This window comes from Aureimonas sp. AU12 (assembly GCF_001463705.1).
Taxonomy (GTDB): Bacteria; Pseudomonadota; Alphaproteobacteria; order Rhizobiales; family Rhizobiaceae; genus Aureimonas.
Window position 1 is genome coordinate 56,438 of the sequence record NZ_BBWH01000021.1, and the last position, 55,424, is coordinate 111,861.

Genomic DNA, 55,424 nt, shown 5'->3' on the forward strand with positions numbered 1-55,424 from the left:
CTCCTCATTCCGGTCCCTCGACGATGCCTGTGCGGCTCAGCCGCAGCGGTTTTTCGAGGGCCTCCTTGGGTGCGAGCGCGAACGACTTGGAAGGAAGACGACATGCGCGAGAAGATCCACCCAGACTACCACACGATCACGGTCGTGATGACGAACGGCACCGAGTACGAGACCCGCTCGACCTGGGGCGCAGCCGGCGACAAGATGAACCTCGACATCGACCCGACCAGCCACCCGGCCTGGACCGGCGGCAACCAGCAGATGCTGGATCGCGGTGGTCGCGTGTCGCGCTTCAAGAAGCGGTACGAAGGTCTCGGCATCTAAGCCGCAGCGTTCGCGCTATGAGACAGAACCCGGCCTTCGTGCCGGGTTTTTTGTTGCGCGATCGACAGGATCGCTCGCTGGCGCTCGTGCCTCCGGCCACGGCCCGCCCATGAAAAAAGGCGCCCGACCGTCTCCGGCGGCGCCTCGATGACTTCAGAATGAGACCGTCGGTCAGACCGCGAAGGCAGTCCTCAGAAGGTCGATCTGCTCGCCCACGGGATTGGGCATCACGTCGTCCTCGTCGGCCGGCTCGCCGTAGATCTCGCGATCGATCATCGCGATGCGCCGCTCCAGCATCATGGCGCGCTCCACGAGATCGCGGAAGATGGCGGGCAGTTCGGCATAGGCGGGGGAATCGACGCCCGAACCGACGCCCTCGAGCCGGACCTTAACCTTCTCGGCCTCGACCTGCGAGCGCGACAGGTCGCCCTGGTTGGCCGCGCGCTGCAGCAGCAGCCAGGAGGCCACCTGCATCAGGCGCGTGGTCAGCCGCATCGATTCGGCGGCGTAGAGCGTGGCGGCCGGCTTCGAAATGATCCGCGCGTCGCGGCGACCGTCGCCGTCGAGATAGGCGGCGGTCTCATCCACCAGCGCCATACCCTCGTCGAAGATCGGCTGGAAGGATCCCGAGAAAGCCAGTCGTTCGGCCAGGCGGACGGTCCGAAATCTGTCGCGCTGGTCGAGAGGCTTTTGCGTCATGGAGTGATAACCGGCTTTCGGGCGAATCGTTGCACCGGGCGCGCGCGGCCATCGCCATCCCGCTCCCTGTCTCCGAACTTCTACCCTTGGCTCCCGTCTGGCAAGACGCGTCGGACGGCTTGGTTAATGCCCCATCGGGCTTACATTCCAGCCATCGCGAGCCGGCGTCACCTGTGCCGCTCGACCAACGGGAGACCGTCCATGACCCCATCCGATCCAGCCACCCTGCCTGATACGATGACCGTGATCGGGTTCGACGGCCATGGCGGGCCGGAGGTGTTGAAACCCCGCACGCAAGCCGTTCCTCGCCCGGGTGCGGGTGAGGTGCTGATCGCCGTGCGCGCCGCCGGCATCAACCGGCCCGACGTGCTGCAGCGTCTCGGTGCCTATTCGCCGCCGAAGGGCGCGCCGGACTGGCCGGGCCTCGAGGTGGCGGGCACGGTGGCGGCGATCGGGGAAGGCGTCGAGGGCCGCGCGTTGGGCGAAGCCGTCGTGGCGTTGCTGCCGGGCGGCGGCTACGCCGACTATGCGATCGCGCCGGCCGGCAGCGTTCTGCCGCTTCCCGCCGGGCTCGACTTCGTGCACGGCGCGGCGCTGCCCGAGACCTTCTTCACGGTATGGAGCAACGTCTTCACGCGGGGGCGGCTCGTGGCCGGCGAGACCTTCCTCGTGCATGGCGGCACCTCGGGCATCGGCACCACGGCGATCCAGCTCGCCAAGGCGTTCGGCGCCCATGTCGCGACCACGGTCGGCAGCGCCGACAAGGCGGAGGCGGCGCGGGGCCTCGGCGCCGATCTCGCCATCGACTACCGCCGCGAGGACTTCGCCGAGCGCCTGACGACATGGTTGGACGGGCGTGGGATCGACCTGACGCTCGACATGGTGGGCGGCGACTATGTCGCCCGCAACATCGCGGTGGCCGCGACCGACGGGCGGATCGTGCAGATCGCGCATCTGCGCGGCAAAGAGGCCGCGGTGGATGTCGGCGCCGTGATGGTGAAGCGCCTGACGCTGACGGGATCGACGCTGCGGGCCCGGGATATCGGCTTCAAGGCCGCGATCGCGGCTGAGCTCCTGGAGAAGGTCTGGCCGCTGATCGAGGCGGGCCGGGTGCGCCCGCTCATCGACACCGTCTATCCGCTCACGGAGGCGGCGGAGGCGCATCGCCACATGGACGTCGATCATATCGGCAAGATCGTGCTCGAGGTCGGCAAGGCGTAGGCGAAGCGTCCGCGCCGGGTGCCAAGCTGCGGTTGCAAGCGAAGCGGGCCGTGCCGCAACCGCGCGGCGGCCCCAAGCGCCATGCATTCCTTGCGAAGGCGATGGTTCGCCCTTATAGTCAACGGCGAATTCCCGGATCTGTGGCGTGACCACAGCCCGCCTCTCCGGAGCGGGCAAGAGGAGACTATTATCCATGGCTCAGCAGCTACTGATGCCGAAGGCCACCGCGGTCTGGCTCGTCGACAACACGGCGCTGTCCTTCGAGCAGATCGCCGAGTTCTGCACGCTGCACCCGCTCGAAGTGAAGGCCATCGCCGACGGCGAGGCCGCGCAGGGCATCAAGGGCATGGATCCGATCATCACGGGCCAGTTGACGCGCGACGAGATCGTGCGCGCCGAGAAGGACGCCAACCACCGGCTGAAACTCGCGCCGCCGAAGGTCCGCGTGCCCGAGGCCAAGCGCAAGGGGCCGCGCTACACGCCGGTCTCGAAGCGTCAGGACCGGCCGAACGCCATTCTCTGGCTGGTGCGCAGCCATCCCGAGTTGAAGGATCCCGCGATCTCGCGGCTCGTCGGCACGACCAAGCACACGATCGAGCAGATCCGCGAGCGCACCCACTGGAACTCGGCCAATCTCCAGCCGATGGATCCGGTGACGCTCGGCCTCTGCTCGCAGATCGATCTCGACCTCGAGGTCGAGAAGGCGTCGCGCGGCATGCCCCGGCCCGAGGAGACGGCCGAGGAGGAGCGCCTGCTCTCGGCCGCGCAGACTCAGAACTACCGCTCGCCGCGCCAGGACGGCGAACTCGACGCCGCCGCCGTCTTCGCCAAGCTCACCGCGATGCGCTCGAAGCAGCCGGACGAAGCCACGGACGAAGACGCGTACTGAGAAGCGACCCGTCCCGTCGGGTCAGAAAAGGGCGGTCCCAAGGGGCCGCCCTTTTTCGTGGAGATCATACCTCCCCGGCGCTCAGCCGTTGCCCTTGAAGCTGGGATGCAGGGTCATTCCGCCGTCGACGAAGATGGTCTGCCCGACGATGTAGTCGGAGGCATCGGAGGCGAGGAAGGCCACGACCCGGCCGACATCGACGGGATCGCCGACGCGCCCGTAGGGGATGAGCGCCAACATCGCGTCGAGCCCGCCGGCCTTCTCGCGCTCCATCCGGTTGATGTCGGTGGCGATGGCACCGGGCCCGACCGCGTTGACGCGGATCCCCTCCGAGGAGACCTCCTGCGCGATCGATTCCATCAGGAGCTTCAGACCCCCCTTCGACGCCGCGTAATTGACGTGGAAGGCCCAGGGGATCGTCTGGTGCACCGAGGAATCGAAGATCAGCTTGCCGAGCGAGCGGCTGACCGCCTCGCGCCGGCCCTTCTTGCGGAAGCGTCGCACGGCCTCGCGCCCCACGAGGAAGGCGCCGGTCAGGTTGGTGTTGATGACGAGGTTCCAGTCCTCGATCGTCATGTCGGTCAGAGAGGCGTCCTTCTGCAGCCCGGAGTTCGACACGACGATGTCGACCGGTCCGAGCTGCGCCTCGGCCTCGTCGAACATTGCGATGACGTCGGCCTCCTTGCCGACATCCGCCTTCACCTTGAAGGAACGCCGGCCCATCGCGGCGATCTCGTCCACGGTCGCCTGCGCCCCGTTCTCGTCACCATGATAGTTGACGACGACATCCGCGCCGGCCCGCGCGAGTTCCAGCGCGACGGCCGCGCCGATGCCCGACGACGAACCGGTGACGATTGCGGCCTGGCCGCTCAGGGAGTGAAGGTCGGTCGATGCCATCGGTTTTCGATCCTCTGAAAAAGGGGGCGGCGTTGGGGCGGGCCGGATAGGGGCCGGTCGCGGTCCGACGCCCATCCGTCCCGCCCGCCGGAGCTGGTCTGGACCCCGGCGGCAAGAGGGGAAGTCGGCGCTTGCGAGCGTCATCAGCCAGCAATTTGGGCGCCCCCTCCCGAAGTAAAGCCGAGACGCACCGTCAATGGCGTGCGTTCCGGCGGTCCATCCCCAAGAACGCATGGCCGCCGCCTTTCAATTGCTCCAACCGCATGCATCCACTATCCACGACGAGAGCCGAGCGGGTGTCGCGAGCGGATCGGTCCGTCGCTTGGGATATGCGTCGGAGGACCGGAGACAAGATGAGCCAGATGGAAGACAGCCTGCGACGGGCTCTCGACGGCGGGGACGCCAGCGATCCCGCCTTCCGGGAAAGCATCTACGCCGCTTCCGAACGGGCGCTCGAACGCATGCTCGCGACCCGGGAGGCGGACGAGGCCGTGCAACTCGACCAGCGTTCGCGCCTCGCCGACACGATCAACCGCGTCGAGGCAGACTATGCCGCCCTCCATCCAGGCGGTGCCCATGAGGGCGCTGGCGCCACGCCGGACGGCACCGACCCCGACGAAGCGCTCGGCCCCGCGGAATTCGACGACGGGACGGGGGACCGCGACGCCCGTGCGCCGCGTGCCTATGCGCCCGACGAAGCGGATGCCCCGGCGCAGGAGGATCCCTGGACCCCCGGCGGCACGGCGTCCGCCGCACCGGTGCCGGCGCCGCGTCGGCATTCCATTGCCGTCGTCGTCGCCGCCGCCGTCGTCTTCGCCCTGCTTTTGGCCGTGCTCGCCTATGCCGTCGCGGGCGCCGTGCGCAGCGACGCCACCGCGCCGGCCGAGACGCCGGTGAGCGAGGGGGCGATCGAGGATGCCGATCCCGATGCCGCCTCCGCGCTTCCGGCGCTGGCCTGGATCGACGTCTTCGACGGCAACGACCTCGACGCACTCGCCACCCCCAATGGCGGCCGGATCGAGACGATCGCCAAGCCCGACGAGCGCGAGGCGGTGCGCGTCTCCGCCCCGGCGGGCGCCGAAGGCGAGGTCCTGCTCGCGGTCGGCGCCGGGATCATGCGGCAGATCTCGGGCCATCAGGTGCGCATCGAGCTGACGGCCGGCTCCCCCGATGGACAGATGCGCGAGTTCGGCATCCGCTGCCTGACGGGCGACGCCAGCTATTGCGACCGGCAGCGCTTTTCCACCGCCATGCCGGAAGAGGCCTTCGTCTTCGACGTCGCGGTGCCCTCCGGTCAGAGCGCCGCCGGCAGCATCGCCATCGGGCCCGGCCTCAACGGCACCTCCAATGACGTCGACATCTACGCGGTGCGCCTGCTCCAGCTCGACTGAACGGTCGGCCGTCATCGCCCTGTCGGATGGCGGTGCTAGACCCCGCGATTCCGGCGCCCCCGCGGCGCGATCCACATGCGGACCGATCGCGTCATGCCAGACCCTTCTCCCTCACGCTCTTCTCCGACAGCCGAGGATGCGCCGTGGTCGGTGCGCCGCACGCTCGTGCCGGCGACACTGGCGCTCGGGTTGCTGATCGTCGCCGTCGCCGTTCCCGATGCGCGCGTTCTCGTCGGCGCGACCGGTGTCCTGGCGCTCGTTGTCGCGCTTCTCACCCGCGGACGGCGGAGCCGTCGCTCGCTCCTGCGCGCACCGCAGCGCGCGCGCTTGGCGCCGCTCTGGCCCGATGCCAGCATCAAGAGCGTCGTCGAGGCGATGCGCGAACCCGCCTTCGTGATCGACCGGATGCTGGCGCTGCGCTTCGGCAACGGCGCGGCGTCGCGCGCCTTCGGTGGCTCCACCCTCGGCGACCCCTTTCCGATGCGCTTTCGCGCCCCCGACCTCCTCGCCGCGCTCGAAGCTGCCGTCTCGGACGGCGAGGTCCAGTCGGTGGACTATGCCGAGCGCGCGCCGGCCGACCGGTCGTGGTCCGTCGACATCCTGCCCATCCGCGGAGCAGGGGAGGGGCGGGCGAGCTTCTTCCTCGTTCTCTTCCGCGACCACACGCAGGCCCGCCGGCTGGAGCGCATGCGCACCGATTTCGTCGCCAATGCCAGCCATGAGCTGCGCACGCCGCTGGCGTCGCTGACCGGCTTCATCGAGACTCTGAAGGGGCCGGCGCGCGACGACGCGGCCGCGCGCCTGCGCTTCCTCGACATCATGGGCGACCAGGCGGCGCGCATGTCACGGCTGATCGACGATCTCCTGTCGCTGTCGCGCATCGAGACCAAGCGTCGCCTGCGCGCCGACGAGCGCGTCGATCTCGCCGAGGTCCTCGCCAGCGTCGTCCAGCAGTTCACGCCCGCCTCGGCCGAAAAGGGCCTGCCGATCGAGCTGACGGGCGCCGACGCCGGGCCCGTCTTCGTCAACGGCGACCGGGACGAACTCACGCAGGTCTTCGCCAACCTTCTGGAGAACGCCTGCAAGTACGGTGACGGCGGCGGGCGGATCCTCGTGGGCCTTCGCCGCGACGGCAGCGTCGCGGAAGCCTTCGTGCAGGATTTCGGGCAGGGCATCGCCCCCGAGCACGTGCCGCGCCTCACCGAACGCTTCTACCGGGTGGAGGAGGGATCGAGCCGGATCCGGGGCACCGGCCTCGGCCTGTCGATCGTTCGCAACGTCCTCATCCGGCACCATACGCGGCTCACCGTCTCGTCGATTCCCGGCCAAGGATCGACCTTCGCGGTGCGCTTCGGCATCCGGGCTTCCGCATCGTCCGAAAAAACCAAGCCGAAACAGCGGGTTGAACTGTCATAAAACGGATAGGCATCTGTCATATAGGAGTTGCGGCGAGCCGCTAGACCAGCCCTCGAACAACGCCGGCCAGCTTCACACAAGCTGGAGGGCGGTTCCGCAACGAATTCCTCGACGGAGAACACCCGTGCTGAAGACAATGATCGCCGGCCTCGCGCTCGGAACTGCCGCCCTCGTCATCGCTGGCCCTGCGGCGGCACAGAACGCCAAGCCGCTCCAGGTCGCCGGCTCCTCGACCGTGCTCCCCTACGCGCAGATCGTGGCCGAGAACTTCGGTGAGATCTATCCCGACTTCCCGACCCCGATCGTCGAGTCCGGCGGTTCGGGTGCCGGCCTCAAGCAGTTCTGCTCGGGCATCGGCGCCGACACGCTGAGCGTCGCCAACTCCTCGCGCCCGATCAGCGAGAGCGAGAAGAAGACCTGCACCGACAACGGTGTGACCGACATCCAGGAGGTCAAGTTCGGCTATGACGGCATCGTCTTCGCCACCGACGCGGCCGGCCCGGACTGGAAGCTGACGCCCGCCTTCGTCTTCAAGGCGATGGCCGCCAAGACGGTCGCCGAGGGCAAGGTCGTCGACAACGCGGCCAAGACCTGGAAGGACGTCGACGCCTCGCTTCCGGCCTGGCCGATCAACGCCTACATCCCCGGCGAGAAGCACGGCACGCGCGAGGTCTTCGAGACCAAGCTGCTCGACACCGGCTGCAAGGCGACCGGCGCGTTCGACGCCTTCAAGGCCTCGGGCATGGACGACAAGGCCGCGACGGCGCAGTGCCACCAGGTCCGCAAGGACGGCACGATCGTCGACATCGACGGCGACTACACCGAGACGCTCGCCCGCATCGACGCCAACAAGCAGGGCGTCGGCGTCTTCGGCCTCGCCTTCTACGAGCAGAACCAGGACAAGCTGAAGGTCGCGACCGTCAACGACATCGTGCCCTCGGTCGAGACGATCTCGACTGGCACCTACCCGGTGTCGCGCCCGCTCTTCTTCTACGTGAAGAAGGCTCATATCGGCGTCGCGCCGGGCCTCAAGGAGTATGGCGACTTCTTCCTCTCCGAGCAGATGATCGGCCCCGAGGGCCCGCTCGCCCAGTACGGCCTCGTTCCGGCGCCGGACGCCGAGCGCGACGCGTACCGCGCCGACTTCGACGGCGGCAAGACGATGTAAGGCAAGCCGTCGGCGTTTCGCCCGTCCGGCGATCCGCCTTCGTCTTTCGAATGCGCAGCCCTGCGTGCGACCGTCACCGGTCGCACGCAGGGTTTCGATCACCTTCAATCGGTCCGCAGGGGTTCTGCCGGTGTCATCACTCGCGATCATCGCGATCGTCGCCCTCGTCGCCGCCATCGGCGCCGTGCTGGGCTATCGCAAGAGCCGGGGCCTCGTCGCGCCCGCGGGCCAGAAGCTCCACTCCCGTCCCACCTATCACGCCTCCTACGTCTTCTCTTGGGCGGCCGTTCCCTCTCTGATCATCCTCGCGATCGGCCTGTCGCTCGCGCCGGTGCTGGTCTCGCGCACCGTCCATGACGAACTCGCCTCGAACGGCGTGGTGCGCGAGGGGATGACGCCGGAGCTCGCCGAGCAGCTGGTCTCGGCGCTGGCCTCGGGCCTGCGCGCGCTGCCCGCCGACGAGTTCGCCGCGGTCCGCAACCAGCCGATCGAGGCGGTCGTGCCGCTGCTGCAGCGCCGCGGCGTCGCGATCGCCACCGCCACCGAAACCGGCATGGTGCCGCCGGCGGTCGAGAAGGTCCGGCTCGAGGGCAATCTTCGCCTCGGCCTCGCCGCCATCGTGACGCTCGTCGCGCTCGGCGGCGCCGTCTTCGCCCTGTCCCGCATCGCGGTCCGGCTGCGAGCCCGCAACCAGGTCGAGCACGTCGTCCACGCCATCCTCATCGTCTGCTCCTCCATCGCCATCCTGACGACGGTCGGGATCATCATGTCGATGCTGACGGAGACGCTGGACTTCTTCTCCCGCGTTGATCCCACGACCTTCTTCTTCGGCACCGTCTGGGATCCGCGCTTCGCGGCCTCCGGCAGCGGCGGAGAGCAGGGTCAGTTCGGTCTCGTTCCGCTTCTCGCCGGAACGCTCTACATCGCCGCGGTCGCCATGCTCTTCGCCGTGCCCGTCGGCCTCTTCGCCGCGATCTACATGGCCGAATATGCGTCGGGCGCGGTGCGCTCGGTGGTGAAGCCTCTCCTCGAGGTGCTCGCGGGCATCCCGACGATCGTCTACGGTTTCTTCGCCCTCGTCACGGTCGGACCGTTCCTGCGCGACATCTCGGCGGACATCAACGGTCTCCTGACCGGCGACTACACGAGCTTCATCCAGGCCCAGTCGATCCTGACCGCGGGCCTGGTGATGGGCATCATGCTCATCCCCTTCGTCTCCTCGCTGTCCGACGACATCATCACCGCCGTGCCGCGCTCGCTTCGCGACGGCTCGCTGGGCCTCGGCGCGACGCGCTCGGAGACGGTGAAGCGGGTGGTGCTGCCGGCGGCCCTGCCAGGCATCGTCTCGGCGCTCCTCCTCACCGCCTCGCGCGCCATCGGCGAGACGATGATCGTGGTGCTGGCGGCGGGCGTCGCGGCGCGGCTCACGATCAACCCGTTCGAGGCGATGACCACGGTGACGGTGAAGATCGTCAACCAGCTGACCGGCGACCTCGAGTTCAACTCGCCGCAGACCCTCGTCGCCTTCGCGCTCGGCATCACCCTCTTCGTGCTGACGCTGATCCTGAACATCATCGCCCTCACCATCGTCCGCAAGTATCGGGAACAGTACGAATGAGCGACGCAACTTTCGGCCGTCCGCCCGCTGCCGCGGTGCCGACGGCGGCCCGCCCCGCGCGCCGCGACATCGGCATCAAGCGTCGCTACGCCGCCGAGCGCCGCTTCAAGCTCTACGGCCTCGCGGCCATCTCCATCGGCATGATCTTCCTGGCGATGCTGCTCTGGTCGGTGGTGGGCAAGGGCTACACCGCCTTCTTCCAGACGCAGATCCGCGTGCCCGTGACCTTCTCGCAAAGCGTCATCGACCCGCGCAACACCGCCGGCAAGGACCCCTCGGTTCTGCGCATCGCCAACTACCCCAAGCTCGTGCAGGACGCGATCGCCGCCAAGCTCGGCATCGATCCGGCCAACCGCGCCGACATCCGGCTCGCCAACGAGCTCGTCTCGCAGTCGGTGCGCACGCAGCTCGCCGGCATGGTGCTCGACGATCTCTCGGTGATCGGCACGACGCAGGACATCTGGGTCTACGCCAACTCCACCGTCGACTCGGCGGTGAAGGGACAGTTCGACCTCTCGATCCCCGAGGACCGGCGCCCGATCAAGGACCGCCAGCTCGAATGGATCCGGCAGCTCGAGGCGTCTGGCGACCTGGAGCAGCGCTTCAACACCGGGCTCTTCACCTTCGGCGCGTCGAGCCGGGCGGAGACGGCGGGCCTCGGCGTCGCGGCGATCGGCTCGCTCTACATGATGGGCATCGTTCTCCTCCTGGCGCTGCCGATCGGCGTCGCCGCCTCGATCTACCTTGAGGAGTTCGCGCCGAAGAACAAGCTGACCGACCTCATCGAGGTCAACATCAACAACCTGGCCGCGGTCCCGTCGATCGTCTACGGGCTTCTCGGGCTCGCGGTGTTCATCAACTGGTTCGGGCTGCCGCGTTCGGCCGCGCTCGTCGGCGGCCTCGTGCTGACGCTGATGACGCTGCCGACGATCATCATCGCCACCCGCGCCGCCCTCAAGGCGGTGCCGCCCTCGATCCGTGCCGCCGCCCTCGGGCTCGGCGCCTCGAAGACGCAGATGGTGTTCCAGCACGTCCTGCCGCTGGCCATGCCGGGCATCCTGACCGGTACGATCATCGGTCTCGCCCATGCGCTGGGCGAAACCGCGCCGCTCCTCCTCATCGGCATGGTGGCCTTCGTCGCCAACTATCCGGCGACCCCGATGGATCCCGCCACCGCGCTTCCGGTGCAGATCTACATGTGGGCCAACGAGGCCGAGCGCGCCTTCGTCGAGAGAACCTCGGGAGCCATCATCGTGCTCCTGCTCTTCCTGGCCGTGATGAACATCACGGCGATCATTCTGCGTCGCCGCTTCGAGCGGCGCTGGTAGAAGAGGCGACCGGAAACCCATGATGGAAAACTTTTCCTTGAACGCTGCCCAACACTCCGCCGCCGCGATCGCACCCGTCTCGAAGATGCGGGGCGAGAAGGTCGCCGTGTTCTACGGCCAGAAGCAGGCGCTCTTCGAAGTCGATCTCGACGTCTACGAGCGGCAGGTGACGGCCCTGATCGGCCCCTCCGGCTGCGGCAAGTCGACCTTCCTGCGCACCCTCAACCGGATGAACGACACGGTCGAGGGTGCGAAGGTGAAGGGCAGGATCACCCTCGACGGCGAGGACATTTACGACCGGGCCATCGACGTGGTGGAACTGCGCGCCCGCGTCGGCATGGTGTTCCAGAAGCCCAACCCGTTTCCGAAATCGATTTTCGACAACGTCGCCTACGGACCCAAGATCCACGGTCTGGCGCGCTCGAAGGCGGATCTCGAGGAGATCGTCGTGACCAGCCTGCGCAAGGCCGGCCTCTTCGAGGAGGTCAAGGACCGGCTCGACGAGCCCGGCACCGGCCTCTCGGGCGGTCAGCAGCAGCGGCTCTGCATCGCGCGCGCCATCGCCGTCGCGCCCGAGGTCATTCTCATGGACGAGCCCTGCTCGGCGCTCGACCCGATCGCCACCGCGACGGTGGAAGAGCTGATCGACGAACTGAAGCAGAACTACACGATCGTCATCGTCACCCACTCGATGCAGCAGGCCGCGCGCGTGTCGCAGCGCACCGCGATGTTCCATCTGGGCAAGATCGTCGAGGTCGGTGCGACCGAGAAGATGTTCCAGAACCCCGACGACAAGCGCACGCAAGACTACATCACCGGCCGTTTCGGCTGATCCCGGCGCCGGCTGGAGCCGGTCGTCCAAGGTTGCGGCCGCGGTTCCCCGCAAGGGACCCGCGCCCCGACGCGCAAGGGAACGAGGACCCATGGAAAACCACATCGTCTCGTCCTACGACGAGGAGCTCAAGTTCATCCTGCGGCGCATCTCCGAGATGGGCGGTCATGCCGAACGCATGGTGGAACAGGCCGTCGCCGCGCTCATCCGCTCCGACTGGGGGCTGGCGCAGTCGGTGGTGGCCGACGACATCCTGCTCGACGCCGCACAGCGCGAGATCGACGAGCGGGCGATCATGACCATCGCCAAACGCCAGCCAATGGCGCACGACCTGCGCGAGATCGTCGGCGCCATCCGCATTTCCAGCGACCTGGAACGCATCGGCGATCTCGGCAAGAACATCGCCAAGCGCGTCATCGCGGTTCACGACCATGCCCAGCCGATCCAGCTGGTGCGGGGCATCGAGCACATGTCGGAGCTGGCGCTCTCGCAGCTGAAGGAAGTGCTTGACGCCTATGCGACGCGCGACCATGTGCGGGCCGAGGAGATCCGCACGAACGACGCCGAGATCGACGCCATGTACACGTCGATCTTCCGCGAACTCCTGACCTACATGATGGAGGATCCGCGCAACATCACCTCCTGCACCCATCTCCTGTTTTCGGCCAAGAACATCGAGCGCATCGGCGACCACGCCACCAACATCGCCGAGACCATCTACTACATCCAGACCGGCCGACAGATCGAGACCGACCGTCCGAAGGGCGACTCGACCCCCTCGATGACCGCGCCGGTGCCCGCCGGCGAGACGCTTCTCGCCGACCGCGGTCGGTGAACGCGATGAACGCGCGCATCGCAGTGGTGGAGGACGAGGAGGCTCTCGGCGTCCTCCTGCGCTACAATCTGGAATCGGAAGGCTACACGGTCGACACGATCGCGCGCGGCGACGAGGCCGATCTACGCCTCAAGGAGGTCGTGCCCGACCTCCTCATCCTCGACTGGATGCTGCCGGGCCTGTCGGGCGTCGAGCTGTGCCGGCGCCTGCGCACCCGGCCCGAGACCGAGCGCCTGCCGATCATCATGCTGACGGCGCGCGGCGAGGAGAGCGAGCGGGTGCGCGGGCTCTCGGTCGGCGCCGACGACTACGTGGTGAAGCCCTTCTCGACACCCGAACTGATGGCGCGCGTGCGCGCCATGCTGCGCCGGGTGAAGCCGGAGCGGATCTCCTCGCAGCTCTCGGCGGGCGACATCGACCTCGACCGCGAGACGCATCGCGTGCGTCGCTCGGGCCGCGAGGTGAAGCTCGGACCCACGGAGTTCAAGCTGCTCGAGTTCTTCATGCAGTCGCCGGGCCGCGTCTTCTCGCGCGAGCAGCTGCTCGACGGCGTCTGGGGCCGGGACATCTATGTCGACGAGCGCACGGTGGACGTCCATGTCGGGCGGCTGCGCAAGGCGATCAACCGGGGTCGCCAGCGCGATCCCATCCGCACCGTGCGCGGCGCGGGCTATGCGCTCGACGAGACCTTCACGGCCGCCCGCGCGGCGGCGGCGGGAAGCCGCGAGACGGTTTGATCGCTCAAGCGAGGACGGCCGGCGCGACGCTGCGCCGAGCCGGCTGAATCCAACGGCTCAGGCGTCTGACGCGGCCTCGTCCGCGTCGGTCTTCACGTAGGGCTCGACCGGGCCCTTGAGCTTGATCGTCAGCGGCTTACCGCGGCGGTCCTTCGCGGTGCCGGCGGCGACGCGGATCCAGCCTTCGCTGACGCAATATTCCTCGACATTGGTTTTTTCCGCTCCCTTGAAGCGGATGCCGACGCCGCGCGTCAGCAAGGCCTCGTCATAGAACGGGCTGTCGGGATCGATAGCGAGCCGATCGGGAAGGGAAGCGTCGGGGAGGGGAGCGTCGGTCATGGGCCGCCTCATAGCGCAAGCGCCCGCGCGGTGCCAGCCATCTCGACAGCTTGCGACGCGCGTCCAATCTGGAATCGTTCGAAGAACCTGACGCCGATTTAATCCGGACTGCGCTTGTCAACTCTTCGTGAGGCGGCAGATGATGCCGACATCATCGCCGTCGCCGGGCCGTAGGCCGGGTGCGGTGTCGCCCGCTCCGGAGCCGTCCCATGTTCTCCTCCATCCCGTCGCCCGGCCTTCGCACGATCCGGCTTGCGTTCGCCATCGGCCTGCCGGCGATAACCACCGCCGCCCTCGCCGAGGTGGCCGTCCCGACGCCCCTTAACGCCAAGGGACAGGTGGAACTCGTGCTCGAGGGCCATCGCTTTACGCCCGCCGAGATCCGCCTACCCGCCGATCGTCCGGCGGCGATCCTCCTGCGCAACGCCGACGCCACCGCCGACGAGTTCGACTCGAAGGATCTGCGCGTCGAGAAGGTGGTGGGCGGCGGCGCGCAAGGGGTGATCCGGCTGCCGCCGCTGAAGCCCGGCCGCTACACGTTCATGGGCGAGTTCCACGCCGACACCGCGCAGGGCGTGGTGGTGGTGGAATAGGCCGGTGCTCGCCGCCTTCGTCATCGTCTGTCGCGAGGTCTTCGAGGCCGGCCTCGTGGTGGGCGTCGTCCTGGCCGCGACGCGCGGGCTGAAGTCGCGCGGTCTCTGGATCGGCGCCGGCGTCGGAGCCGGGGTGCTGGGTGCCTGCATCGTCGCGGCCTTTGCCGGGGTCATCGCCGATCTCTTCGAGGGCGCGGGCCAGGAGACGCTGAACGCGGCGGTGCTCATCGTCGCCGTGGCCATGCTCGTCTGGCACAATGCCTGGATGGCCAGCCATGGCCGCGAAATGGCCGCGCACCTGCGCGATGTCGGGCGCGAGGTGATGGACGGGCGGCGCTCGTTGATGGCGCTGGCGGTGGTCTGCGGCGTCGCGGTGCTGCGCGAGGGCAGCGAGGTCGTGCTCTTCCTCTACGGTGTGGCGGCCGGTGGCGGCACGACGGCGCTCGGCATCGTCGGCGGCAGCCTGCTCGGCATCGCCGGTGGGGCGCTCGTCTCGGCGCTGCTCTATCTCGGCCTCGTCTCGATCCCGCTGCGCCATCTCTTTTCGGCGCTGGGACTTCTCATCACGCTTCTGGCAGCCGGCCTCGCGGCACAGGCTGCCCGCTTTCTCGAAGCCGGCGGTTGGCTGGTGACGGGTACCGCACCGCTCTGGGACACCTCCAGCATTCTGTCGGAGGAGGGCATCGCCGGCCGCGTGGCGCACACGCTCCTCGGCTACACGGCGCGCCCTTCGGCCAACGAACTCGCCGCCTATCTCGGCGTCGTCGCGTTCATGTGGGTCGCCACGCGGCTGGCCGCCCGATCGGCGCCGCCGCCGCTCCAGCGCGCGAGTCGGACGGCCTGACGTTTCCCGCCGCTCGCAGGCGAGCCGTTGCACCTGATCCAACGAAAAAGCCCCGGCGCGGACGCCGGGGCTTTTTCGTTGGGTCGATGTCGGGGCGCTCGCTTTAGCGGACCCGGCGGCGCTCCGAGACCGGCTGGAACGCGATGCGCGCGTGATACTGGCAGTACGGCGAAGCATCGCGCGAATGGTTGCCGCAGAAGCGGAAGTCGGCGGCCAGCGGGTCGCCGAGCGGCCACTTGCAGGTGCGCTCCGACAGCTGAACCAGCGTCAGGTTGCGCGAGATCGGCACGACCTCGCCGCTCGGGCGCGTCTCGTCGAGGTCGATGGCGCCGACGGTTTCCACGACCGGTTCGATCTTCAGCGCGGTGGCGCCGACCACGGCGCGGATCACCGGCGGGCGGGTCATCGTCGGGGTCGGCGTGCTTGCCACGAGGCGCGGCGGCGCGACCTCTTCCACGACGGGGACGATGACGGGCGCGGGGGCTGCCGCGACCGGTGCCGTCTCGACGAGAACCGGGCGCGGGGGCTTCGGGATCGCCGCCACGACCGGCGCCGTCTCGGCGGGCGCTGCGGCCTTCAGGCGGCTGTCGAGCTTCAGGCGGTGAACCTTGCCGATCACGGCGTTGCGGGTGACGCCGCCCATCTGTGTCGCGATCTGGCTGGCGCTATGGCCGTCGCCCCAAAGGCGCTTCAGCAGGTCGATCCGTTCGTCGGTCCAGCTCATGAACTGACTCCTCGTTCTTGAATATCCGGGCACGACGGAAGGATGTGGCCGGACCCAAGACGGCCGCAGACCACAAGATGTTTGAAAGTTCGTGGTCCGCCGCACGAGATCTGGTGTCTGGGCGAAATTTAGCCCAAGCGCGGACTCTGTGGCAAGAGTCGCACAGTGTGGCCCGAATCGATTTTTCGCTTATCAACAGATTGTCCGCGATGCATCAGCCATCTTCGCGACCCCGGCGAATTCATCGGCGGACGGGGGATCGAGGTCCGTGCCGGCCCGCCGCGAAAAGCTTGCTGCGACGGGCTTTGCGAGCGTTTCGGGTGCCATTGGAATGGCGCGCTTCATTGACAACGCAACGCGTCCGCGTGGTATAGCCTGCGCCTGCGGACCGATCTCCATCGGCACGGCCTCAGGGTCCGAGACGCCGCAGGACGCAGCGCATGAACCGCTTAGTTTCTCTCATAGCCCGTGTTGCACGGGGTGAAGCCGCCACCGTTCCCCGCCAGACAGAAGTGTCCGCCATGCTCCCACACGACGACAATCCGCTCTTCGCCACGTTCGCGCGTGCGGAGATCCGTGTCGAGCGAGGCGAAGGCGTCTGGCTGCACACGAGCGATGGTCGCAAGTTCCTCGACTTCACCGGCGGCATCGCCGTGAACTCGCTCGGCCACGCCCATCCCCATCTCGTGCGCGCGATCACCGAGCAGGCCGCCAAGCTCTGGCACGTCTCGAACCTCTTCGAGATCCCGGGCCAGGAGCGGCTGGCCGAACGGCTGGTCGAGGCGAGCTTCGCCGACAAGGCGTTCTTCACCAATTCCGGCGCCGAGGCGCTGGAATGCGCGATCAAGACCGCCCGCCGCTACCACTACGTGAACGGCCAGCCGGAGCGCTACCGCATCCTGACCTTCGAGGGCGCCTTCCACGGCCGCACGCTGGCGACCATCGCCGCCGGCGGCCAGAAGAAGTATCTTGAGGGCTTCGGCCCGAAGGTCGAGGGCTTCGATCAGGTCGCCTTCGGCGATCACGAGGCGCTGTCGGCCGCGATCACCGACGAGACCGCCGCGATCCTCGTCGAGCCGATCCAGGGGGAGGGCGGCATTCGCGCCGTGCCGGACGTCTGCCTCAAGGGCTTGCGCGATCTCTGCGACGAGAAGGGCATCCTCCTCATCTACGACGAGGTGCAGACCGGCGTCGGGCGCACCGGCACCTTCTTCGCCTACGAGCATTCGGGCGCCGAGCCGGACATCCTCGCCTCCGCCAAGGGCATCGGCGGCGGCTTCCCGATGGGCGTCTGTCTCGCCACGGCGGAAGCGGCCAAGGGCATGACGCCGGGCACCCACGGCACCACGTTCGGCGGCAATCCGCTGGCGATGGCGGTGGGCAATGCCGTGCTCGACATCGTCCTCGCCGACGGTTTCCTGGCCGAGGTGCGCCGCACCGCCCTCCTTTTCAAGCAGAGCCTTGCCTCGCTGCAGGACCGCTATCCCGACGTCATCGAGGCGGTGCGCGGCGAGGGCCTGCTCATCGGCATCAAGCCGCGCGGGCCCAACGCTGCCTTCATCGAGGCCCTGCGCGGGCGCGAGATGCTGGCCGCACCCGCCGGCGACAACGTCATCCGCTTCCTGCCGCCGCTCAACGTGACGCCGGCCGAGGTGCGCGAGGCGATGGATCGCATCGAATCCGTGGCGGCCGACTTCTCGGGTCGGCTGAGCGAAAGCACTGCGGCATGAGCGCCGCCGAGCGGGTCGCCGCGCCCTCGCCGCGGCATTTCCTCGACCTCGCCGACATGTCGACGGTGGACCTGCGCTCGATCCTGCGCGATGCCGGCGAGCGCAAGGCGCTCGGCCGCGCCGGCCCGCGCCCGCTCGAGGGCCGCGTCCTCGCGATGATCTTCGAGAAGCCCTCGACCCGCACCCGCGTCTCCTTCGACGTGGCGATGCGCCAGCTCGGCGGCGAGACGCTGTTCCTCTCGGGCACCGAGATGCAGCTCGGGCGCTCCGAGACCATCGCCGATACCGCGCGTGTCCTGTCGCGCTACGTCGACGCGATCATGATCCGCACCACCGAGCATTCGCGCCTTCTCGAGATGGCCGAAAGCGCCACCGTGCCGGTGATCAACGCGCTGACCGACGACACCCATCCCTGCCAGATCATGGCCGACATCCTGACCTTCGAGGAGCATCGCGGCCCGGTGAAGGGCAAGACCTTCGCCTGGACGGGCGACGGCAACAACGTCCTCAACTCGCTGATCGAGGCCGCCGGTCGCTTCGACTTCGCGTTGCGCGTCGCCACTCCCGAAGGTTCGGAGGCCGATCCGCGCTATGTCGAGCGGGCACGGCGCGAGGGCACCAAACTGACGCTGACGCGCGACCCCGCGGAGGCTGTCGCCGGCGCCGATTGCGTGGTCACCGACACCTGGGTCTCGATGGGGCGCGAAGACGCCGCGCGCGGCCACAACGTCTTCCTGCCCTACCAGGTGAACGAGCGGCTGATGGCGGGCGCCCATCCCGACGCGCTCTTCATGCACTGCCTGCCCGCCCACCGCGGCGAGGAGGTGACGGACGGCGTCATCGACGGGCCGCAATCGGTGGTCTTCGACGAGGCGGAAAACCGCCTTCATGCGCAGAAGTCCATTCTCGCCTGGGTGTTCGGGGACGTCGCACGGCATGGCTGACAGCAATCTGGAACTCGGCGAGTTCGGCTTCGCCGGCGACGACGCGGTCGTGCCCTATGCGGTCGAGGCGCTCGACGCGCGCGGGCGTGCCGTGCAGCTCGGCGCCATGGTCGACGGCATCCTGTCGCGCCACGACTATCCCGCGCCGGTCGCGCAGCTTCTGGCCGAGATGATCGTGCTGACCGTCCTTCTCGGCACCTCGCTGAAGTTCGACGGCAAGTTCATCGCGCAGACGCAGACCGACGGTCCGGTCGACCTGCTCGTCGTCGACTTCACCATGCCGTCCAGCGTGCGGGCTTATGCGCGCTTCGACGCCGAGCGTTTCGAAGCCGCCGTGGCGGCGGGCGAGACCGGCCCCGAAGCGCTGCTCGGCAACGGGATCATGGCCCTGACGATCGACCAGGGCGAGCACATGCAGCGCTACCAGGGCATCGTCGAACTCTCCGGAGCCTCGCTCGAGGGCGTGGCGGAAACCTATTTCCGCCAGTCCGAGCAGATTCCGACCACGGTGCGTCTCGCCGTGGCGCGCATCGCGCGTCGCGTCGAGGGCGGTGGCTTTCGCGAGTCCTGGCGGGCCGGCGGTCTCATCGCGCAGTTCCTGCCCGAGGCGCCCGAGCGCATGCGCATGCCCGACCTGCCGGGCGGCGACGCGCCCGAAGGCGCGGAGGGCGCCGTGACCGAGCCGGACGATGCCTGGACCGAAGTGCAGGCCCTCATGGCGACGGTGGAGCCCTCCGAACTCGCCGACCCGGAAGTCGGCGTCGAGCGCCTGCTCTTCCGTCTCTTCCACGAGCGCGGCGTTCGCGTCTTCGCGCCGACGCATGTCGAGGACGACTGCTCCTGCACGCGTGAGAAGATCCGCGGCGTCCTTTCCAGCTTCTCGGCCGACGATCTCGCCGACAGCGTCGAGGACGGCCGCATCGCCGTGACCTGCGAGTTCTGCGGCGAGGCCTACGATTTCTCACCCGACGAATTCGGCGTCGGGACCGATGCCGAGGCCGATCGCGGCGAGGGGCGCTGAGCGCCTCTTCGCCGAACGCGCCCGGGTAAGAGCGCGAGGTTTTACATGCCCATCCGTCTTCACACGTCCTGCGGCGCGCGCGCGGTCAGTTCAGGACGCGCGTCGGGCCGGGGGCGTCGAGCGAGAAGGCGGGCACCTCGATCTCGAAGAACGTGCCGTCGGGACGCTGCATGCGGAAGAGCCCGCGCATGATGCCCGACGAGGTCGGCAGCGGACAGCCCGACGTGTAGGTAAAGCTGTCGCCGGGCGTCAGGATCGGCTCCTCGCCGACGACGCCGGCGCCGCGCACCTCTTCTACATGCCCGTTGGCGTCGGTGATGTGCCAGTAGCGCGAGCGCAGCTGCACCGTCTCGCGCGACCCGTTGGCGATCTCGATGCGATAGGCGAAGACCCAGCGACCGTCGGCCGGTTCCGACTGGTCCGGCAGGAAGCTCGGCGTCACCTGCACCGTGATGTGACGTGTCGTCGCCGTGTACATGAGCTGCCGTCTGGAGGATGGATCGGCCGCATCGTTCGCGGCCTCGCGATCCAAGGTCAATCGAGGACCCCTCATGACGAGGGATCGCGGCAGGATGACGGCGCACCGTCGTGCCCGGCGAGATCCCGGCTGCCAAGGGGCGTCGCATACGACTGCCTATCGGCGTCGCCTGCATCGATCTGCGCCGCCCCGGATCCGGACGGCGGCGCAGAGGGTTCGGGTCCCCGACGGGGCTAGACCGAGGCGAGCGCCCGCTCGATGTCGTCGACGAGGTCCGCGGGATCCTCGATGCCGGCCGAGAGGCGCAGCATGCCCGGCCCGATGCCGAGCTCGGCGCGCGCCTCTTCCGTCAGGTTCTTGTGCGTCGTCGTCGCCGGATGGGTGATCAGGCTCTTGGCGTCGCCGAGATTGTTCGAGATCTTGATGATCTCCAGCGCATTGCAGAAGCGGAACGCCCCCGCCTTGCCGCCCTCGACCTCGAAGGCCAGCAGCGTCGAGCCGCCGGTCATCTGCCGCGCGATCACGGCGGCGTCCGGATGGTCCTTGCGGCCGGGATAGATCACCTTGGCGATCTTCGGCGAGACCGCCAGGACTTCCGCAATGGCCGCTGCATTCGTCGTCTGCTGCGCGACCCGCAGCGGCAGCGTCTCCAGACCCTTCAGGAGGGTCCAGGCATTGAAGGGCGAGAGCGAGGGGCCGGTGTGGCGGAAGAAGTCCTGCAGGTTCTTCTCGATCCACTCGGCGGTCGACAGCACCACGCCGCCGAGACAGCGGCCCTGGCCATCGATGTGCTTTGTCGCCGAATAGACGACGACGTCCGCGCCGAGCTCCAGCGGCTTCTGCTGCATCGGCGTCGCGAACACGTTGTCGACGATGAGGATGGCGCCCGCCGCATGCGCGATCTCCGCCACCGCCGCGATGTCGATGACCTCCAGCGTCGGGTTTGTCGGGCTCTCCAGGAAGAACACCTTCGTTTCCGGCCGCACCGCCGCCCGCCACTGGTCGAGATCGCGCCCGTCCACCAGCGTCGAGGCGACCCCTGCGCGGCCGAGCACGGTCTCGATGATGTAGCGGCAGGAGCCGAACAGAGCGCGCGCCGCCACGACATGGTCGCCCGCCTGCACCGAACACTGCAGCGCCGTCGACACCGCCGCCATGCCCGACGCCGTCGCCCGCGCGTCCTCGGCGCCCTCGAGCGCCATCATGCGCTCCTCGAACATCCGCGTCGTCGGGTTGGAATAGCGCGAATAGACGAAGCCGGGCTCGTCGCCCTTGAAGCGGGCCTCGGCCGCTTCGGCTGATCCGTAGACGAAGCCCTGCGTCAGGAAGAGCGCCTCGGAGGTCTCGCCGAAGCCGGAGCGCATCGTGCCGCCGTGGACCATCGCCGTCGCAGGCCGCACGCGCTTCGCCTCGTCGTTCTTCTTCAGCATGGCAGGGGTCTCCGACAGCCGACTTCGGACGGGCCGCGAAAAAACCGCTTCGGACGAGAGAAACGGCCCTTTAGCGACTTGTTTTAACGTGGCTGCAAGCCGGCCGGCAAAATCACCACGGGAACGCAAGACGCATAATCCCGTGCAGGCTTGAAATCAACGGGTATGGCGGGGCTGCCGCCCCGGTCCCCGCCCGGGGGCTGACACCCCCGGAGCCCTCGCTTTCTCTCATCCACGATCGGGAGGGGCCGCCGGCCCCTCCCGATCGTGGACCCAAGTGAGGGGGTTTCAAGGGCCTCAAGTCCTTGGCGGGGTCCAAGGACAGCGCCCCTGTCTTCCCGCCGAGTTAACCGCCCGCTAAGGGTGAATGCGATACGACGGCACATGGCCGGTGGAATCCTTCCCGATAGCGAGATCCAGCATCTGTTCGACACCGGCGGCATTCGGGCCGAGCGGGCGTTCGACGCCGACCAGATCCAGCCGGCGAGCCTCGACCTGCGGCTGGGCTCGGTGGCGTACCGGGTGCGGGCGAGCTTCCTGCCGGGGCGCGGCAACCGCGTGGCGGACAAGCTGGCGCGCTTTTCCATGCACGAGATCGATCTCAAGGGCGGCGCGGTGCTGGAGACGGGCTGCGTCTACGTCGTGCCGCTGCTCGAAAGCCTGGCGCTGCCCGAGGGCACGCGCGCCGCGGCCAACCCGAAATCCTCGACCGGTCGGCTCGACATCTTCACCCGCGTGATGACCGACGGGGCGCAGGAATTCGATAAGGTGCCGGCCGGCTATCGCGGGCCGCTCTTCATCGAGATCTCGCCGCGCACCTTCCCGATCGTGGTGCGGCCGGGTTCGCGGCTGAGCCAGATCCGCTTCCGCACGGGCGACGCGCAGCTCGGCGAGGCGGAACTGGCCGACCTGCACGGGCGCGAACGGCTGACGAGCGCGGCGGACGCCAACATTTCCGGCGGCGGTATCGCCCTGTCGATCGACCTGCAGGGCGATGCGGACGGGCTCGTGGGCTATCGCGGCAAGCGGCACACCGGCGTCGTCGACGTCGACCGGCGCGGCGTGCAGCCGATCCTGGAATTCTGGGAGCCGATCCATCGCTCGGGCGCGGGCGAACTGGTGCTCGATCCCGACGAGTTCTACATCCTCGTCTCGCACGAGGCGGTGCACGTGCCGCCGGCCTATGCTGCCGAGATGACGCCGTTCGATCCGCTCGTCGGCGAGTTCCGAGTTCATTACGCGGGCTTCTTCGATCCCGGCTTCGGGCATTCCGGGGCGGGCGGCACCGGCAGCCGCGCGGTGCTGGAGGTGCGCAGCCACGACGTGCCGTTTATCCTCGAGCACGGCCAGATCGTCGGCCGCCTCGTCTACGAGCGCATGGCGGCCCTGCCGGCCAAGCTCTACGGCACGGACCTCAACTCGAACTACCAGGCGCAGGGCCTCAAGCTCTCGAAGCATTTTCGCTGAAGGCCGGGCCGCCGGCTTGACGCCGCCGGGGCGAACCGGCAGTGTCGCCCACGACGCGGGCGTAGTTCAGCGGTAGAACGCCAGCTTCCCAAGCTGGATGTCGTCGGTTCGATCCCGATCGCCCGCTCCAGCGCCTCGCTTCACCTCACCAGTCGAGTTCGATGCCGCGATAGTCGCGGAACGCGTGAGCCGGATGGTCCAGCGCGGCGGCGATGACGTCGCACAGTCCCGAGACGCTTTCGAGCGCGGTGAGGGGGGCGTCGGTGCCGCCCATGTCGGTCTGAACCCATCCGGGATGCAGGACGAGGACGCCGCGCCCGGCGGGCAGGGCTTCCTTCACCGCGAAGGATCGGGAAAGCGAGTTCAGCGCCGCTTTGCTGGCGCGGTAGAGCTCGAGCGCGCCATCATCGTTGAGACCGACGCTTCCCATCCTCGACGACATGAACGCCACGACTCCGCCGGGACGCACCAGCGGCAGCGCGCGCCGCGCGAGCGCGATGGGCGACACCGCGTTGGTGGTGAAGAGAGCTCCCACCTCCTCGACGCTCGCCTGCTCCGCGCGCTGATGGTCGGGACCGCTGACCCCGGCATTGACGAAGAGGAGATCGAAGTGCCCGGCCGGGAAGGCGGCGGCAAGCCGATCGTGATCGGCAGCGTGGTCGAGATCGAGCGCGAAGGGCTCGATGCCGCCCGCCCCGGGGCGCGGGTCGGTCGGCCTGTTTGAGCGTACCGTCGCGACCACTTGGCTCCCGCGATCGGCGAGAGTTTCGGCCAGCGCCCGCCCCAGCCCCCGCGAGGCTCCCACGACGATGGCGCGTTGAATTTTCGGCATTCGAGATGCTCTTTCAGTCTGCTGCGATCCGCCGAAGGGCGGGTGGCGTCACCGTGCTTGCGGCCTCCTGCGCTTTCGTCGTATCGCCCGGCCGGATCCATCGACGACGGGGAAGACCGATGCGCGCATTCGACGTTTTGACACGGGTCGCCTTCGGGATCGCCAGCGTGGTGCTGATGCTGCTGGCCCTCGCGCTCATCGTCTATGCCGGCAGCGGGGTGTGGGACAGTTTCCGGGTGCCGGACCGCGACATCGGCAAGACCGCGCTCGAGGCGGTCGGCTTCACCGTGATCGCGATCGCCGTGTTCGACGTCGGCAAGTACCTTCTCGAAGAGGAGGCGATCCGCGGCCGCGAGATGCGCAACACCGGCGAGGCGCGTCGCAGCCTCACCAAGTTCATCTCGACGATCATCATCGCCGTCCTGCTCGAAGCGCTCGTCACCGTCTTCGAGGCCGGGAAGGAGGATCCGCGCCTGATGATCTACCCGACCCTCCTGCTTCTGGCGGGTGCGGTGCTGATCGTTGGGCTCGGGGTCTACCAGTGGCTCAGCGCCAGTTCCGAGACCAAGGTGCGCGATCCCGTCGAAGAAGAAAAGTAAGCCGCCAACCGCGCGAGGGCACTTCGCTCCTCTTCGGCAGGGGCCCACTGGACCGGTGTAGGACTGAACGAGCTAGCGTCGGGCTCGTTCAGCCGACCGCTCCGTCCGCTCAGCCGGTCTTGGCTTCGTCCGCGGTGCGCCGGATCTCGGCGACGAGTTCGGCCGGCAGGTCGAGCCGGGCGGCGAGCATGTCGAGATAGGCGCGCTCGGCCGGATGGTCGGCATCGATCGCCAGAACCGAGGCCGTGTAAACCTCGACGCCCGCCTCGCGGCCGGGCACCCGCGCCACGATGTCGTCGATCGACAGGGGGCGGCGCATCTCGTCCATGAGCAGACCCTTCTCCTCCGGGTCGAGATCGAGATCGTCGATCTTGCCGAAGATGCGCTCCTGTTCGGCCTGGTCGATATGGCCGTCAGCCTTGGCCGCGGCGATCATCGCCGACAGGAGCAGGCGGGCGCGGTCCTCGGCCTCGTGCCCGGCCGGGTGGAACGGCGTGCCGGCGGCAGACGGGATCTCGTCGGCCGCGATCGGCCGGGGCAGGACGCCGCCGCGGGCGGGATCGGCGAGATGGCCGCCGGCCGCGGCCTGTTGCTGCGCCTGATAGTTGGTCCAAGCCTTGTAGCCGAGGCCGGCGACGAGGGCGAGACCGCCGAGCTTGAGGGCGGAGCCGCCGAGATTCTTGGTGCCGCGACCGCGCAGGATCTGCGACGCGAGGCCGCCGGCGAGGGCGCCGCCGATCGCCTTGCCGGCGAAGCCGCCGCCAAGACCGCCCGAGCCGCCGCCGCGCGAGCCGCCGAGGACGGAGCCGACGAGATCGCCGAGGCCACCACCGGAGGAGCCGGGGGCGCGGCCCGAAGAGCCGCCGAGAACCTGCCCGACGATCTTGCCGAGCCCATCCTGCAGCGCATTGCCGGAGGAGGGACGCGTCGGCGATCCGTATCCGCCCTGCGTGCCGGGACGCCCGTGTCCGGTGCCGAGGAACTGGTCGAGAAGCTTCTGTGCGTCGATCATTGTATCGGTCTCCGTGAGGCGCGGTGCGCTTGGACACCGCATCTGGGACGCCGACGCGCCGACGCAACGCCTATCGTGGTGACCAACCCCCGAGCGGCCGTGTCGATCACGCTTTCTTGTCGAAGAGCGGCTCGGTCGCGTGGCGCTTCAACAGCGGGAACTGCGCCAGCATAAAGAGGACGGTGATGGGCATCGTGCCCCAGACCTTGAAGGCTACCCAGGCGTCGGTCGAAAAGTTGCGCCACACCACCTCGTTGAGGATCGCCAGCACCACGAAGAACCAGCCCCAGCGGAAGGTCAGCTTGTGCCAGCCGGCATCGTCGAGCTTGAAGGCCTGGTCGAAGACGTAGCCGAGCAGCGGCTTGCCGAAGGCGAGGCCCCCGAGCAGGATCGCGGCGAACAGCCCGTTGACGATCGTCGGCTTCATCTTGATGAAGACCTCGTCCTGCAGCCAAAGCGTCAGCGTGCCGAACACGACGACCACGAGGCCCGAGACGATCGGCATGATCGGCAGCGTCCTCGTCAGCGCGTAGGAGACCGAAAGCGCCACCACGGTCGCCACCATGAAGAGGGCGGTGGCGACGAAGAGCGGCCCGCCGAGGTTCCCAAGCGCGGGAAAGGCGCTGGCGATCTGGTCGCCGCGCGAATTGGCGAAGAAGAAGACCACGAGGGGCCCGAGTTCGAGCGCGAACTTCAGGAGCGGGTTGATCTCGCGCTTGCCCGGCGCGTTCGGCGCCTTTTCGATGATGCGGTCGGCCATGGCGGCAGTGTCCCTTGTCGGGCGGATCGGAAGGTCTCGCACTTCTATGGAAAGGCGAGACGGCGGTTTTCAGGCGGCGCCGGCGCGGCCCGCGATGGCCTCGGCGAAGTCGCGCGCCTTGAAGGGCTCGAGATCGTCGATGCCCTCGCCGACGCCGACGAAGAAGACCGGCAGCTTGTGCTTGGCAGCGATGGCGACGAGGATGCCACCGCGCGCCGTGCCGTCGAGCTTGGTCATCACGAGGCCGTTGACGCCCGCGACGTTGCGGAAGATCTCGACTTGGCTGAGCGCGTTCTGCCCCGTCGTCGCGTCGAGGGTCTGGAGCACGGTGTGCGGGGCGTCGGGCTCGCGCTTCTGGAGGACGCGCACGATCTTAGCGAGCTCGTCCATCAGCTCGGCGCGGTTCTGCAGCCGGCCGGCCGTGTCGATGATGAGGACGTCGGAGCCGTTGCGCACCGCCTCGTCATAGGCCTCGAAAGCCAGCCCCGCGGCATCGGCGCCGATCGCCTTGGCCACCACGGGCGATCCCGTGCGCTCGCCCCAGATCTTCAGTTGTTCGACGGCCGCCGCGCGGAACGTGTCGCCGGCGCCGAGGGTCACGCTGAGGCCCCCGCGCACGAGTTTCGCCGTCAGCTTGCCGATCGTCGTGGTCTTGCCCGTACCGTTGACGCCGACCACGAGGATGACGTGCGGCTTCACCGACAGGTCGAGTTCGAGGGGGCGTGCCACGGGTTCGAGCGCGCGCTCAACCTCCTCGGCGAGGATCTGGCGCACGGCATCGCCGGTGATCTCCTTGCCGAAGCGCCCGTCCGACAGGCGGTCGGTGATGCGCATCGCCGTCTCGACGCCGAGATCGGCCTGGATCAGCACGTCCTCGAACTGCTGCAGCGTCTCCTCGTCGAGCCGGCGTTTGGTGAAGAGCGCGGTGATCTGGCCGGACAGCTGGTTGGAGGAGCGCGCAAGCCCCTCGCGCAGCCGCTGGAAGAAGGGCTTGCGCGGCTCGGCGGCGAGCACGGCGTCGGCGCGCGCCTCGCGCAATGCCCAGCCCTCGCCCTGTGCCTCCGCCCGGCCGGGAATGGGCGCGCGGGCGCTTTCGCCGGGCTCGGGCGGCAGGGGCGCGTCGAGCCAGGAAAAGGCGTCGCGGTCATCGTCTTCCTCGCCCGCCGGTTCCTCGTGCTCGGGTGCGGCGGGCAGCGGATCCAGCGCGGACGGACTGTCCGGCACGATGCCGCCGTCGGCGGCCACGATCTCGGCCTCGGCCTCGGCCGCGCTGAGCGGGGCGTCGTGCGGGAGATCGGCTTCGGCCACGGGGGCGGCGTCGTCCAGCGGGGCGTCAAGCCAGGAGAAGTCGGCTTCGGGCTCGGCACGTGGCACTTCGGGCTCGTCGAGGAAGGCGAGCGCGGGATCGGTCTCGGCGGCGGTGATGGGCTCGTCGGCGAGCGGCGCGTCCGAGATCGGCCGGTCGAGGAAGCTCGTGTCCGCGGCTGGTTCCACAGGGGCCGTCGGTAGGGTGTCCGTCACGGCGGGACCGGCCGCGGTCTCCTGCGCCCGCGCCGGGATCGTGGGCGGCTCGGCGGTCTCGAACGACGATGGTGCGGCGTCCGAGACCGGAGCCGGCTCTATTTCAGAGTTTTTTTTTCAGCCTCGACGCTCGGAGCGTCGCGATCGCGGGGTGTCAGGGGCGTGATGCCGCCGCCCGCCGGCTCTGCGGCGCTGGCGCCGGCTTCCGCGTCGGTCTCGGTCGAGGCGGCCGCTGGCTGGTGCATCTCGGCTGCGGTCGCATCGGGGCGCTGGCCCGTCGCGTCGTTGACGCGCGGCAGGCCGCTCTCCTCGCTCGTGCGGTCCTCTTCCTTGGCGCCGAACGAGAAGATGCGGCGGAAGAAGCCCTTTTGTTCGGCCATAAGTCAGGTTCCGTTCATGGGTGTCAGGCCGCCGCGGACAGCGCGTCGGCCAAGGGGAGCGCGACGAGGGCGTCGTCTCCATCGAGCGTTAGAATAGCGTCCACGACGTCGCCGGGGAGGCCGAAGCCGATCGCGGCGAGCGTGAAGTCCGGCGTGCGGCCCCGTCCGCCCCGCTCCACCAGCATGCGCTGGCGCGTGCCCGCCAGCGACCGGCGGTGCCGATCGAAGGCGATATCGCCGCGCTCGCGCAGGTTCGCAGCGCGTGCCTTGGCGATGGAAGCCGGCACTTGCGGCATGCGCGCGGCGGGCGTGCCCTCGCGCGGGCTGAACGGAAAGACGTGGAGATGCGTCAGCCCGCAATCCTCGACGAGCTTCAGCGTGTTCTGAAACATCGCGTCCGTCTCGGTCGGGAAGCCGGCGATGAGATCGGCGCCGAAGACGATGTCGGGCCGCAGCGCGCGGATCTCGGCGCAGACTCGCACCGCGTCGTTCCGCGTGTGGCGCCGCTTCATCCGCTTCAGGATCATGTCGTCGCCGGCCTGCAGCGACAGGTGGAGATGCGGCATCAGGCGCGGCTCGTCGGCGAGCGCCGCCATCAGGTCGGCGTCGACTTCCACCGAATCGATCGAGGAGAGGCGCAGCCGCTCCAGCGCCGGCACCAACTTCAGGATCTGCCGCACGAGGCCCCCGAGGCGAGGGAGCCCCGGCAGATCGGCGCCCCAGCTCGTCAGGTCGACGCCGGAAAGGACGACCTCGCGGTAGCCTTCCGCGACGAGGCGACGGATCTGGTCCACCACCGCGCCGGCGGGCACCGAGCGCGAATTGCCGCGGCCGAAGGGGATGATGCAGAAGGTGCAGCGGTGATCGCAGCCGGTCTGCACCTGCACGATGGCGCGGGCGCGGCCCTCGATGGCGTCCACCATGTGGGCGGCTGTCTCGCGCACGCTCATGATGTCGTTGACGCGCAGCTTCTCCTGCGCCCCCACGCCGAAATCGGGCAGCGCGCGATAGGTCTCGCGGCTGAGCTTCTCCTCGTTGCCGAGCACCGCATCGACCTCGGGCATCGCGGCAAAGCGCGCCCCTTCCGTCTGCGCGGCGCAGCCGGTGACGAGGATGCGCGCGGCGGGATCGTCGCGCCGGGCGCGGCGTACGGCTTGGCGCGCCTGGCGCACGGCTTCGGCCGTGACGGCGCAGGTGTTGACGACGACGGTGCGACGCCCGTCCGCCCCGAGCCCGGCCGCGCCCGCCTCGCGCCGGATCACCTCGGCCTCGAACGTGTTGAGACGGCAGCCGAACGAGACGATGTCGAGCGTCAAGGCGCGGCCCCGGCGGGATGCGGCTCGGGGTGCTGGCCAGTCTGAGGCTCGATGTCGCGAGCGAAGTCGCCGGTCGCGGGGTCGAGCGTTCCCGACCATTCCCATTCCGCCGGGCCGGTCATCAGCACATGGTCGTCCGAGCTGCGCCAGTCGATGAGGAGGTCGCCGCCGGGCACGGTGACGGTGACGCGCCGGCCGGTGCGCCGGGTGCGGGCGCCCGAGACGGCGGCCGCGCAGGCGGCCGAGCCGCAGGCGCGCGTCAGCCCGACGCCGCGCTCCCAGGTGCGGATGGCCATCGCGTCGTCCGCCGTGACGCGGGCGATCGAGATGTTGGCGCGATCGGGAAAGATCGGATGGTTCTCGAGGATCGGCCCGAACCGGTCGAGCGCATAGGACCAGACGTCGTTCTTCACCCAGAAGATCGCATGCGGGTTGCCCATCGAGGCGACGGAAGGCGAATGCAGGACGGGTGCGTCGATCGGGCCGATCTGGAGCTCGATGGCGCGGGTGTCGGCGAACTCCTCGGCGAGCGGGATCTGGCGCCAGTCGAGGCCGGGCGGCCCCATGTCGACGGTAACGAGCCCGTCGGGGCGTTCATGCGCTTCGAGAAGGCCGGCCTTCGTCTCGAAGACGAAGTCCTTGATGCCGGTTTCGCTGGCGAGCGCGTGGACCACGCAGCGCGTGCCGTTGCCGCAGGCGCCGGCCTCCGAGCCGTCGGCATTGATGATGCGCACCAGCGCCGCGGTTCCGGCGGTGCGCGGATCGTGGATCGCCATGATCTGGTCGAAGCGCGTCGCGGGGCGCGCCGCCAAGGCGCGGGCGGCGTCCGGCGCGATGCGGGCCGAGGTGCCGCGCAGGTCTGCCACGAGGATCTCGTTGCCGAGCCCGTTCATGCGGGCGAAGGGAATGGGATGCGTCATGGCGTCGGGATCGGCGTCGAGAGGGGTGGGGATCCCGCCCTATATGGCAAGAAGCCCGTTGCATTGCTACCCGCCGAGCGTGGCCGGCGGGTGCGAGGGCATCGTCCGGCGATCAGCTTTCCCAGTCGACGCCGATCGGGTCGCGATCGAGCTGCTTGGCCTCGGCCGTGATGTCGCGTGCCTCCTCGCGGTCGCTCTCGTCGGCCTCGTCGGGCATCTCGGCGTCGCCCGGGCCGCGCGCCAGACCCAGCTTGAAATACATCGGGAAATGGTCGGAGCCGCCGGCCGGAAGGCGCTGCATGTCGACGAGGCGGAAGCGCACGTCGTGGAACAGATGGTCGAGCGGCCAGCGCATGAAGAAGAAGCGGGCGTCGAACGTGTTGTAGAAGCCGCGCCCGACTCGCGGATCGAGAAGGCGCGAGAGACGCTGGAAGAGGCGCGTCGTGTTCGACCAGGCGACGTCGTTGAGATCGCCCGTCACGATCGCCGGCAGCTTCTGCCCGGTGACGAGGCTGGCGATCTTGACGAGTTCGGCGTCGCGCCCGACCGAATCGATGTGCGGCACCGGCGGCTCGGGATGGACGCAGTAGAGCCGGAATCGCTGCCCGTCGCGGAGGCGCACTGTCGCGACGATCGAGGGAATGCCCTCCATCACCAGATATTCGGACACCACGTTTTCGAGCGGCAGCCGCGAGAACAGCACCATGCCGTAGGCGTTTTCGAGGGGGTGGCGCACCACATGGGGGTAGCGGGCCGCCAGGGGTTCGAGCGCGTCGACCCAGGCCTGATCGGTTTCCATGAAGAGCGCGAGATCGGCGTCCGCGGTGTCGGCAAGCGCCAGCGCAGCGGCGTAGTTGCGGTTGGACTGTTTGATGTTGGCCGACAGCACCGACACGGTATCCGGCCCGTTCGGATCGCCCTCGAAGCGCACCGACTGCTGGCGCCGAACCGGCAGGAACTGGGCGATGCAGGTGGCCTGCACGCCGATCACCACGATCAGCCCGACATCGATGAACCAGCGCCAGCCGCTCGGCGGCAGCGTCGCGAGCGCGATGGCGAGAAGCACCAGCGCCACGGCGAGGAACTGCAGGCGCGGAAAGGAGAAGATGCGCACGAAGCCGTGCGCCACGCGCAGGAACGACAGGCCCGTGGCCAGAAGGAGGAGGGCCGTCAGCCCCGCCAGGATCGTCGTGGTCAAGTCCGGGCCCGTTCTGTTCGGCAGCCTCCAGAGCTTCGAAAGCAAGGAAAGCCGCGACCGGGCGACGCAAGGACGCCCACCCCGCGCAATGAAGGGCCGATCCCCATCACAGGCAAGGGCAGGGCGCCAAGAAAGCCGTGTTGGGATAGATCCGGTGGATCAGCCGGCGGCGTTACGCCAGAAATAATAGGCGGCCAGCGCGAAGCCGACCGTGATCACCACGACCCGGACATAGACCTGCGGCACGCGCTTGGCGATCCAGACGCCGGTATAGCCGCCGAGCGCGACGCCGGGGATCATCACCACCGCCTGCGGCCACGCCACGACGCCGCCGGAGACGAAGACGACGATCGCCACGATCGCGATCACCGTCGCCAGCATGTTCTTCAAGGCGTTCAGCCGGTGATAGTCGCCGCTTTCGGTGAGGCCGAGGGTGGCCAGCATCATGATGCCCATGCCGGCGCCAAAGAAGCCGCCGTAGATCGAGGTGACGAACTGCAGGATCGGGCTGGAGAGATTGCGACCCCGCGCGGCATCCGTCTCGTGGCGGGCCTTCGGCTTCAGCCAGGGGCCGGCGGCAAAGAGCAGGGTCGCGGCGAGAAGCAGCCAGGGCACGAGGCTCTGGAACTGCGGATTGTCGAGCGAGAGAAGAAGCAGCGCGCCCGCGAGCGAGCCGAACACGGAGACGAGCGCCAGCACCAGCGCGCCGCGCCACATGCGGCGGATGTCGCTCCAGTAGGCCAGCGTCGAGGTGACGTAGCCGGGGAACTGGGTGATCGAGGAGGTGGCGTTGGCCGAGATCGGCGGCACGCCGACGAGGGTCAGGGCGCCGAAGGTGAGGAAGGTGCCCCCGCCCGCGACCGCGTTGAAGCCGCCCGCGAAGAAGCCGGCGAGGAAGAGGAAGACGATCTCGATCAGGGACATGGCGTCGGGCAAGGCTTTCGGGCGCGGGTCGGCTTATGGGGGAGAGGAGCCGTTTTCGGGCATAGGCCATCGACGCCGGGCCGGAAAGGGTGGCACGGCGCAGGGCTATGCCGCGCCGCAGCATGGTGGCCCCGGCGGGACGCCTGCGAGGGCAAAAAGAGCGCCCCCGCGTCTCGACAAGTGTGACGGTCTCGTGTAACAGCCGCCTCGATTTCCTCAGAATAACTTGACCGTATCAGACACGGCCATGACCGGCTTGCCGGCATGCAACGAATTGAGGCTGGACCATGGATATCATTCAGGAACTGGACGCCCAAGAGGTCGCCCGCATCGCCGCCATCCGCACGCTGCCCTCGTTTTCGCCGGGCGATACGCTGCGCGTCAACGTGCGCGTGACGGAAGGCACCCGGACCCGCGTGCAGGCCTATGAAGGCGTCTGCATCGCCCGCTGCGGCGGCGGCATCCAGGAGAACTTCACCGTTCGCAAGATCTCCTACGGCGAGGGCGTCGAGCGCGTCTTCCCGATGTATTCGCCGATGCTGGAATCGGTCGAGGTCGTGCGTCGCGGTCGCGTTCGTCGCGCCAAGCTCTATTACCTGCGCGATCGTCGCGGCAAGTCGGCGCGTATCGTCGAGGCCACCAACGTTCGCGCCCGCAAGCTGAACGACGATGCCCGCGGCGTCGCCGCCGAGGCTCGCCAGAAGGCCGAGGCCGACAAGGCCGCCGCGAAGGCCGCCAAGACCGCTGCCGAGTAATCCACGGTTCGGCTCGAATTCGAAAGGCGGCCCCCGGGTCGCCTTTTTTCGTTTGAAGACGGCGATCCGGCTTCGGTCCAACTCGCTGCTTCGGCTCGCCCGGCGAGACCCGTGCCGGCACGAGCCCCGCCGTCGGCGCAGGCCGGCACTGCGAAATGAGCGCGCCCGAGAGGTTTGCAGGCCGGACCTCCCGGTGTATCGCTGCCGCAGACGTTAAGCCCCGCGAACCATCCGGCCCCGCCCCATGTCCCTGCGCTCCGCTCTCCGCCGCGTTCCCGTCGACCGTTTTCTCCTGATGTTGATCGCCACGATCGCCATCGCCGCCGTGATCCCGGCGCGCGGCGAGGTGGCGGAGGCGTTCGACTGGATCACCTACGGAGCCATCGCGCTCCTGTTCTTCCTCTACGGCGCGCGCCTCTCGCCGAAGGCGGTCTGGCAGGGCCTCCTGCACTGGCGCCTGCAGGGCCTCGTGTTCCTGTCGACCTTCGCCTTCTTCCCGCTCGTCGGCCTCGCCCTGTCGCCGCTCGCCAGCCACGTGCTGCCGGCCGAACTCGCGCTCGGGCTGCTCTACGTCTGCCTGCTGCCCTCGACCGTCCAATCCTCGATCGCCTTCACCTCGATCGCGGGCGGCAACGTGCCGGCGGCGCTGACAAGCGCCTCGGTCTCCAATCTCCTCGGCGTCGTCATCACCCCGGCGCTGGTGCTCTTAGTGGCGAGCTCGCAAGGGGGCGCCTTCTCCTTCGACGCGGTGCAGAAGATCGCGCTCCAGATCCTGGTACCCTTCGCGGCCGGTCAGATCGCGCGGCCGCTGATCGGCGACTGGCTCCTGCGCCACAAGCCGCTGACGCAGATCGTCGATCGCGGCTCGATCCTGCTCGTGGTCTATGCCGCCTTCTCGGAAGGCATGGTCGCGGGCGTGTGGACGAAGCTGGGCCTCGGCGACCTCGCCACGGTCGTCGCTTTCGACATCGTGATCCTCGCCATCGTGCTGGCCACCACGACCTTCGTCGCCCGGCGGCTGAAGTTCGCCAAGCCGGACGAGATCGCCATCGTCTTCTGCGGCTCGAAGAAGAGCATGGCGACGGGCATTCCGATGGCCGGCATCCTGTTTGCCGGCCATGCGATGGCGCTCGTGGTGCTGCCGCTGATGCTGTTTCACCAGATCCAGCTCTTCGCCTGCGCCGCGCTGGCGCAGCGTTATGCACGGAAGGCCGAAGGGACTGCCGCCGCCCCGAGCGTCACCGAGGTCGTGGCGCAGGAGCAGGATGCGGTGGGCCTGAAGGTCTGAGACGGGCGTTCGTTTCGCGTCCGGCGTGCAAAGCAGCATCGGCGTTCTTGGCAAGGCGGGCCCGCGCGTGACAGGTTGCGGGCGACCCGACCTCACGGAAACGTCGCCGCCCATGAACCGCCGCTCGCTCCTCCTCGCCGCCCTCGCCCTCGGTTTCGCCGGTCCCGCCCTCGCGCAAGGCGTGCCGTCCGTGCTGCCCGATCTCGGAGGGCGCACTGTGACGGTGGTGACGGAGAACGCCTATCCGCCGCTGCAATATCTCGACCCCAAGAGCGGCGAGGCCGTCGGTTGGGAATACGATGCGATGAACGAGATCGCCCGTCGGCTGAACATGAAGGTGACCTACGCCAACGCCTCGTGGGACGCGATGATCGAGGCCGTCTCGACCGGCCAGTACGATATCGGCATGACCGGCATTACCATCCGCGACGACCGCAAGGCGCGGGTCGACTTCTCCGATCCCTACATGCGCTCGCAGATGGTCATGCTCGTGCGCGCCGACGAGACGCGATTTGCCGATGCCGCGGCCTTCAAGGCGCTGCCCGATGGCCTCGTCGGCGCCCAGAGCGGCACGACGCCCTTCTATGTCGCGGTCAACGAGGTGCTCGACGGCAACGAGCAGAACCCGCGCATCAAGCTGTTCGAAACCTTCGGGGCGCAGGTTCAGGCGCTGCGCACCGGCGACGTCGATCTTGTGCTCACCGACGGCACGGCGGGCGCCGGCTACGTCGCGGCCTCCGGCGGCGGGCTGAAGCTTGTCGGCGCTCCGCTCGGCACCGAGGATTTCGGCTTCGTCTTCGCCAAGGGCTCGGACCTCGTGGCGCCGGTGAACGCCGCCATCGCCGCGCTGAAGGCGGATGGGACGCTCGAGGCGCTGACGAAGACGTGGTTCCTGGACACGAAGCTCGGCGAGTGAGCGAAGGCTTCGCCGCGGCGCCCGCACGCGAGGCGTCGCCCGGAGCGGGGCGGGGGGTGGCCGTGCGCCTGCAATCGCCGGACTTCCCCTGGTGGCTCGTCGCGCTCGTCCTTCTCGCGCTGGCCGCGGGCGCCGTCATCCTCACGGATACCGGTCTGCGGCAGACGCTGCGCATTCTCTCCGTGGGTCTCGCGACCACGATCCTCGTCACCGCAACGGCCTTCACCGGTGCGCTGGCGCTCGGCCTTCTCGTGGCACTCGGTGGACGCTCGCGCCATCGCTTGGTCTCCAACGCGGCGCGGCTCTATGTCGAGGTCGTGCGCGGCGTGCCGGTGCTCGTGCTTCTGTTCTGGATCGCCTTTGCCGGCGCGCCCGGCCTCGTCGCCGCCTGGAACTGGTTGGCGACGCCGCTGCGCGAGGCCGGCCTCGTCGACATGTTGATGGTTCGCGACGTCTCGTTGCTGGCGCGGGCCGTGCTGGCGCTCGTCGTCGCCTATTCCGCCTTCGTCGCCGAGATCCTGCGGGCCGGCATCGAGGCGGTACCGGCAGGCCAGGTCGAGGCGGCGAAAGCCCTGGGGCTCGGGTCCTTCCAGCGGTTCCGGCTGGTGATCCTGCCGCAGGCGATCCGCACCGTCCTGCCGCCGCTCGCCAACGACCTCGTCTCGATGGTGAAGGACTCGTCGCTCGTCTCCGTGCTCGGCGTTGCCGACGTCACGCAGATGGGCAAGGTCTACGCCTCCGGCTCCTTCCGCTTCTTCGAGACCTATTCCGTCGTCGCCTATCTCTACCTGCTGATGACCGTCTCGCTGTCGCTCGGCGCCCGCGCGCTGGAGCGGCGCTTGCGCCGCTCGGGACAAAGCTAGGCGGCGCTTGCGCCGCTCGGGACAAAGCTAGGCGGCGCTTGCGCCGCTAGGGACGAAGCTGGGCGGCGGCTGGCACTTCGGCCGGGGCCGAGGCGTCCGCGCCGACTTGTCAGCCGTGCGGCGGCGGCGTATTTTGGAACGATGCGAAGAAACGCCGCTCCCCGCTGCCGCCTGCCGACCACGCTGGGGTTCTCCCCGGTGGAGGATCGTGCGCGCATGCCCGGTCGCTTCTTCTACCGGCAGATCTCGGCCGTTCACCTTCCGCGCTGACGCCCGAAGCCTCTCAGGGCTGCCGCCTTCCCCTCTCCATCGATTCGATGGGCTCGGTTCGACCCGCCGGCCCGATCCATCCGTCAGGACATGCCTCCGATGACCGCCAGCACCAAGCCGCGCACGATCTACGACAAGATCTGGGACGACCACATGGTCGAGACCGACGAGAACGGCGCCAGCCTCCTCTATATCGATCGTCATCTCGTCCACGAAGTCACCAGCCCGCAGGCTTTCGAGGGCCTGCGGGTCGCCGGGCGCAAGGTGCGCCATCCCTCGCGCACGCTCGCCGTGGTCGATCACAACGTGCCGACCTACGACCGGCGCGGCGGCATCCACAACGAGGAAAGCCGCATCCAGGTCGAGACGCTGGCCAAGAACGCCGCCGAGTTCGGCGTCGAGTATTTCGACGAGATCGACCGGCGCCAGGGCATCGTCCACATCATCGGCCCCGAGCAGGGCTTCACCCTGCCGGGCATGACGATCGTCTGCGGCGACAGCCACACCTCCACCCACGGCGCCTTCGGGGCCCTGGCGCACGGCATCGGCACCTCCGAGGTCGAGCACGTGCTGGCGACCCAGACCCTCATCCAGCAGAAGGCCAAGAACATGCTGGTCGAGGTGAACGGGCAACTGCCGCCCGGCGTCACCGCCAAGGACATCATCCTCGCCATCATCGGCGAGATCGGCACCGCCGGCGGCACCGGCTACGTCATCGAATATGCAGGCGAAGCCATCCGCGCCCTGTCGATGGAAGGCCGGATGACGATCTGCAACATGTCGATCGAGGGCGGGGCCCGCGCCGGCCTCATCGCGCCCGACGACACGACTTTCGCCTACATCGCCGACAAGCCCCGCGCGCCCAAGGGCGCCGCCTTCGACCAGGCCGTCGCCTACTGGCGCACGCTGACCTCCGACGAGGGCGCGCATTACGACAAGATCGTGCGCCTCGACGCCGCCGCCCTGCCGCCCATCGTCTCCTGGGGCTCCTCGCCCGAGGACGTCGTCTCCGTCCAGGGCGTCGTGCCCGATCCCGACGCCATTGCCGACGAGGCCAAGCGCGACACCAAGAAGCGGGCCCTCGACTACATGGGCCTGACGCCCGGCACCAAGATGACCGACATCACCATCGACCGTGTCTTCATCGGCTCCTGCACCAACGGGCGCATCGAGGACCTGCGCGCCGTCGCCAAGGTCGTCGAGGGTCGCAAGGTCGCCGCCAGCGTCTCCGCCATGATCGTGCCCGGCTCCGGCCTCGTGAAGGCGCAGGCTGAGGCCGAGGGGCTCGACCGGATCTTCCTCGACGCCGGCTTCGACTGGCGTGAACCCGGCTGCTCCATGTGCCTCGGCATGAACGAGGACCGCCTCAAGCCCGAGGAACGCTGCGCCTCCACCTCGAACCGCAACTTCGAGGGCCGCCAGGGCTTCAAGGGCCGCACCCATCTCGTCTCGCCCGCCATGGCCGCCGCCGCGGCGGTGGCCGGCCGGTTCGTCGACATCCGCGAGTGGCAGTAGGGAGGACGGGGGCTCTGCCCCTCGACCCCGCCAAGGGCCTGAGGCCCTTGGAACCCTCTCCTTGTGTCAGTCTCCGGGATGGGCCTCTGGCCCATCCCGGAGACTGACAAATGAAAGGAAGGGTCCGGGAACTCGTTCCCGGGCGGGGCACGGGGCGGCAGCCCCGCCCTCCCACCCGCCACCCGCGCTTGACCTGACGGGCTCGCCGGCCCAAATCATCCGGCATGAGCTTGCCTGCCACCGTTCCCGACATCGAGATCGGCGCCCTGCGCCTGCGCGACGCGCGCGAGCTGGCGCCGTTGCTGGCGGCCTACAATCAGGCGATGTTCCGGGGGGCGCCGGGGGCGCCGGACACCTACTATGCCGAACAACTGCTGCAGGACCGCACGGGCGAGATCCTCGGGGCGAAGCTGAACGGCGAACTGGTGGCGTTTCTCGTGTTCTACGACCTGCCGGATCCGTGGACGGGAATGCGGGCGGGGCTCGCCGACCATGTCTTCGTAGAGCAGGCCCACCGCCGCAAGGGCATCGCCAAGGCGATGGTGGACCTCCTGGCGGACGAGGCGGATGCACGGGGCTGGTCGCGGCTGGTGCTGCATGCGCCGCGCCACGGCGGCTCGGGGCGCCATCTCTACGAGAAGGTGGCGGGGCCTGCCGACTGGTCGAGCTACGTCATCCGCTTCATCGACCGCTGAGCCGGTACGAGGGCTGAGCCGGGAACGGGGGGCTGCGGCGAAACGACATTCAATCGGTTTGCAGCCGAAACGGGGTCGAAAGCCGGGGCGCGGCGCTTGATTTCGGAGGGCGGAGAGGTCTTTTAGAGGGCTTCCAGCCGCGATGCAGCACGCCACGTCCCGCATCGGCTGCACCGATTCGCGACCGCTTTGGGAGTCGTCCTTGTCCGAGATCAAATCTGCGCGGCCGCTGTCGCCGCATCTGACGGTCTATCGCTTCCGGCCGACGATGGCGATGTCGATCCTCCATCGCATCACCGGCGGCGCGCTTTATGTCGGCACGGCGCTCGTGGTCTGGTGGCTGATCGCCGCGGCGAGCGGACCGGTCGCCTTCTCCTACGCGTCCGGCTTCTTCGGCTCGATACTCGGCCGGCTGATCCTGTTCGGGTATTCCTGGGCGCTGCTGCATCACATGGCGGGCGGCATCCGCCACCTCGTGTGGGACACGGGCCGGGGCCTCGAGAAGGAGACCTCCACCAAGTTCGCCATCGGCACGCTGGTCGCCTCGCTGGCCGGCACCGTGCTGCTCTGGCTCGCCGTCATCGTCTTCTAGGGAATTTCCGCCATGGACATGAGAACGCCGCTCGGCCGCGTCCGGGGCCTGGGGTCGGCCCGCGAGGGCACCGGCCATTTCTGGATGCAACGGCTCACCGCCGTCGCCAACCTCTTCCTCATCTCGTTCTTCGTGGTGCTGCTCATCGCCCTGCACGACGAGCCCTACGAGGCTGTGCGCGCCGCCTTCGCCAATCCGATCGTCGGGCTGGTCATGGCGCTCGTGGTGATCGCGGCCACCGTCCACATGCGGCTCGGCATGCAGACGATCATCGAGGACTACGTCCATGGCGGCACGCGCGTCGCGCTCGTGATGGCCAACAACTTCTTCGCGATCCTCGTCGCCGCGGCCTGCGTCTTCGCGATCGTCAAGATGAGCTTGGGAGCTTAAGACCATGGCCACCGCACAGCCCCATCGCACGGCTTCGCAGACCGGTCCGGCCCAGAACGGCAAGGCCTACCAGTTCGTCGACCATACGTTCGACGTCGTGGTGGTGGGCGCCGGCGGCGCCGGCCTTCGCGCGACGCTCGGCGCGGCGCAGGCCGGCCTCAAGACCGCCTGCATCACCAAGGTCTTCCCGACCCGTTCGCACACCGTCGCCGCACAGGGCGGCGTCGCCGCCTCGCTCGGCAACATGGGCGAGGACAACTGGCGCTGGCACATGTACGACACCGTCAAGGGGTCGGACTGGCTGGGCGACCAGGACGCCATCGAGTATCTCGTGCGCGAGGCGCCGAAGGCGGTCTACGAGCTCGAGCATTTCGGCGTGCCCTTCTCGCGCACCGAGGACGGCAAGATCTACCAGCGCCCCTTCGGCGGCATGACCACCGATTTCGGCAACGGCCCGCCGGCGCAGCGCACCTGCGCAGCCGCCGACCGCACCGGCCATGCGATCCTGCACACGCTCTACGGTCAGTCGCTGCGCTACTCGTCGGAATTCTTCATCGAGTATTTCGCGATCGACCTGATCATGGACGAGGACGGCGCCTGCCGCGGCGTCGTGGCGCTCAACATGGACGACGGCTCGATCCACCGCTTCCAGGCCAAGAAGACGATTCTGGCCACCGGCGGCTACGGCCGCGCCTACTTCTCGGCGACCTCTGCCCACACCTGCACCGGCGACGGCAACGCCATGGTGTTGCGCGCCGGCCTGCCGCTGCAGGACATGGAGTTCGTCCAGTTCCACCCGACCGGCATCTACGGCGCGGGCTGCCTAATCACGGAAGGGGCACGCGGCGAGGGCGGCTACCTGACGAATTCCGAAGGCGAGCGCTTCATGGAGCGCTACGCTCCGTCGGCCAAGGATCTCGCCTCGCGCGACGTCGTCTCGCGCTCCATGACGATGGAGATCCGCGACGGACGGGGCGTCGGCAAGAACAAGGACCACATCTTCCTGCACCTGGATCACCTCGATCCCAAGATCCTGCACGAGCGCCTGCCCGGTATCTCGGAATCGGCACGCATCTTCGCTGGCGTCGACGTGACGAAGGAGCCGATCCCGGTCCTGCCGACCGTCCACTACAACATGGGCGGCATCCCCACGAACTATCACGGCGAGGTCCTGACCAAGCGGGACGGCAATGCCGACACGGTGGTGCCCGGCCTGATGGCGGTGGGCGAAGCGGCCTGTGTCTCCGTCCACGGCGCCAACCGGCTTGGGTCCAACTCGCTGATCGATCTCGTCGTGTTCGGTCGCGCCGCCGGTCTTCGCTGCGCCGAGACGGTGACGGCGGGCGAGGGCCATGCACCGATGCCCAAGGATGCCGGCGAGAACTCGCTGGCGCGCCTCGACCGCTTCCGCTTCGCCAAGGGCTCGACCGGCACCGCCGAGCTTCGCGACAACATGCAGCGCACCATGCAGTCCAACTGCGCGGTGTTCCGCACCGGCGAGGTGCTCGAAGAGGGTCACCAGAAGATCCACCAGGTCTGGCAGGGATCGGACGACGTGCGCGTCACCGACCGCTCCTTGATTTGGAACACCGACCTCATCGAGACGCTCGAATACGACAATCTCATCGCGCAGGCGGTGGTCACGATGGACTCGGCGCTCGCCCGTCAGGAGTCGCGCGGCGCGCACGCCCGCGAGGATTTCCCCGATCGCGACGACGCCAACTGGATGAAGCACACGCTGTCCTTCGCCGACACGGTGGCCAAGACCGTGACCTTGGAGGACCGCCCGGTCCACACCTACACGATGTCGAACGAGATCGAGTACATCCAGCCCAAGAAGCGGGTGTACTGAGACAAGCGATCCGTCAGCGGTTCGATCGGGAAGGGCGTCCGGCTTCGCGGGCGCCCTTCTTGCGTCGGGCCCCACTTCCCGACCCGCGTCGCCTTTGCTATTTCCGCGGGCATGACCACCGAACCGCTGCGCGCGCTTGGCCTCAAACTCCTTCGGCGCAGCCGGATCGTTCGCTTTGCGGCCAAGCAGGCCCTGCGGCTGACCGAGCACCCGACGCTCGTCGTCTATCCCGGCCACGTGGCGGGCGGGCGCCTGTCGATCCTGGGCCGCGTGCTGGAAGACGAGGGGGTCTTTGGTGCTCCTCATTCCAACTCGACGCTGCGCAATCTCTGGCTGACCTTCAAGCGCTACGAGACCGACGAGATCGGCGGCGCGCGGATCTCCTGGGAGGGCCTCGGGCGCTCCGGCGAGGTGAAGAGCGACACGAACGGTTATTTCCGCATACAGGCGGACGGCATCGGCCCGGATGATGCCGAAGGGCCCTGGAGCCCGATCCGGCTGCGCCTGGAGCGCGCGGCGGGCTATCGCTTCGAGGCGGTGGAGACGCAAGGGGCGGTGCGCATCGTCTCGCTGCAGGCGCGCTTCGGCATCATCTCCGACATCGACGACACGATCATCCACACCGGCGCCTTCAAGATGCTGCGCCACTGGCGCATCGTCACCGCCAACTCGCCGGAGGCCAGAGCCGCCTTTCCCGGCGTCTCCCGCTTCTACGGGGCGCTGTGCGAGGGCGTGGCGGGGCCGGAGACGAACCCGGTCTTCTACGTCTCGTCCAGCCCGTGGAATCTGGCCGACATCTTCGAGCGCTTCATGGCCTTGAAGGATATTCCACGCGGACCGATGCTGCTGCGCTCGCTCTCCGACGACGCGCTCGGCTGGTTGCTTCGACGCCACCGCGGCCACAAGGCCGAGATGATCGATCGGGTGATGGCGGACTATCCCACGCTTGGCTTCGTGCTCATCGGCGACAGCGGGCAGAAGGATGCCAGCGTCTATGCGAGCGCCGTCGAACGCCATCCCGGCCGAGTGATCGCCGTCCACATCCACGACGTGCGTCCGAGGGGCGCGGCGTCAGGCGTCGTGGAGGCGGAACTGAAGCGCATCGAGGCGATGGGCGTGCCGACGACGCTCGGGCGCACGCTGGAGGCGGCGGCGAACCAGGCCGAGGATGCCGGGTTCGTTGCGGTCGGCACGCGCGAGGCGGTGCGCGCCGAGATCGAGGCCGAGGACGAGAAGCGTGAGCGCTTCGGCCGCTTTCCGGTGATCGTCCAGCCCTGATACCCGAAGCCCTGATATTGGCCTGCGACGATCGGCCGGTCCGGGATCGCGAGCCTTGCATCGGCGCCGACGCGCTTACAATCGGTTGAAGCCGCCTTGCGCGGATGCGCCGTGTTGCACCGCGTCGGGTTTCGTGTTTAGCCCCATTCTAAAGACGCATCATTCCCCGAGGACCCGCAGATGGTGGAACTCAGCCTTCCCAAGAACTCCGTGATCGGCAAGGGCAAGATCTGGCCGAAGCCTGCGGGGGCCAAGACCATCCGCGAGTTCGGGATCTATCGCTGGTCGCCCGACGACGGGCAGAACCCGACGGTCGACACGTTCTACGTCGACACCGACGATTGCGGTCCCATGGTGCTCGACGCCCTGCTCTGGATCAAGAACAACGTCGATTCCACCCTGACGCTGCGCCGCTCCTGCCGCGAGGGCATCTGCGGCTCCTGCGCTATGAACATCGACGGCTCCAATACGCTCGCCTGCACGAAGGGCATGGACGAGGTGAAGGGGGCGGTGAAGGTCTATCCGCTGCCGCACATGCCGGTGATCAAGGACCTCGTGCCCGATCTCACCGTGCCCTACGCGCAGCTGCGCTCGATCGAGCCCTGGCTGCAGACCGAGACGCCCGAGCCCGAGAAGGAATGGCGCCAGAGCCATGCCGACCGCGAGAAGCTCGACGGTCTCTACGAGTGCATCCTGTGCTTCTGCTGCCAGACCTCGTGCCCCTCCTACTGGTGGAACGGCGACCGCTATCTCGGCCCCGCCGTGCTGCTCCAGGCCTATCGCTGGCTGATCGATAGCCGGGACGAGGCGACCGGCGATCGGCTGGACCAGCTGGAGGACCCGTTCCGGCTCTACCGCTGCCACACGATCATGAACTGCACGCAGGCCTGCCCCAAGGGCCTGAACCCCGCCAAGGCTATCGCCGAGATCAAGAAGATGATGGTCGAGCGCCGCGTCTGACGGCCCCTTCCGCTCGTCTCTGACACACGACACGCCGCCGCCCGGCATCCGGGCGGCGGCGTTTTCGTGGATCGGTGCGGCGGCGTATCCACCCTCTCGCACCCTGCGTCGCGGAACCGATCGCGCGCTCGTGAATTCCTCAGACTGAAAAGCCGCTGGCGGGCACGAGCCATCGCCGCCGCGCGCTCAAGGTTTCAGGAGCATTCGCATGTCGAAGACCGGCAAGACCCAGATCCATCCGACGAAGAACTCGATGAACGAGAACCTGCGGGCCTCTATGATCGAGCTCCTGCAGGTCCACCTCGCCTCGTCGATCGACCTCAGCTACTCCGCCAAGCAGGCGCACTGGAACGTCAAGGGCTCGAATTTCATCGGCGTCCACCTCCTGTTCGACCGCCTGCACGAAGAGGCCGAAGGCTATGTCGACACGATCGCCGAGCGGCTGACGGCACTGGGCGGCCAGGCACGCGGCACGGTGCAGGCTTCGGCCGAAGCCTCGATCCTCGATCCCTATCCGCTCGACATGGTCGATTCGATGGACCACCTGAAGCGCCTCGCCGACAATTACGCGAAGTGGGGCGGTGCGCTGCGCGAGGCCGTATCGGAGGCGGACGAGGCCGGCGACGACCTGACGGCCGATCTCTTCACCGAGGTCGCCCGCGGCATCGACAAGTCTCTCTACTTCCTCGAGAGCCACTTCCAGCGCGCCTGAGGCGGGACGTTCGCAGAGTTTGGAATGAGAGAAGGCGGCTCGGTGGGTCGCCTTTTTTCGTATCCGCCTGTCGGCAAGCCAACTCGATCGTCGGCCAGCGAAGTGGGGCATCACCGAATGCGCAGGTTGCCCGATGGCCGGGCGGTGATCATACCGAGCGGGTGATGCCGCCGTCGATGCGGATGTTCTGTCCGGTGATGTAGGAGCTGCGCGAGGATGCGAGGAAGGCGACGAGTTCTGCCACCTCGTCTGCCCGTCCGTAGCGGCCCATCGGGATGCGCGACCGCCGCTCCGACTTCTCCGCCAGACTGTCGATGAAGCCCGGCAGCACGTTGTTCATGCGAAGGCCCGCAGCCGCGTAGCGATCGGCGAAGAGCTTGGCAAAGGCGGCGAGCCCGGCCCGGAACACGCCGGATGTCGGGAAGTCCGCCTCCGGCTCGAACGCGGCATAGGTCGAGATGTTGACGAAGGCACCGACGCCCTGGCGCTCCATGATCGGCGTCACGATCCGCGCGATCCGTACGATGTTCATCAGGTAGAAGTCCATCGCGAGGTGCCAGTCCTCGTCGGTGATGTCGAGCACGGCGCCTTTCGGGCCATGACCGGCCGAGGAGACCACCGCGTCGATGCGCCCGAACCGATCGAGCGTCGCCGTTGCCGCCCGTTGGAGATCGTCGACGTTCTGGTTGGACCCGGTAAGACCGAGGCCGCCGAGTTCCGTCGCCAACGTCTCGCCGCGACCCGACGACGACAGGATGGCGACGTGGAAGCCGTCCTCGACGAGACGGCGCGCAGCGGCCGCGCCGATGCCGCTGCCGCCCCCGATCACCAGGGCCACCGGAGAGCTCGCGGGGGAGAGAGGGGAGGGGTTTGTCATGGGATGAACTCGCTCGGCTGTTGGACATCGCATCGCGTTCCCATCTAAGACGCGAACGACCCGCCGTCGAATGCGCGAGCCCTGCCGGAGCCATCCGGGTGTCACAGCTTGGCGAAACGGCCCCGAAACCATCATGGACCCGACGCAAGCGTGAAGACCCGACAGCGCGAGGGATCGGCATCCCGCCTCCTCTTCGACGACCCGAAGGCCGCCATGCCGGCGTCGGGCGCCGAGCGCGTCGTGCCGGTCCTCGTGCCGCTGCCGAGCGAACGCGCCTATTCCTACCGGGTGCCGGAGGGAATGAGCGTCGAGCCCGGCTCCATCGTGCAGGTGCCGCTGGGGCCGCGCCAGGTCGCCGGCGTGGTCTGGGACGGCGAGAGCGACCGGGTCGATCCGGCCAAGCTGCGCGCCATCACCCGCGTCTTCGACTGCCCGCCGCTCGGCGCGGCGATGCGGCGCTTCATCGACTGGGTGGCCGACTACACGCTCTCGCCGCCTGGCCTTGTGGTGCGCATGGCGCTACGGGCGCCCGCCGCCTTCGATCCCGAACCGATGATTGACGGATTGCGTCTCGCCGCCGCTCGGCCCGACCGGCTCACCCCCGCGCGGCTGCGCGCCATCGAGACGGCGGCCGCCTTGCCGGACTGGACGCGCTCGGGTCTCGCCCATGCCGCAGGCGTCACCGCTTCGGTGATCGATGGGCTGGTGAAGGCCGGTACGTTCGAGACGGTGCGCCTGCCGCCCCATCCGGTCGTCGCCGCGCCCGACACCGCACATGCGCGCGCCGCCCTCAATTCGCAGCAGGACGAGGCGGCAGCCGCCTTGGCGGCCAAGGTGGATGAGGGCGGCTTCTCTGTCAGCCTGCTCGAAGGCGTCACCGGCTCGGGCAAGACGGAGGTGTATTTCGAGGCGGTGGCTCGCGCGCTGGACGCGGGCCGGCAGGTGCTGATCCTTCTGCCCGAGATCGCGTTGACGCAGTCCTTCATCGACCGGTTCGAGGCGCGCTTCGGCGCGCCGCCGGCGCAATGGCACTCCGACGTCGCGCCGCGCAACCGCGAGCGGGTGTGGCGACAGGTGGCGGAGGGGCGCGTGCGCGTCGTTGCCGGGGCCCGCTCGGCGCTGTTCCTGCCGTTCCGCGAGCTCGGGCTCGTGGTCGTCGACGAGGAGCACGACCCCGCCTACAAGCAGGAGGACCGCACCTTCTACCACGCCCGCGACATGGCGGTGGTGCGCGCGCGGGGCGCCGGCTTCCCGGCGATCCTCGCCTCCGCCACGCCCTCGCTCGAAAGCCGCGTCAACGCCCGCTCCGGGCGATACGCCCATGTGACGCTCGACAGCCGCTTTGCCGAGGCCGCGCTGCCGCGCCTCTCGCTGGTTGATCTGCGCCGCCACCCGCCGACGCGCGGCCGCTTCGTCTCGCCGGTACTGCTCACGGCCATCGAGGAGACGGTGAAGCGCGGCGAGCAGGCGCTGCTCTTCCTCAACCGGCGGGGCTATGCACCGCTGACGCTCTGCCGGGTCTGCGGCCATCGCTTCCAGTGCCCGCAATGTTCGACCTGGCTTGTCGACCACCGGCTGCGCGGCACGCTCCAGTGCCACCATTGCGGCCATGCCGAGCGCCGACCCGAGGCCTGTCCCGCCTGCGGCACGCTCGATCATCTCGCCGCCTGCGGTCCAGGCGTCGAGCGCATCGCCGAGGAGATGCTGGAGACCTTTCCGGACGCGCGCACCATCCTCCTCTCGTCCGACCTGCCGGGCGGCGCGCGGCGGCTGCGGCGCGAGCTCGACGCCGTGGCGGAGGGCGAGGCCGACATCGTCATCGGCACCCAGCTCGTCGCCAAGGGTCACCACTTCCCGCTGATGACGCTCGTCGGCGCCATCGACGCCGATCTCGGCCTCGCCAACGGCGACCCGCGCGCCGCCGAGCGCACCTTCCAGCTTCTGCACCAGGTGACGGGGCGCGCCGGGCGGACGGGCCTCGCCAGCCGCGGCATGATCCAGACATACTGCCCGGAGCATCCGGTGATGCAGGCGATCGTGGCGGGCGATCCCGAGCGCTTCTACGAGCGCGAGACGAACGAGCGCGAGCGCGCCGGCCTGCCGCCCTTCGGACGGCTCGCCGCGATCATCGTCTCGGCCGATACCCGCCGCGAGGCCGAGGAGCACGGACGCCAGCTGCGTCTGGCCGCGCCAGAGGATCCGGCGATCGAGGTGCTCGGGCCTGCGGAGGCGCCGCTCGGGGTGATTCGCGGCCGCCATCGCTTCCGGCTGCTGTGCCAGGGGCCGCGCAACGCGCCGCTGCAGGCCTATCTGCGGGAGATGACGGCGCGCGCTCCGCGTCCGCGCGGCACCGTGCATGTCCAGATCGACATCGATCCGCAAAGTTTCCTGTGACGGCGGCAGCCGCTTGCGCGGTCCTCGCGCAGCCGGCATCAGGAAAGGACCAGACCCCAGCCGGAGACGCCGACGTCCATGCTCGCTTTGTTCCGGCCCGCCGCGATCCGGCTCGCCTTCGCCGGCCTTCTGGCTTTCCCGGCCCTTCCACCGGCCTCGGCGCAGACCGCGCCCGCAACTGCGGACGCGCCCAAGCCGCCGGCGGCGGGCGAGGCGATCTTCTGGTATCCCGCGCCCTCGCGCTGCACCTTCTTCACGCCGCATGAGCGGGAACGGTTCCGCTTCGACGACCCCGACACGTGGCGCTTCGCCTTTCTCGTCATGCGTGAGAACGGGGCCGCCGACCCCGCCAAGGCGGCGGAGCGCGGCTACGTGATGAATGCGGGCGTCCTGCGCGAACTCGAGAAGCTGCGCACCGGGCCGGACGCTGCCGGCGACGAGGTGACGGTCTGGCGCTCGGCGGGCGAACCTCGCATCAATGTGAACGTGACGCTGCGCACCGAGACCGCAAGCCCGGAAGAGAGGTCGCTGCGCGGGCGCATGGTGGTGATCCGCGGCGACGGCGAGACGGCCACCGAGATCGTGGGCTCCTGCGGGCCTTGATGTCAGCGTCTTTTGCGGCGCCCGCTCAATTCCTGTAAGCCGGCGAAAAGCCCTGCGATACCGGTTGCGTTTGAGCGGTCGGGTCGCCACCCATTGAGCGCCCGATGCAATTCAATCTGCCCCAGACGATCCCCGATCTCCTGCCCTTCGTGGCAGCTTGCGCCAGTATCCTCTACGGCCTCGTCGCCCTCTTCGCGCCACGCCTCCTCCTGCGGATGCTGCGGCTCGACGCGGTTGGGCCATCGGCTGCGGGGATTTCGGAGGTGCGCTCGACGCTCGCCGGCTTCCCGCTCGGCACCGGCCTCGTGACGCTGTTCTTCTTCGACCAGCCGTTCATGCAGATGACGCTGGGGGCCGGCTGGCTCTTCACCGCGTTCGGGCGCCTTGTGTCGATTCTTTCCGACGAGGCGTCGACGCTGGCGAACTGGTTCCTGCTTCTCCTCAACCTCGCGCTCGCCGCCCTATGCCTCGCCCCCGTCTTCGGCGTCGTCACGGCCTGAGGCGAGGGGCCCGTAAACCATCGCGCAAGGCGGGAAATTGGGCTCGGCTGCTCTGTTGTCGCGCCGGGAACGCTGTGCTAGACGACCACCATTCCGGCGCGGTGATGGGCATCAATTCCAGGCCCGCAGCCGTTTTTTTGACCAGCTTCGAGGCGTTGCGGACACTCCGCGACGAAGGACCTTGGGCCCAGCGTGAAGAGAAGCGATCGTCCGTGGCAAAGTCATCCTCTCCGGTCTCCGGAGTCGCATCACGCTACGCCCAGTCCCTCTTCGAACTTTCTCGCGATGACAGTTCGATCGAGACGACCGAACGCGAGCTCGTGGAGTTCGAGCGCCTGATCGAGGAGAGCGCGGATTTCCGCCGCCTCGTCGAAAGCCCCGCCTTCACCTCCGAAGAGCAGCTGCGCGCCATCACGGCGATCGTGGCGGAGGTTCGCCCGAGCGAGCTCGTCGGCAACTTCCTCAAGGTCGTTTCCGCCAACCGCCGGCTCTTCGCGCTTCCCGCGATCATCCGGGGCTTCCGCCAGATGGCGGCAACCCATCGCGGCGAGGTCGAGGCGGACGTGACGAGCGCGCAGGCGCTGAACGACGAGCAGCGCCGCGAACTCGGCCAGGTGCTCAACGCCTATTCGAACAAGACTGTCACCATGCGCGAAAGCGTCGACCCCTCGATCCTCGGCGGTATCATCGTCCGCATCGGCTCGCGCCAGATCGACACGTCGCTTCGCACGAAACTCTCATCCCTTAAGCTTGCGCTGAAAGAGGTCGGCTGATGGACATCCGGGCCGCGGAAATTTCCGCAATCCTCAAGAACCAGATCAAGAACTTCGGCAACGAGGCGGAAGTCTCCGAAGTCGGTACGGTTCTCTCGGTGGGCGACGGCATCGCCCGCGTCTACGGTCTCGACAATTGCCAGGCCGGCGAGATGGTCGAGTTCCCCGGCGGCGTGCGCGGCATGGCGCTGAACCTCGAGTCCGACAATGTCGGCGTCGTTCTGTTCGGCTCCGATCGCGAGATCGGCGAGGGCGACACGGTGCGCCGCACCGGCGCGATCGTGGACGTGCCGGTCGGCATGGGCCTGCTCGGCCGCGTGGTCGACGGTCTCGGCAATCCGATCGACGGCAAGGGCCCGATCGATTCGACCGAGCGTCGCCGCGTCGACGTGAAGGCGCCCGGCATCATCCCGCGCAAGTCGGTTCACGAGCCGATGTCGACGGGCCTCAAGGCCATCGACGCGCTCATCCCGGTCGGCCGCGGCCAGCGCGAACTCGTCATCGGCGATCGCCAGACCGGCAAGACCGCGATCCTGCTCGACACGTTCCTGAATCAGAAGCCGGCGCACGACGCGGGCAATGACAAGGAAAAGCTCTACTGCATCTACGTGGCGATCGGGCAGAAGCGCTCGACGGTCGCGCAGTTCGTGCGCACGCTCGAAGAGCGCGGCGCGATGGCCTATTCGGTCGTCATCGCCGCCACCGCTTCGGATCCGGCGCCGATGCAGTACATCGCGCCCTTCGCGGGCTGCGCCATCGGCGAGTATTTCCGCGACAACGGCATGCATGCCGTGATCGGCTATGATGACCTGTCCAAGCAGGCCGTGTCCTACCGCCAGATGTCGCTGCTGCTGCGCCGCCCGCCGGGCCGCGAAGCCTATCCGGGCGATGTCTTCTACCTGCATTCGCGCCTGCTCGAGCGTGCTGCCAAGCTCAACGACGAGCTCGGCGGTGGGTCGCTCACCGCACTGCCGGTCATCGAGACGCAGGCCAACGACGTGTCGGCCTATATTCCGACGAACGTCATCTCGATCACCGACGGCCAGATCTTCCTCGAGACCAACCTGTTCTACCAGGGCATCCGCCCGGCGGTGAACGTCGGCCTCTCCGTCTCCCGCGTCGGCTCGGCCGCGCAGATCAAGGCGATGAAGCAGGTCGCCGGTTCGATCAAGGGCGAGCTCGCGCAGTATCGCGAGATGGCGGCCTTCGCACAGTTCGGCTCCGATCTCGACGCCTCGACGCAGCGCCTCCTCAATCGCGGCGCGCGCTTGACCGAACTGCTGAAGCAGCCGCAGTTCTCGCCGCTGAAGACGGAGGAGCAGGTCGCCGTGATCTTCGCGGGCACGCAGGGCTACCTCGACAAGCTCAAGGTGTCCGACGTCGGTCGCTTCGAGGAGGGGCTGCTGTCCTCGCTGCGCACCGAGCACAAGGGCGTGCTCGACACGATCGCGACCGAAAAGCAGATCTCGGACGACACGCGCGCCAAGCTCAAGGCCGCTCTCGACCAGTACGCGAAGTCCTTCGCCTAAAGAACGCGGCCGCGGCCACGCAGGAGACGCACCGGACCCATGGCTTCGCTCAAGGATCTGAGAAACCGCATCGCTTCGGTGAAGGCGACGCAGAAGATCACCAAGGCCATGCAGATGGTCGCGGCGGCGAAGCTGCGCCGCGCCCAGGACGCGGCGGAAGCGGCGCGTCCTTATTCCGAGCGCATGGCCTCGGTTCTGGCCAACATCGCCGGCGCGCTGGAGGAGGGCGAAGCCCTTCCCCTGATGAGCGGCACCGGTCAGAACAAGACGCATCTCCTCGTGGTCTTCACGTCGGATCGTGGTCTCTGCGGCGGCTTCAACGGGCAGATCGTGCGTCTCGTGCGTGAGCACGTCCGGCGCCTCGAAGCCGACGGCAAGGTCGTGAAGATCCTGTCGGTCGGCAAGAAGGGCCTCGATCTGATGCGCCGCGATCTCGGCGACAAGATCGTCGCCAAGATGGACCTGAACGCGGGCAAGGGCATCGGCTTCTCCAATGCCGAGGTCGTCGCCGACAAGGTGATGGACCTCTTCGCTGCCGGCGAGTTCGACGTCGCGACGATCTTCTACTCGGCCTTCGAGAACGTCATCACGCAGCGCCCGACCGCGCAGCGGATCATCCCGGCGGAGGTTCCGACCGCGGATGGGACGATCGCGGTGGGCGGCACCAACGCGCTCTACGAGTACGAGCCGGAGCCCGAGGAGATCCTCGCCGAGCTGATCCCGCGCAACATCAAGATCCAGATCTTCCGGGCGCTGCTCGAGAACGGCGCGTCAGAGCAAGGCGCTCGCATGAGTGCCATGGACAACGCGACGCGCAATGCCGGCGACATGATCAACAAGCTGTCGATCTCCTACAACCGCCAGCGCCAGGCCCAGATCACCACCGAACTGATCGAGATCATCGCGGGCGCCGAGGCGCTCTGAGGACCCCGATCCCGCGCCGCTTGCCGGCACGGACCCGAGATGCGACCGATGGTGCGGGAGGCAGGATCTGCCGGGACGCACCGACCAGATGATTTGAGAGGAGGCCTCGATGGCTGACACATTCAACAGCAACGGTGCGACGGGCCGCGTCGCCCAGGTGATCGGCGCCGTCGTCGACGTCGAGTTCGACGGCCATCTGCCCGAGATCCTGAACGCGCTGGAGACCGACAACAACGGGAACCGGCTCGTTCTCGAAGTCGCCCAGCATCTTGGCGAGAATACCGTCCGCACGATCGCGATGGACCTCACCGAGGGTCTGGTCCGCGGTCAGCCGGTGACGGACACGGGCACCCCGATCATGGTGCCGGTCGGTGACGGCACGCTCGGCCGCATCATGAACGTCATCGGCGAGCCGATCGACGAGGTCGGTCCGATCGAGTTCACGCAGAAGCGCGGCATCCACCAGCCGGCGCCCGCCTATATCGACCAGAACCCGGAATCGCAGATCCTCGTCACCGGCATCAAGGTCATCGATCTGCTCGCGCCCTACGCGCGCGGCGGCAAGGTCGGCCTGTTCGGCGGCGCCGGCGTCGGCAAGACGGTGTTGATTCAGGAACTGATCAACAACGTCGCCAAGGCGCATGGCGGTTACTCGGTGTTCGCCGGCGTCGGCGAGCGCACTCGCGAGGGCAACGATCTCTATCACGAGATGATCGAATCCGGCGTGAACAAGGATCCGCACGAGAACGGCGGCTCGACCGCCGGTTCCAAGGCGGCTCTCGTCTATGGCCAGATGAACGAGCCCCCGGGCGCCCGCGCTCGCGTCGCGCTGACCGGCCTGACCATCGCGGAGAACTTCCGCGACCAGGGTCAGGACGTGCTGTTCTTCGTCGACAACATCTTCCGCTTCACGCAGGCCGGCGCCGAGGTGTCCGCGCTTCTCGGCCGTATTCCTTCGGCCGTGGGCTATCAGCCGACGCTGGCGACCGACATGGGCGCCATGCAGGAGCGCATCACCACCACCACCAAGGGTTCGATCACCTCGGTGCAGGCGATCTACGTCCCTGCCGACGATTTGACCGATCCGGCCCCTGCGACCTCGTTCGCTCACTTGGACGCCCGTACGGTTCTCAACCGCGCGATCTCCGAGAAGGGCATCTACCCGGCCGTGGATCCGCTGGACTCGACCTCGCGTATGCTGTCGCCGCTCATCGTCGGCGAAGAGCATTACAATGTCGCGAACCAGGTTCAGCAGATCCTGCAGCGCTACAAGTCGCTCCAGGACATCATCGCCATTCTCGGCATGGACGAGCTGTCGGAAGAGGACAAGCTGACGGTGGCTCGCGCCCGCAAGGTCGAACGCTTCCTGTCGCAGCCCTTCTTCGTCGCCGAAGTGTTCACGGGTGCGCCGGGTCAGCTCGTGCCGCTTGAAGACACGATCAAGTCCTTCAAGGGCCTGGTCGAGGGCGAGTACGATCACTTGCCGGAAGCCGCCTTCTACATGGTCGGCTCGATCGAGATGGCGATCGAAAAGGCTCAGAAGATGGCCGCGCAGGCCGCCTGAGATGGCGGCACCGTCCGATGATCTGAAGATCGAGGACGCGATCAACACCACCTGTCCGTGGTCGGGGCAACCGATCGCGGACGGGTCGCTCACCTTTTACAGGGATGCGGTGGTCGGGTTCTGCAACCCGGGCTGCCGCGACAAGTTCGAGATCGCGGTCCATCATTTCGAGGCCGCGCTTCAGGCAAAGCTCCGACTCGAGGAGCCGACAGGGCAGGGCAATCGTGGCTGACAGCTTCAAGTTCGAACTGGTTTCCCCCGAGCGGCTGCTGCTCTCGGAACAGGTGAGCGCCGTCGTCGCGCCCGGCACCGAAGGCTATTTCACCGTCATGGCGCATCATGCGCCGCTGATGGCGACGCTGAAGCCCGGCGTCGTCCATGCGACGCTAGCCTCCGGCGGCGAAAAGCGGATCTACGTCCAGGGCGGGTTCGCCGACATCAATCCCGACGGCTTCACGCTGCTTGCCGAGCACGCGACGCCGGTCGAGGACATCGATCGGGCCGATCTCGACCAGCGCATCCGCGATGCCGAGGAAGACGTCGCCGACGCGACCGATGCCGGTGTCAAGTCGAAGGCCGAGGTTCGGCTCTCGGATCTGCGCAACGCTCGCGACGCGCTCGGACTGTAAAGCGCCGTAGATTGCGTTACGCCACTTGCTGATACGAAAGAGGCCCGGTTGCGAAACCGGGCCTCTTTCGTTGGTGGGGACAAGTCCTCATCAGAGTGTGCCGATGGATCAGCCCTCGGCCTCCGCACCGAATGCCTTGGGATAGTGCAGGAGACCGCGCCAGCCCGCGAGGCTGCCCGGCACAAGCTCGATCGCCTGAAAGGCTGGACCGGCCCATGGCACGACGGCGCCGGCAGCCAAATCGGCCCGAAAGCCCAAGCGGCCGTAGAAGGCGGGGTCGCCGAGCACGAAGACCGAGCGCCAGCCGCGCTCGCGTGCCAGGTCCAGTCCGTAGCGCACGAGATGGGAGCCGACGCCCTCGCCCTGATGATCCGGCACCACCGCAACGGGGCCGAGCGCCAAGGCCTTCTCGGCGCCCTCCAGGGCCGTCAGGAGCGCGTGGCCGACGATGTAGTCGCCCTTGGCCGCCACGACCGACAGGACGTCGTGGCCTTCCTGGATGATGGCCTGCGGTAGGCGGGCCTCTTCGTCGCGCCCGAAGGCGCTGGCGTGGATCGTCTCAACCAATGCGAGTTCACCGCCCGCCATCTCGCGATAACGGATGTCACCTTCGGCCGAGAAGGTCATGGTCGGGTCTCCAGATGGCGAAATTCAGCGATTACGGCTTCATAGACCGGGCGTTTGAAGGGGACGACGAGCGACAGGACCTCATCCATCGTCTTCCAGCCCCAGGCGTCGAACTCGGCGCTGTGGCCGCCGGGCGGCGGGTTGATCTGGACCTCGGCGTCGGCGCCCTGGAAGCGGAAGGCGAACCACTTCTGCTTCTGGCCCCGGAAGCGTCCTTTGAGGGCGATGCCGACGAGATGCTCCGGCAGCTCGTAGGTGAGCCAGTCCGGCATCTCGCCCAGCGGCGTGACGGAGCGGATCCCCGTTTCTTCGAACAACTCGCGCTCGGCGGCGACGCGGGGATCCTCGTCGGGGTCGATGCCGCCTTGCGGCATCTGCCAGAGCTGAAGGGCGCCGTCCATCTCGCCCTTGGGCTCCACGATGCGTCGACCGACGAAGACCAGTCCCTCGGCGTTGAGGACCATCACCCCGACACAAGGGCGGTAAGGTAGGGACGCCGGGGCGTCTGCAAGCGTCATGGCAAATCCGTCT

At 68.3% G+C, this 55,424-nt stretch carries 57 protein-coding genes, 1 tRNA gene and 1 riboswitch; of the genes, 40 read left to right on the plus strand and 18 right to left on the minus strand.

Features of this window, described 5'->3' with window-relative positions:
* Nucleotides 1–102: 102 nt before the first annotated feature.
* Nucleotides 103–324, plus strand: coding sequence for a 50S ribosomal protein L31 (gene rpmE, locus AUL33_RS07970; RefSeq protein ID WP_062206301.1), 222 nt, complete (start codon nt 103–105; stop codon nt 322–324).
* A 171-nt stretch (nt 325–495) separates the two neighbouring features.
* Here the strand turns inward: rpmE and AUL33_RS07975 are convergent, their stop codons facing one another.
* Nucleotides 496–1,023, minus strand: a complete 528-nt coding sequence (locus tag AUL33_RS07975) for a DUF1465 family protein (protein WP_062206305.1) — start codon at nt 1,021–1,023, stop codon at nt 496–498.
* Between the two features lie 201 nt (nt 1,024–1,224).
* Between AUL33_RS07975 and AUL33_RS07980 the strand changes: the two genes are divergently transcribed.
* A complete protein-coding gene (locus AUL33_RS07980; RefSeq protein WP_062206308.1) occupies nt 1,225–2,244 on the plus strand; it encodes an NAD(P)H-quinone oxidoreductase in 1,020 nt (339 codons plus the stop codon).
* Nucleotides 2,245–2,437: 193 nt separating this feature from the next.
* Nucleotides 2,438–3,133, plus strand: coding sequence for a DUF1013 domain-containing protein (locus tag AUL33_RS07985; protein ID WP_062206313.1), 696 nt, complete (start codon nt 2,438–2,440; stop codon nt 3,131–3,133).
* 81 nt (nt 3,134–3,214) lie between these two features.
* On the opposite strand, the gene AUL33_RS07990 is transcribed toward AUL33_RS07985, so the two are convergent.
* Nucleotides 3,215–4,030: an SDR family oxidoreductase gene (locus tag AUL33_RS07990; protein WP_062206317.1), complete on the minus strand. Its 816-nt coding sequence runs from the start codon at nt 4,028–4,030 to the stop codon at nt 3,215–3,217.
* A 353-nt stretch (nt 4,031–4,383) separates the two neighbouring features.
* Here AUL33_RS07990 and AUL33_RS07995 point away from each other — a divergent pair, with 353 nt between their 5' ends.
* The 8 genes from AUL33_RS07995 (at nt 4,384) to phoB (ending at nt 13,355) form a co-directional block, all read left to right on the plus strand.
* Nucleotides 4,384–5,421, plus strand: coding sequence for a hypothetical protein (locus AUL33_RS07995; RefSeq protein WP_156419326.1), 1,038 nt, complete (start codon nt 4,384–4,386; stop codon nt 5,419–5,421).
* 150 nt (nt 5,422–5,571) lie between these two features.
* Nucleotides 5,572–6,837 carry an ATP-binding protein gene (locus tag AUL33_RS08000; protein ID WP_062206323.1) on the plus strand — a complete coding sequence of 422 codons (1,266 nt, stop codon included), beginning with the start codon at nt 5,572–5,574 and terminating at the stop codon, nt 6,835–6,837.
* Between the two features lie 136 nt (nt 6,838–6,973).
* Nucleotides 6,974–8,005, plus strand: a complete 1,032-nt coding sequence (locus tag AUL33_RS08005; protein ID WP_062206326.1) for a PstS family phosphate ABC transporter substrate-binding protein — start codon at nt 6,974–6,976, stop codon at nt 8,003–8,005.
* Nucleotides 8,006–8,135: 130 nt separating this feature from the next.
* Complete coding sequence (pstC, locus tag AUL33_RS08010; protein WP_062206329.1) at nt 8,136–9,623, plus strand: phosphate ABC transporter permease subunit PstC; 1,488 nt, start codon at nt 8,136–8,138, stop codon at nt 9,621–9,623.
* Entirely contained in the window at nt 9,620–10,951 is a 1,332-nt protein-coding gene (pstA, locus tag AUL33_RS08015; RefSeq protein WP_062206332.1) for a phosphate ABC transporter permease PstA, read from the plus strand. Before pstC ends, pstA begins: the two co-directional genes overlap by 4 nt.
* Nucleotides 10,952–10,973: 22 nt before the next feature.
* Nucleotides 10,974–11,783 carry a phosphate ABC transporter ATP-binding protein PstB gene (gene pstB / locus AUL33_RS08020; RefSeq protein WP_062206542.1) on the plus strand — a complete coding sequence of 270 codons (810 nt, stop codon included), beginning with the start codon at nt 10,974–10,976 and terminating at the stop codon, nt 11,781–11,783.
* 91 nt (nt 11,784–11,874) lie between these two features.
* A complete protein-coding gene (phoU, locus tag AUL33_RS08025; RefSeq protein ID WP_062206335.1) occupies nt 11,875–12,618 on the plus strand; it encodes a phosphate signaling complex protein PhoU in 744 nt (247 codons plus the stop codon).
* Nucleotides 12,619–12,623: 5 nt separating this feature from the next.
* Entirely contained in the window at nt 12,624–13,355 is a 732-nt protein-coding gene (gene phoB / locus AUL33_RS08030) for a phosphate regulon transcriptional regulator PhoB (RefSeq protein ID WP_062206544.1), read from the plus strand.
* Between the two features lie 57 nt (nt 13,356–13,412).
* Here the strand turns inward: phoB and AUL33_RS08035 are convergent, their stop codons facing one another.
* Complete coding sequence (locus AUL33_RS08035; protein WP_062206337.1) at nt 13,413–13,694, minus strand: DUF3297 family protein; 282 nt, start codon at nt 13,692–13,694, stop codon at nt 13,413–13,415.
* Nucleotides 13,695–13,903: 209 nt separating this feature from the next.
* On the opposite strand from AUL33_RS08035, the gene AUL33_RS08040 reads away from it, so the two are divergent.
* Nucleotides 13,904–14,287, plus strand: coding sequence for a cupredoxin domain-containing protein (locus tag AUL33_RS08040; RefSeq protein ID WP_062206340.1), 384 nt, complete (start codon nt 13,904–13,906; stop codon nt 14,285–14,287).
* Between the two features lie 4 nt (nt 14,288–14,291).
* The gene (locus AUL33_RS08045) at nt 14,292–15,131 is read left to right on the plus strand and encodes an FTR1 family protein (RefSeq protein WP_062206343.1); all 840 of its coding nucleotides are present in this window, start codon (nt 14,292–14,294) and stop codon (nt 15,129–15,131) included.
* 103 nt (nt 15,132–15,234) lie between these two features.
* Here the strand turns inward: AUL33_RS08045 and AUL33_RS08050 are convergent, their stop codons facing one another.
* Nucleotides 15,235–15,855, minus strand: coding sequence for a GcrA family cell cycle regulator (locus AUL33_RS08050; RefSeq protein WP_062206347.1), 621 nt, complete (start codon nt 15,853–15,855; stop codon nt 15,235–15,237).
* 521 nt (nt 15,856–16,376) lie between these two features.
* Here AUL33_RS08050 and AUL33_RS08055 point away from each other — a divergent pair.
* From AUL33_RS08055 to AUL33_RS08065, 3 genes are read left to right on the plus strand one after another with little or no spacing between them, the layout of a single operon-like run.
* Entirely contained in the window at nt 16,377–17,585 is a 1,209-nt protein-coding gene (locus tag AUL33_RS08055) for an aspartate aminotransferase family protein (RefSeq protein WP_062206350.1), read from the plus strand.
* A complete protein-coding gene (gene argF / locus AUL33_RS08060) occupies nt 17,582–18,529 on the plus strand; it encodes an ornithine carbamoyltransferase (protein ID WP_062206354.1) in 948 nt (315 codons plus the stop codon). Before AUL33_RS08055 ends, argF begins: the two co-directional genes overlap by 4 nt.
* Complete coding sequence (locus AUL33_RS08065; RefSeq protein ID WP_082652420.1) at nt 18,522–19,550, plus strand: Hsp33 family molecular chaperone; 1,029 nt, start codon at nt 18,522–18,524, stop codon at nt 19,548–19,550. The genes argF and AUL33_RS08065 overlap by 8 nt, the downstream gene beginning before the upstream one ends.
* An 85-nt stretch (nt 19,551–19,635) precedes the next feature.
* Here AUL33_RS08065 and apaG read toward each other — a convergent pair whose 3' ends face one another.
* Together apaG and AUL33_RS08075 are read right to left on the minus strand one after the other, a co-directional pair.
* Nucleotides 19,636–20,028 carry a Co2+/Mg2+ efflux protein ApaG gene (gene apaG, locus AUL33_RS08070; protein ID WP_062206358.1) on the minus strand — a complete coding sequence of 131 codons (393 nt, stop codon included), beginning with the start codon at nt 20,026–20,028 and terminating at the stop codon, nt 19,636–19,638.
* A 233-nt stretch (nt 20,029–20,261) separates the two neighbouring features.
* Nucleotides 20,262–21,458, minus strand: a complete 1,197-nt coding sequence (locus AUL33_RS08075; protein ID WP_062206361.1) for an O-succinylhomoserine sulfhydrylase — start codon at nt 21,456–21,458, stop codon at nt 20,262–20,264.
* A 50-nt stretch (nt 21,459–21,508) separates the two neighbouring features.
* A riboswitch (SAM riboswitch) is annotated at nt 21,509–21,587 on the minus strand.
* Between the two features lie 255 nt (nt 21,588–21,842).
* On the opposite strand from AUL33_RS08075, the gene AUL33_RS08080 reads away from it, so the two are divergent.
* Nucleotides 21,843–22,925 carry a 2'-deoxycytidine 5'-triphosphate deaminase gene (locus AUL33_RS08080; protein WP_062206365.1) on the plus strand — a complete coding sequence of 361 codons (1,083 nt, stop codon included), beginning with the start codon at nt 21,843–21,845 and terminating at the stop codon, nt 22,923–22,925.
* A 55-nt stretch (nt 22,926–22,980) separates the two neighbouring features.
* Nucleotides 22,981–23,055, plus strand: a tRNA-Gly gene (locus AUL33_RS08085).
* Between the two features lie 15 nt (nt 23,056–23,070).
* On the opposite strand, the gene AUL33_RS08090 is transcribed toward AUL33_RS08085, so the two are convergent.
* Nucleotides 23,071–23,757: an SDR family NAD(P)-dependent oxidoreductase gene (locus tag AUL33_RS08090; RefSeq protein ID WP_062206368.1), complete on the minus strand. Its 687-nt coding sequence runs from the start codon at nt 23,755–23,757 to the stop codon at nt 23,071–23,073.
* A gap of 119 nt (nt 23,758–23,876) precedes the next feature.
* On the opposite strand from AUL33_RS08090, the gene AUL33_RS08095 reads away from it, so the two are divergent.
* A complete protein-coding gene (locus AUL33_RS08095; protein ID WP_062206371.1) occupies nt 23,877–24,356 on the plus strand; it encodes a hypothetical protein in 480 nt (159 codons plus the stop codon).
* Between the two features lie 109 nt (nt 24,357–24,465).
* Here the strand turns inward: AUL33_RS08095 and AUL33_RS08100 are convergent, their stop codons facing one another.
* From AUL33_RS08100 to AUL33_RS08135, 8 genes are all read right to left on the minus strand, one after another.
* Complete coding sequence (locus tag AUL33_RS08100) at nt 24,466–25,368, minus strand: tellurite resistance TerB family protein (RefSeq protein ID WP_062206374.1); 903 nt, start codon at nt 25,366–25,368, stop codon at nt 24,466–24,468.
* A 106-nt stretch (nt 25,369–25,474) separates the two neighbouring features.
* Nucleotides 25,475–26,128: a septation protein A gene (locus AUL33_RS08105; RefSeq protein ID WP_062206377.1), complete on the minus strand. Its 654-nt coding sequence runs from the start codon at nt 26,126–26,128 to the stop codon at nt 25,475–25,477.
* 69 nt (nt 26,129–26,197) lie between these two features.
* A complete protein-coding gene (ftsY, locus tag AUL33_RS21570; RefSeq protein ID WP_244492062.1) occupies nt 26,198–27,622 on the minus strand; it encodes a signal recognition particle-docking protein FtsY in 1,425 nt (474 codons plus the stop codon).
* A gap of 125 nt (nt 27,623–27,747) precedes the next feature.
* The gene (locus AUL33_RS08115) at nt 27,748–28,029 is read right to left on the minus strand and encodes a hypothetical protein (protein ID WP_062206380.1); all 282 of its coding nucleotides are present in this window, start codon (nt 28,027–28,029) and stop codon (nt 27,748–27,750) included.
* 23 nt (nt 28,030–28,052) lie between these two features.
* Entirely contained in the window at nt 28,053–29,345 is a 1,293-nt protein-coding gene (gene mtaB / locus AUL33_RS08120) for a tRNA (N(6)-L-threonylcarbamoyladenosine(37)-C(2))-methylthiotransferase MtaB (RefSeq protein WP_062206383.1), read from the minus strand.
* Nucleotides 29,342–30,265 carry a diaminopimelate epimerase gene (gene dapF, locus AUL33_RS08125; RefSeq protein WP_062206386.1) on the minus strand — a complete coding sequence of 308 codons (924 nt, stop codon included), beginning with the start codon at nt 30,263–30,265 and terminating at the stop codon, nt 29,342–29,344. The genes mtaB and dapF overlap by 4 nt, the downstream gene beginning before the upstream one ends.
* A 112-nt stretch (nt 30,266–30,377) precedes the next feature.
* Nucleotides 30,378–31,463 (minus strand): endonuclease/exonuclease/phosphatase family protein, encoded by a 1,086-nt coding sequence (locus AUL33_RS08130; protein WP_062206389.1) that lies wholly within the window; start codon nt 31,461–31,463, stop codon nt 30,378–30,380.
* Nucleotides 31,464–31,622: 159 nt separating this feature from the next.
* A complete protein-coding gene (locus tag AUL33_RS08135) occupies nt 31,623–32,387 on the minus strand; it encodes a sulfite exporter TauE/SafE family protein (protein WP_062206392.1) in 765 nt (254 codons plus the stop codon).
* A gap of 287 nt (nt 32,388–32,674) precedes the next feature.
* Here AUL33_RS08135 and rplS point away from each other — a divergent pair, with 287 nt between their 5' ends.
* From rplS to dps, 12 genes are all read left to right on the plus strand, one after another.
* Nucleotides 32,675–33,142 carry a 50S ribosomal protein L19 gene (rplS, locus tag AUL33_RS08140; protein ID WP_062206395.1) on the plus strand — a complete coding sequence of 156 codons (468 nt, stop codon included), beginning with the start codon at nt 32,675–32,677 and terminating at the stop codon, nt 33,140–33,142.
* A gap of 244 nt (nt 33,143–33,386) precedes the next feature.
* On the plus strand, nt 33,387–34,430 hold the full coding sequence (locus AUL33_RS08145; RefSeq protein WP_062206398.1) for a bile acid:sodium symporter family protein: 1,044 nt from the start codon (nt 33,387–33,389) through the stop codon (nt 34,428–34,430).
* Nucleotides 34,431–34,542: 112 nt separating this feature from the next.
* Nucleotides 34,543–35,346 carry a transporter substrate-binding domain-containing protein gene (locus AUL33_RS08150; protein WP_062206400.1) on the plus strand — a complete coding sequence of 268 codons (804 nt, stop codon included), beginning with the start codon at nt 34,543–34,545 and terminating at the stop codon, nt 35,344–35,346.
* Between the two features lie 56 nt (nt 35,347–35,402).
* Nucleotides 35,403–36,209 (plus strand): amino acid ABC transporter permease, encoded by an 807-nt coding sequence (locus tag AUL33_RS08155; protein ID WP_062206546.1) that lies wholly within the window; start codon nt 35,403–35,405, stop codon nt 36,207–36,209.
* A gap of 369 nt (nt 36,210–36,578) precedes the next feature.
* Nucleotides 36,579–37,994, plus strand: coding sequence for a 3-isopropylmalate dehydratase large subunit (gene leuC / locus AUL33_RS08160; RefSeq protein WP_062206403.1), 1,416 nt, complete (start codon nt 36,579–36,581; stop codon nt 37,992–37,994).
* A 224-nt stretch (nt 37,995–38,218) separates the two neighbouring features.
* Complete coding sequence (locus AUL33_RS08165; protein ID WP_062206407.1) at nt 38,219–38,689, plus strand: GNAT family N-acetyltransferase; 471 nt, start codon at nt 38,219–38,221, stop codon at nt 38,687–38,689.
* 202 nt (nt 38,690–38,891) lie between these two features.
* Nucleotides 38,892–39,281, plus strand: a complete 390-nt coding sequence (gene sdhC / locus AUL33_RS08170) for a succinate dehydrogenase, cytochrome b556 subunit (RefSeq protein WP_062206548.1) — start codon at nt 38,892–38,894, stop codon at nt 39,279–39,281.
* 12 nt (nt 39,282–39,293) lie between these two features.
* Nucleotides 39,294–39,671, plus strand: coding sequence for a succinate dehydrogenase, hydrophobic membrane anchor protein (gene sdhD, locus AUL33_RS08175; protein ID WP_062206409.1), 378 nt, complete (start codon nt 39,294–39,296; stop codon nt 39,669–39,671).
* A gap of 4 nt (nt 39,672–39,675) precedes the next feature.
* Complete coding sequence (gene sdhA, locus AUL33_RS08180; protein WP_062206411.1) at nt 39,676–41,523, plus strand: succinate dehydrogenase flavoprotein subunit; 1,848 nt, start codon at nt 39,676–39,678, stop codon at nt 41,521–41,523.
* Between the two features lie 111 nt (nt 41,524–41,634).
* Nucleotides 41,635–42,801, plus strand: coding sequence for an App1 family protein (locus tag AUL33_RS08185; RefSeq protein ID WP_062206413.1), 1,167 nt, complete (start codon nt 41,635–41,637; stop codon nt 42,799–42,801).
* A 180-nt stretch (nt 42,802–42,981) separates the two neighbouring features.
* Complete coding sequence (locus AUL33_RS08190) at nt 42,982–43,761, plus strand: succinate dehydrogenase iron-sulfur subunit (RefSeq protein WP_062206415.1); 780 nt, start codon at nt 42,982–42,984, stop codon at nt 43,759–43,761.
* A gap of 208 nt (nt 43,762–43,969) precedes the next feature.
* On the plus strand, nt 43,970–44,473 hold the full coding sequence (gene dps, locus AUL33_RS08195; RefSeq protein ID WP_062206417.1) for a DNA starvation/stationary phase protection protein Dps: 504 nt from the start codon (nt 43,970–43,972) through the stop codon (nt 44,471–44,473).
* 148 nt (nt 44,474–44,621) lie between these two features.
* On the opposite strand, the gene AUL33_RS08200 is transcribed toward dps, so the two are convergent.
* The gene (locus tag AUL33_RS08200; RefSeq protein ID WP_062206419.1) at nt 44,622–45,350 is read right to left on the minus strand and encodes an SDR family oxidoreductase; all 729 of its coding nucleotides are present in this window, start codon (nt 45,348–45,350) and stop codon (nt 44,622–44,624) included.
* A gap of 213 nt (nt 45,351–45,563) precedes the next feature.
* Here AUL33_RS08200 and AUL33_RS08205 point away from each other — a divergent pair, with 213 nt between their 5' ends.
* The 9 genes from AUL33_RS08205 to AUL33_RS08245 all read left to right on the plus strand — a co-directional run bounded on the left by AUL33_RS08205 (nt 45,564) and on the right by AUL33_RS08245 (nt 54,266).
* Nucleotides 45,564–47,744 carry a primosomal protein N' gene (locus AUL33_RS08205; protein WP_062206550.1) on the plus strand — a complete coding sequence of 727 codons (2,181 nt, stop codon included), beginning with the start codon at nt 45,564–45,566 and terminating at the stop codon, nt 47,742–47,744.
* 78 nt (nt 47,745–47,822) lie between these two features.
* The gene (locus AUL33_RS08210; protein WP_062206421.1) at nt 47,823–48,347 is read left to right on the plus strand and encodes a hypothetical protein; all 525 of its coding nucleotides are present in this window, start codon (nt 47,823–47,825) and stop codon (nt 48,345–48,347) included.
* 104 nt (nt 48,348–48,451) lie between these two features.
* A complete protein-coding gene (locus AUL33_RS08215; RefSeq protein ID WP_062206423.1) occupies nt 48,452–48,847 on the plus strand; it encodes a DUF4345 family protein in 396 nt (131 codons plus the stop codon).
* 212 nt (nt 48,848–49,059) lie between these two features.
* Nucleotides 49,060–49,620: a F0F1 ATP synthase subunit delta gene (locus tag AUL33_RS08220; protein ID WP_062206425.1), complete on the plus strand. Its 561-nt coding sequence runs from the start codon at nt 49,060–49,062 to the stop codon at nt 49,618–49,620.
* Entirely contained in the window at nt 49,620–51,149 is a 1,530-nt protein-coding gene (atpA, locus tag AUL33_RS08225) for a F0F1 ATP synthase subunit alpha (protein ID WP_062206427.1), read from the plus strand. Before AUL33_RS08220 ends, atpA begins: the two co-directional genes overlap by 1 nt.
* 39 nt (nt 51,150–51,188) lie before the next feature.
* Complete coding sequence (locus AUL33_RS08230; protein WP_062206430.1) at nt 51,189–52,073, plus strand: F0F1 ATP synthase subunit gamma; 885 nt, start codon at nt 51,189–51,191, stop codon at nt 52,071–52,073.
* A 109-nt stretch (nt 52,074–52,182) separates the two neighbouring features.
* On the plus strand, nt 52,183–53,637 hold the full coding sequence (gene atpD / locus AUL33_RS08235; protein ID WP_062206433.1) for a F0F1 ATP synthase subunit beta: 1,455 nt from the start codon (nt 52,183–52,185) through the stop codon (nt 53,635–53,637).
* 1 nt (nt 53,638) lies between these two features.
* Entirely contained in the window at nt 53,639–53,869 is a 231-nt protein-coding gene (locus tag AUL33_RS08240) for a hypothetical protein (RefSeq protein WP_062206436.1), read from the plus strand.
* Nucleotides 53,862–54,266: a F0F1 ATP synthase subunit epsilon gene (locus AUL33_RS08245; RefSeq protein WP_062206438.1), complete on the plus strand. Its 405-nt coding sequence runs from the start codon at nt 53,862–53,864 to the stop codon at nt 54,264–54,266. The genes AUL33_RS08240 and AUL33_RS08245 overlap by 8 nt, the downstream gene beginning before the upstream one ends.
* Before the next feature lie 108 nt (nt 54,267–54,374).
* Here the strand turns inward: AUL33_RS08245 and AUL33_RS08250 are convergent, their stop codons facing one another.
* Nucleotides 54,375–54,893 carry a GNAT family N-acetyltransferase gene (locus AUL33_RS08250; RefSeq protein WP_062206441.1) on the minus strand — a complete coding sequence of 173 codons (519 nt, stop codon included), beginning with the start codon at nt 54,891–54,893 and terminating at the stop codon, nt 54,375–54,377.
* Entirely contained in the window at nt 54,890–55,411 is a 522-nt protein-coding gene (locus tag AUL33_RS08255; RefSeq protein ID WP_062206444.1) for an RNA pyrophosphohydrolase, read from the minus strand. Before AUL33_RS08255 ends, AUL33_RS08250 begins: the two co-directional genes overlap by 4 nt.
* Nucleotides 55,412–55,424 lie beyond the last annotated feature (13 nt).

Excerpts from the sequence above, each read along its gene's own strand:
- AUL33_RS08100 (WP_062206374.1), bottom strand. The coding sequence starts at position 25,368 with ATGATCGACGCACAGAAGCTTCTCGACCAGTTCCTCGGCACCGGACAC.
- AUL33_RS08250 (WP_062206441.1), bottom strand. The coding sequence starts at position 54,893 with ATGACCTTCTCGGCCGAAGGTGACATCCGTTATCGCGAGATGGCGGGC.
- AUL33_RS08200 (WP_062206419.1), bottom strand. The coding sequence starts at position 45,350 with ATGACAAACCCCTCCCCTCTCTCCCCCGCGAGCTCTCCGGTGGCCCTG.
- phoU (WP_062206335.1), top strand. The coding sequence starts at position 11,875 with ATGGAAAACCACATCGTCTCGTCCTACGACGAGGAGCTCAAGTTCATC.
- pstB (WP_062206542.1), top strand. The coding sequence starts at position 10,974 with ATGGAAAACTTTTCCTTGAACGCTGCCCAACACTCCGCCGCCGCGATC.
- apaG (WP_062206358.1), bottom strand. The coding sequence starts at position 20,028 with ATGTACACGGCGACGACACGTCACATCACGGTGCAGGTGACGCCGAGC.
- argF (WP_062206354.1), top strand. The coding sequence starts at position 17,582 with ATGAGCGCCGCCGAGCGGGTCGCCGCGCCCTCGCCGCGGCATTTCCTC.
- AUL33_RS08210 (WP_062206421.1), top strand. The coding sequence starts at position 47,823 with ATGCTCGCTTTGTTCCGGCCCGCCGCGATCCGGCTCGCCTTCGCCGGC.
- AUL33_RS08105 (WP_062206377.1), bottom strand. The coding sequence starts at position 26,128 with ATGGCCGACCGCATCATCGAAAAGGCGCCGAACGCGCCGGGCAAGCGC.
- AUL33_RS07975 (WP_062206305.1), bottom strand. The coding sequence starts at position 1,023 with ATGACGCAAAAGCCTCTCGACCAGCGCGACAGATTTCGGACCGTCCGC.
- AUL33_RS08080 (WP_062206365.1), top strand. The coding sequence starts at position 21,843 with ATGGCCGGTGGAATCCTTCCCGATAGCGAGATCCAGCATCTGTTCGAC.
- phoB (WP_062206544.1), top strand. The coding sequence starts at position 12,624 with ATGAACGCGCGCATCGCAGTGGTGGAGGACGAGGAGGCTCTCGGCGTC.
- AUL33_RS08205 (WP_062206550.1), top strand. The coding sequence starts at position 45,564 with ATGCCGGCGTCGGGCGCCGAGCGCGTCGTGCCGGTCCTCGTGCCGCTG.
- AUL33_RS08145 (WP_062206398.1), top strand. The coding sequence starts at position 33,387 with ATGTCCCTGCGCTCCGCTCTCCGCCGCGTTCCCGTCGACCGTTTTCTC.
- AUL33_RS08035 (WP_062206337.1), bottom strand. The coding sequence starts at position 13,694 with ATGACCGACGCTCCCCTCCCCGACGCTTCCCTTCCCGATCGGCTCGCT.
- AUL33_RS08005 (WP_062206326.1), top strand. The coding sequence starts at position 6,974 with ATGATCGCCGGCCTCGCGCTCGGAACTGCCGCCCTCGTCATCGCTGGC.
- rpmE (WP_062206301.1), top strand. The coding sequence starts at position 103 with ATGCGCGAGAAGATCCACCCAGACTACCACACGATCACGGTCGTGATG.
- atpD (WP_062206433.1), top strand. The coding sequence starts at position 52,183 with ATGGCTGACACATTCAACAGCAACGGTGCGACGGGCCGCGTCGCCCAG.
- AUL33_RS08090 (WP_062206368.1), bottom strand. The coding sequence starts at position 23,757 with ATGCCGAAAATTCAACGCGCCATCGTCGTGGGAGCCTCGCGGGGGCTG.
- AUL33_RS08075 (WP_062206361.1), bottom strand. The coding sequence starts at position 21,458 with ATGCTGAAGAAGAACGACGAGGCGAAGCGCGTGCGGCCTGCGACGGCG.
- AUL33_RS08215 (WP_062206423.1), top strand. The coding sequence starts at position 48,452 with ATGCAATTCAATCTGCCCCAGACGATCCCCGATCTCCTGCCCTTCGTG.
- AUL33_RS08150 (WP_062206400.1), top strand. The coding sequence starts at position 34,543 with ATGAACCGCCGCTCGCTCCTCCTCGCCGCCCTCGCCCTCGGTTTCGCC.
- AUL33_RS08055 (WP_062206350.1), top strand. The coding sequence starts at position 16,377 with ATGCTCCCACACGACGACAATCCGCTCTTCGCCACGTTCGCGCGTGCG.
- sdhA (WP_062206411.1), top strand. The coding sequence starts at position 39,676 with ATGGCCACCGCACAGCCCCATCGCACGGCTTCGCAGACCGGTCCGGCC.
- AUL33_RS08115 (WP_062206380.1), bottom strand. The coding sequence starts at position 28,029 with ATGGCCGAACAAAAGGGCTTCTTCCGCCGCATCTTCTCGTTCGGCGCC.
- AUL33_RS07995 (WP_156419326.1), top strand. The coding sequence starts at position 4,384 with ATGAGCCAGATGGAAGACAGCCTGCGACGGGCTCTCGACGGCGGGGAC.
- AUL33_RS08190 (WP_062206415.1), top strand. The coding sequence starts at position 42,982 with ATGGTGGAACTCAGCCTTCCCAAGAACTCCGTGATCGGCAAGGGCAAG.
- atpA (WP_062206427.1), top strand. The coding sequence starts at position 49,620 with ATGGACATCCGGGCCGCGGAAATTTCCGCAATCCTCAAGAACCAGATC.
- AUL33_RS07980 (WP_062206308.1), top strand. The coding sequence starts at position 1,225 with ATGACCCCATCCGATCCAGCCACCCTGCCTGATACGATGACCGTGATC.
- AUL33_RS08065 (WP_082652420.1), top strand. The coding sequence starts at position 18,522 with ATGGCTGACAGCAATCTGGAACTCGGCGAGTTCGGCTTCGCCGGCGAC.
- AUL33_RS07985 (WP_062206313.1), top strand. The coding sequence starts at position 2,438 with ATGGCTCAGCAGCTACTGATGCCGAAGGCCACCGCGGTCTGGCTCGTC.
- AUL33_RS08255 (WP_062206444.1), bottom strand. The coding sequence starts at position 55,411 with ATGACGCTTGCAGACGCCCCGGCGTCCCTACCTTACCGCCCTTGTGTC.
- AUL33_RS08040 (WP_062206340.1), top strand. The coding sequence starts at position 13,904 with ATGTTCTCCTCCATCCCGTCGCCCGGCCTTCGCACGATCCGGCTTGCG.
- leuC (WP_062206403.1), top strand. The coding sequence starts at position 36,579 with ATGACCGCCAGCACCAAGCCGCGCACGATCTACGACAAGATCTGGGAC.
- dapF (WP_062206386.1), bottom strand. The coding sequence starts at position 30,265 with ATGACGCATCCCATTCCCTTCGCCCGCATGAACGGGCTCGGCAACGAG.
- AUL33_RS08135 (WP_062206392.1), bottom strand. The coding sequence starts at position 32,387 with ATGTCCCTGATCGAGATCGTCTTCCTCTTCCTCGCCGGCTTCTTCGCG.
- AUL33_RS08165 (WP_062206407.1), top strand. The coding sequence starts at position 38,219 with ATGAGCTTGCCTGCCACCGTTCCCGACATCGAGATCGGCGCCCTGCGC.
- pstA (WP_062206332.1), top strand. The coding sequence starts at position 9,620 with ATGAGCGACGCAACTTTCGGCCGTCCGCCCGCTGCCGCGGTGCCGACG.
- AUL33_RS07990 (WP_062206317.1), bottom strand. The coding sequence starts at position 4,030 with ATGGCATCGACCGACCTTCACTCCCTGAGCGGCCAGGCCGCAATCGTC.
- AUL33_RS08185 (WP_062206413.1), top strand. The coding sequence starts at position 41,635 with ATGACCACCGAACCGCTGCGCGCGCTTGGCCTCAAACTCCTTCGGCGC.
- AUL33_RS08095 (WP_062206371.1), top strand. The coding sequence starts at position 23,877 with ATGCGCGCATTCGACGTTTTGACACGGGTCGCCTTCGGGATCGCCAGC.
- AUL33_RS08240 (WP_062206436.1), top strand. The coding sequence starts at position 53,639 with ATGGCGGCACCGTCCGATGATCTGAAGATCGAGGACGCGATCAACACC.
- dps (WP_062206417.1), top strand. The coding sequence starts at position 43,970 with ATGTCGAAGACCGGCAAGACCCAGATCCATCCGACGAAGAACTCGATG.
- AUL33_RS08230 (WP_062206430.1), top strand. The coding sequence starts at position 51,189 with ATGGCTTCGCTCAAGGATCTGAGAAACCGCATCGCTTCGGTGAAGGCG.
- AUL33_RS08050 (WP_062206347.1), bottom strand. The coding sequence starts at position 15,855 with ATGAGCTGGACCGACGAACGGATCGACCTGCTGAAGCGCCTTTGGGGC.
- sdhD (WP_062206409.1), top strand. The coding sequence starts at position 39,294 with ATGGACATGAGAACGCCGCTCGGCCGCGTCCGGGGCCTGGGGTCGGCC.
- rplS (WP_062206395.1), top strand. The coding sequence starts at position 32,675 with ATGGATATCATTCAGGAACTGGACGCCCAAGAGGTCGCCCGCATCGCC.